The organism is Bartonella kosoyi (assembly GCF_003606325.2).
Taxonomy (GTDB): Bacteria; Pseudomonadota; Alphaproteobacteria; order Rhizobiales; family Rhizobiaceae; genus Bartonella; species Bartonella kosoyi.
This window is the reverse complement of record NZ_CP031843.2, coordinates 1,494,770-1,552,440: the sequence shown is the minus strand read 5'-3', so window position 1 is coordinate 1,552,440 and position 57,671 is coordinate 1,494,770. Positions and strand designations below refer to the sequence as shown.

The window sequence follows — 57,671 nt, the reverse complement described above, 5'->3', positions numbered from 1 at the left end:
TGTTCACTTTAATGGCTTTGAAAATTTATTATTAGGGAATCTATACTCTTTGAGTGAGAAAATAACGTTGTCTATCATTTATTATTAAACAGCATTAGAGTACTGTGAAGAAGTTTACGTTAAAAAAAATAGTGGAGAAGGAGATAGTTTAAGTGAAACTAGGTAAGGTTGATGGCTGGAACGAATAAGAATCGCGAAAATTTAACAAACGGTCCCATTATTATTTTAGTTGAACCGCAGCTTCCTGAAAATATCGGTATGGTTGCAAGGGCAATGGCAAATTTTGGGCTTTCTAAGCTTCGATTAGTCAAACCTCGAGAAACATTTCCGAATGAAAAAGCTAGAGCTGCTGCAAGCAAAGCTGATCATGTCATTAACAACGCCGTGATTTTTGATACATTGCGTGATTCAATTGCAGATTTACACTATGTTTTTGCTACAACAGCACGTGAAAGATGTGGATTTAAAACGGTAAAAAGTGCTGTCGAAGCAGCAAATGTACTCCGTCAGCGTGAGAATATTGGACATAAAACAGGTATTGTCTTTGGAAGGGAGCGATGGGGACTGGAAAATGATGAAATCAGCCTTGTTGATGAAATTATCACTTTTCCAGTTAATCCTGCTTTTGCATCACTTAATATTGCACAAGCGGTTCTTTTGATGTCTTATGAATGGATGAAAACAGGTTTAGAGAATGTGAGTGATACGGCATTTCGTGCACCAGAAATGGAGCCTGCAAATAAAACAGTGTTTCATGGTTTTTTATCTCAATTAGAAGAAGCTTTGGATATCCGTGGGTATTTTAGGCCTCGAGAACGGAAAGAGGTTATGCTTGCAAATTTGCGCTCTGTTTTTACGCGCGCCAACTTTAGTGAATCTGAAGTTCGCTTATTGCGAGGCGTTATATCTTCATTGGATCATTTTTCTCCACAATATCCACGGGGGAGTAGAGCACCTCAAGAGCGCGATCGTCAAAAAATTAAAAACAAATGTGAAAACTGATGGATGAACGGCCTGTTCTTTTTTTTGATAGTGGTATTGGTGGCTTGACAGTATTGAGGGAAGCGCGCGTTCTTATCCCTGAAATACAATTTATTTATGTAGCTGATGATGCGGGATTTCCTTATGGTAATTGGGAAGAAAATATCCTGAAAGAACACGTTTTAAAGATTTTTACAAATCTTTTAACACGCTATAATCCCGCCTTATGTGTGATTGCTTGCAACACTGTCTCTACTCTAATGATGGCAGATTTACGACAAAACTTTCCTCATGTCTCTTTCGTAGGAACGGTTCCTGCAATTAAATCTGCTGCGGAACAAACAAAAACTGGTTTTATTTCCGTATTAGCGACTCCTGGAACAGTTAAACGTACCTATACAAATGAATTAATTAACTCTTTTGCTGGGCAGTGTCATGTTCAGCTTGTAGGAAGTGAAAAGCTTGCTGGATTTGCTGAAGATTATTTACGGGGAAAATCTATCGATTCAGAAGCGTTAAGAAAAGAAATCCTACCATGTTTTGTGAAAAAAAATGGCAAATATACGGATGTTATTGTTTTAGCCTGCACGCATTATCCTTTTTTGATTAATTTCTTTCGTGAACAAGCGTTATGGTCCGTTGAATGGATTGATCCAGCAAAAGCGATCGCCAAACATATTAGATCATTATTGCCCTTGTCTGAAAAAATACATCAGAACCCCATAAAGAAATATCAAGATTTTGCATTGCTGACGTCTAAAAATATCACTGCTTCAACAGAACATTTGTTAAAAGGATTTGGCTTAAAACTTATGAAAAGAGTTGACTTTAGAATACGAGATCAATAAAGATGCTCTAGCTTTTTCTTCCAAGAAAATGGCAGTAATTGACGTGTCCCGTGGATAACTTTGCATATTGGTATGTTAAGCTATTCTGTCAGTCTTTTGTATTTAAAGGCAGAGGAGGGCGCGTTTCCTTGGGGTCTTCAAGATCTCGTGTTTTATTTTAAAGGAAATGCGATGAGTAAACGCGAAACAACAAAGTATAAAATTGACCGTCGTATGGGAGAGAATATTTGGGGTCGTCCAAAATCTCCTGTCAATCGTCGTGATTATGGTCCAGGTCAGCATGGGCAGCGACGTAAAGGAAAACTTTCTGACTATGGGGTGCAATTGCGCGCTAAACAGAAGTTGAAAGGGTTTTATGGCGATATTTCAGAAAAGCAATTTCATAAAACTTATGTAGAAGCTGCTCGTCGGCGAGGTGATACGGGTGAAAATCTTATCGGTTTATTAGAATCTCGTTTGGATGCTGTGGTCTATCGTGCAAAATTCGTGCCTACGATTTTTGCTTCTCGCCAGTTTATTAATCATGGTCATGTGAATGTAAATGGGCGGCGTACAAATATTCAATCGTATCGTTGTAAACCAGGTGATGTTATCGAGGTTCGGGAAAAATCAAAACAGCTTGTTTTGGTTTTAGAATCAGTACAATTAGCAGAACGTGATGTCCCTGATTATATTGAAGTAGATCATAAACAGATGAAAGCGATCTTTACACGTATTCCTGCGTTTGCAGATGTTCCTTATGCTGTGCAAATGGAACCTAATTTGGTCGTTGAATTTTATTCTCGATAATTTTTTATGAAAAAAAATTTTTCTCTTTTATTATTATAATTTCAAACTATTGTATTGTTTTTATAATCTTTGAAGTTAATAAATATTTTGTAAATGGTTCTGTATTAAGCTTATTACACTATTCTCGTGTAATAAGCTTATATAGTTCCATTTCTTTTTTCGTATCTGTTTTTATAAATTCAAAAAATATAAATGTAAGCTTACTTTATATTTGTTTTTTATCTTTGCAAAAAGAGCTATTACTTGTGCAGGACATGGTTTTATGAATGATGTTTCCATTGAATATCAGGCAATAGAAAAAAACGAAAAGAAAGATGATCTTTTGGCAAGTAAAGCAGATGATTATCATCCAATATTCCGGTGTGCTCCTTCAAGTGTGGAATTTAATAAATTACGTAAACGACTTTTGCGTCATATGCGGCAAGCTTTGGATGATTTTTCTATGCTCTCTACTGGAAAAAAATGGCTTGTTGCTTTGTCAGGCGGAAAAGACTCTTATGGTTTATTAGCGCTTCTTTTAGATTTAAAGTGGCGTGGTCTTTTACCCGTTGAAATTCTTGCTTGTAATCTTGATCAAGGACAACCTGGTTTTCCTAAACATATTCTTCCAGACTTTTTGAGTTCTTATAAAATTCCCTATCGTATTGAATATCAAGATACTTATTCCATTGTTACAGATAAATTGGCAGAAACACAGACATATTGTTCACTTTGTTCTCGATTGCGACGTGGTAATCTCTATCGCATTGCACGTGAGGAGGGTTGTTCGGCATTAATTTTAGGGCATCATCGTGATGATGTTTTGGAGACGTTTTTTATGAATTTGTTTCACGGTGGCCGATTAGCTGCTATGCCTGGAAAACTTAAAAATGATGAAGGCGATCTTTTTGTGCTACGTCCTCTTGTCTATGCTGCTGAGGAAGATATGGAAAAATTTTCTCAAGCAATGCAATTTCCAATTATTCCTTGTAATCTTTGCGGTAGTCAAGATGGTTTACAACGTAAGGCAATGAAAGAAATGCTGAAAAATATCGAAAGACAAATGCCAGGACGCAAAGATACAATGATTCGCGCTTTAACAAATGTGCGCCCAAGTCATTTACTTGATAAGAAATTCTTTGATTTTAAAACGTGTTAATAAAAATGAAGCATTTAAAAAAATAAGTTTAAAAATTTCAATTTAAGTCACTTATTTATAATAATTCACTGTTTTGCAATTTAACTCCCGTAAATGTTGTATTTTGAATTTTCTTATATTGTATCCATAAAAAATATCCCCCCATATCACAAAGCCGGACTCTTATGTGTATAAACACAATTTAAAAAACTTCCTTTAAATAAGCAATGACTGTCACACTATGGAAAAATAGGAAAATAGTATAATTATCGGTTTGACCTTTTTTAAGTAAAAATGAGAGAGCTTTGTATATTTTACTGTTGTGTGGTAAAATACCATTATTTAGAATAGCGAATCCAAATTATCTTAAGAACTTGATAAAATAAGTATTTTTAGAGTGTATAACAAGCATTGAAGACAGAGGTTGTTCGTCAATTCTCATGAAGTGATTCATATGAATAATCGAGTCTTATTGTGAACCGTTGCTTTTTTATAAACAAACTCTGATGAGAAACTTCATCATTGAGAATGAGAAGAAGTTCAATTTTTAAACGGCTATACCATAAAGGTCATAGGCGTCCGATTGTTCGATTTTAACGGTGATAAACTCACCGACACGCAAGGGGCGTCGTGATGATATATGGACAACACCATCTATTTCTGGAGCATCGTATTGACTACGTCCTTTGGCAACCTTTCCTTGACTTTCATCGATAAGGACTTGGAGTCTTTTTCCAATTTTTTTCTTTAAAAGATGTGTAGAAATTTGTTGTTGTTTTGCCATAAAACGATGCCAGCGGTTTTCTTTCACATCTTCAGGAATATTTTCTAATCCTAAATCATTTGCAACGGCTCCTTTTACTTCTTCATATTTAAAGCATCCAGCGCGTTCAATTTTTGCTTCTTCTAACCATTCAAGGAGTATATTAAAATCTTCATTTGTTTCGCCTGGAAATCCAACAATAAATGTTGATCGCAAAGTAAGGTCTGGACATATTTTTCGCCACTTTTCAATTCTACGGTTTGTTTTTTCCATAAGAGCAGGACGATTCATATGACGCAAAACAATTGGTGATGCATGCTGAAAAGGAATATCCAGATAAGGGAGAATTTTTTTTGCCGCCATAAGTTCGATAATCTCATCCACATGTGGATAAGGATAAACGTAATGCATACGCACCCAAATGCCCATATCACCCAGTTCGCGACAAAGATCAAAGAATTTCGTTTTTATTGTGCGATCTTTCCAAGAGTTTTCGAGATATTTAAGATCAATACCATAAGCACTCGTATCTTGTGAAATAACCAAGAGTTCTTTTACACCTGCTTGTACCAGTTTTTCAGCCTCACGAAGAACATCACCGATGGGACGTGAAGTGAGATCACCACGCAGTGTAGGGATGATACAAAAACTACACCTGTTAGAACATCCTTCAGAAATTTTTAAATAGGCGTAATGGCGAGGTGTTAAACGAATACCTTGCGGAGGAACTAAATCAAGAAAAGGATCATGAATAGGAGGAATTGCTGTATGAACAGCTTCTATAACACTTTCATAAGCTTGTGGTCCTGTAATAGCCAATACATTTGGATAGGTTTGACGAATAACATCAGGATCAGCACCAAGACACCCTGTTACAATAACTTTTCCATTTTTTTTGAGAGCTTCATCAATATTGGCTAGCGATTCTTTTCTGGCAGAGTCGAGAAAACCACAGGTATTTACAATAACGACATCAGCTCCTTGATGTTGACGTGAAATTTCATACCCTTCAGAGCGGAGACTTGTAATAATTCGCTCAGAATCTACGAGTGCTTTTGGGCATCCGAGGGAGACAAAACTAATACGAGGTGCGACCATGATAATCCTATAATTACTATGAAGATTGCGTTCCGCTTTTATTGACTTAAAAAATGTTCTTTATTTTTACAGATAACAATCTGTTATAAATCGATTTGATTTTTTTCTACAATATTTTGTGTATGCTTACAATTTTATCTTATTATACATACTATTATTGAGAGCGATGACATAAGACAGACTCCTTCAAAACATTCAAGCTCTTTTAGAGTAGGTGGTGAATATTTTTAAGCTGTTTTGTCGATCCTTACGTCAGTGAACGATATATGAGAGAAGAGGGCTAGTGAAACGCGTCCGATAAGGATTTAGATTTATTTATACCCCCTATTGGGGGTATCTTTTAGCTATGGGGAGAAAATCAACTGCGTGTGGCACAATATTTTAAAATACTCAGCAGTTTTTTACTACACTTTATTAGCGTATGTATGGCGTATTATAATAGGATTGTTTTTAATATTTGCGAATAAGTCCGGTAAGTTTTCCTTGTATTTCTACACGCTCGGATTTGTATGTACGTACTTCGTAGTGAGGATTAGCAGCTTCTAATGCAACAGAGGTTCCTTTGCGTCGATAACGTTTTAATGTTGCTTCTTTTTTATCAATAAATGCGACAATAATTTCACCTGATATTGCTGTATTTTGGCGTTTTACAATAATCGTATCTTTATCAAGGATCCCAGCCTCAACCATAGAATTGTCTTTAACTTCTAATGCATAGTGCTCACCTGTATTAACCATATCGTGTGGGAGAGAAAGTGTGCTTGTTTGTTGCAGTATAGCAGAGGCGGGCACACTCGCAGAAATACGTCCCATAATGGGGATTGTGATATTTTTTTTTTCTTCTTCCTCAAAACTTCCAAGATTAGCTAAGTTTTTTGATATTTCTCTTTTATTTTTTTCTATCATACTGGGAGAAATCTTACGGGCTAGAGAAAGGTTAAATGTTATTTTTTCAGGAAGTCGAATCACTTCCACTGCACGAGCACGATTGGGCAAACGACGTATAAAACCCCGTTGTTCCAAGGCAATAATAAGCTTATGAATGCCAGACTTTGAAGAAAGTTCTAAAGCATTTTTCATTTCTTCAAAAGAAGGAGGAACACCTGTTTCTTTTATATGATTGTGAATAAACAAGAGGAGCTCATATTGTTTACATGTCAGCATTCAATGTTCCAATCAAAAAAATTACAGTAAAAAATACGTGTATATATAATAATTATACAATTTTTTCGCTAAATCAAAATTATTTGCTTTATTTTTGATCTTATAAATAAAGTTAATTAGGCAATATCTTTATTTATAGACATATTTAATATATAATAAGTGCGAAGTTTTACTTTAATAAATTTATCATAATATTTTTATGTATATAAAAATACACTAATATTAAATGATATATAAAAATATTTTATGGCTCTAACTGAATTATCCGACACTCAATTTTATGGACAGTGTTATCCTTCTATTTTTTTAATATATCTACGTATTTTAGCATTTTCTCATATAAAAAGTTAAAAAAATACATTCTTTCAATAGCTTAACGGATCACTTTATGTGTATTTAGAATCATTTTCCACATTGTTTTTGTTTTTTTTATTGTTTAGTTAAATTATCTACAGCGACAATAATGTGCATCATTTATAGCCATGCCTGATATTTTCAATGAGACTAAATTTTTTTGTTTTACGTTTTCTTTATTCTATAGGATAATTGACTTTCGTTATAGAATCATTGCACGTCCATAAAAAGTTACGTCCTCAAAATGCCATTGTTGTTCATTGTCATATTGATTTAAAAAAGAGATCTCTTAATGTGCTTGCTTCCATTAAGATGATCTTGCGAATAACATAAAATCTCTTAGGCAATGCTTTCTTCACATCTCAATAGTCTACAGCCTCCCGCCGCCCCGTACTTATTTTGCCCACCCCTCATGTTGCGATAATTTTGAGGTATTAAAAAAATACAAGAGGTATTCTCATTTTTTTTAATCGTTTTATTCTTCTCTTTATGTTGTGCAAACAAATGATTTTTATGAGTTCAATATAAAAGGAACAAAAAAATTAGAAATAAAGAAACCTTACGGTATTCAGATCTCTCATTCGAATGAAAAAAAGTAAATTATTATAAATCAATATGTTATTTTATAAATCTTTATTCATCTTTAAATTTGAAAACTAAAACATAAAGTATAAAAAATAATATAATAATATAGAGTAGGAGGTATTTTTCTGTTCTCCCCATAATGTTTAACAACCCATGTGTGGAGGAGGAGGGGGGATTTCTTATAATTTTAGTACTTCGAATCTATGAGATATTTTAATCATTAGATTATTTTTTTATCGAGATTTCAAAAAGAAGATCAAAAAAACTCTATCTACAATGACGAAGAAAGGGGAGAAAACGGAAAATTATTGATAACTAAAAAAAATAATAATATTTTTTCCAAAAGGTGTTGACCAAATGAAAAGTCAACCGTATGTTCCCTTCACTTTCTACAAATTAGATAGTCTGCAAACTAGATAGCTTGTGTGAGAGCGCGTAGCTCAGCTGGTAGAGCAACTGACTTTTAATCAGTAGGTCCAGGGTTCGAATCCCTGCGCGCTCACCAAATTTATATGATATGGATAAGCTATACAGAAGTTTGATGATCTTTGTTTCTTTGATTCTTTTTAGTTTTTTGTCTCCGCTAATTCTTTTTGGAATTTTTTGATTTATTCTATAGCCAATCCTTTTCTATCAACTGTTTTGCTATAGAGTGCTCCTCTGCCCAACCCGAAAGAGCTTTAAAGCTTGTGATATAATTACACTTGTGTTGATAACAAGTGTGGCTACTCGTTTTTGTAATTCATAGACCGTGTTTTAATGCCCACCGCATCACGTGAAACAAGTTGGTAAAATCGATACTTATTCACAATTTGTGTTTATTCACAGCTTATCTTATAAGATGATTTTCTATAAGATATTGATTTATATATATTTTATCTTTGGACTTTTTTATATAGTGCATTTATTTCTTATGACAATCATAAAATGGTTAACAATGTGTTAATTTTTTGATAAAAGAAGCGAATTCAAGGATGGTATATGCGCGAGGGATATCATTTAAAAACGTGAACCCTCCTCTCGCGTATAGAAAGCGTGACGTGGTTTTTACAGTAGTACTTAACAAAAATAAGTGGACTGAATAGATGCCTTCAAATAGTAAAAAGAAATTTACTTCTATTATCAAGCAGACATTTCAATTATTTTCTATGATCGTTGTTTCTCAATCATTGGTGTCTTGTTGCGCAAGCGAAACCGCACATTTTTCAATAAAAGATTTCTATCATAATAAACCAATTGACGTAAATACTTCTGTTCTACCGAAACAAATATCCAATAATAAAAATCAAGCAGAAGCAAAAAAACATGGGCGGGCGATTGTTGGTAAACCTTACCAGATAAAAGGAAAGTGGTATTATCCTGAAAATGATCCAACGTATACACGTGTTGGCGAAGCATCATGGTATGGTTCAGATTTTCATGGGCGTTTAACAGCAAACGGTGAAATTTATGACATGAACCTTCTGACTGCTGCTCATCCTACAATGCCTTTACCTAGCTATGCTCGTGTTACTAATTTGAAAAATGGATCTTCACTCATTGTTAGAGTGAATGATCGCGGACCTTTTATGAAAGACCGTATCATTGATTTATCAAAGCAAGCTGCAACAATACTTGGTTATGTAGATAGGGGCGTTGCAGATGTTAAAGTAGAATATATTGCTGAAGCACCCATTGGCTATTATGATGGTGCATATTTAATGGCCTCTTATACTCCTGGAAATACGGACTCATACTCATTAGCGTCAGAAAGCGTTTCGAAAAAAAGAGAAACTGTTTTGTTCAAGGAGCGTAACACAGAGAACAAAGAAGGATTAGCTAAAGCAGATCCTGTTTCACAGGAACAACGCAATAAAAATGTTGCAGTGAAATTGCCAGAAATTGGTCCTATCATGGTTGATAAGCCGGTGCCATTCGATCAAGTTGCTTCTATAAATAAGCTCAACAAAAGAACAAAGGTCAATTGGCTACAACTGTTTTAAGAAAAATGCGTTGATTTTTAATCAATATCATTTTCAAATAGAAAGAAAAAAGGGGGGAGTATTATTATTAATAATAACTTGATGTGTCTCTCCAATTGATTGCTAGTCTATTCTTGCTTTTATGACAGTGTTTTCTGATAAAGCGCGTACTTTTTTTGTTGTAATCGCTTTTGCTAAATTGAAGGAAAGTAGACTGCATGAATGTGTTTATGTAATCATCTGAAATGATTACACAATCTAATTTGCGAAACAATATTCTCTTTTGATTCCTCTTTGCAGCCTTCAAAAGCATATAAGGTAATTATGAGGAGATTACGTGTTGCCTCATTTTTTCTCGATTTTTTACTCGATTTCTTAATGGAGTCCCCCCCTTCACGTAGACTGAACATTTCAAACAAAATATACTTTATTGCCAATTCACAGGTGCCCATTTTAAAGAAATATATGCTCTAAAATCTATTTTATGACAGTGTTCGTGAAGAGGGGAACTGTAAAGCTATTAGGCATGACTCTCTTTACATGTATGAAGATATAAAGATACATCATACATTTTGCAAAGCTCTTATGTTTTGCAAAAATCCTTAGTATTTGAGAGATTTATAAAAAGTATTTTTACACTCTCTTTAATAATCTTAATCTTCACCCCTATCCTAATCTTACTTATGAAAGGTAAAAAAGTGATCATTTATTATAAATAAATCAACGTACTAATAATAAAAAAGCCCAAAAGTCTTTGCATCTTTCATGCTTTAAAATTTTTTCTTTAATTCTCAATAATTCTTTAATTTGCAGAAATAAAAAAGTTTTTTCCTATATAATGATTCTTGATGCTGATCTTTGGATGGGAGGAGTGGCTCATGTATACAGTATTAAGGATCTTATTGACCTTATGGGGAATATTGGCATTTAACACGTGGGGGAGAGCACAAGATTTTCAAACTTCCGCTTCACAAGTGTTGTTACTCGATGATGATACAGAAACAATACTCCTTGAAAAACAAAGTGATATTCCTTTTTTTCCTGCTTCATTAGCAAAACTGATGACGGCAGAAGTCGTTTTTCATCAATTAAAAGAAGGATTGTTAAAGAATACCCAAAAATTCAAGGTCAGTGAAAATGCTTGGCGTAAGGGTGGGGCACCTTCCGGTACAACCACGATGTTTGCAAAAATAAAGACAGAAATCAATATTTCTGATCTTTTGCGTGGTTTAATTATTGTCAATGGAAATGATGCTGCTATTATTCTGGCTGAAGGAATATCAGGAGATGAGGACCATTTTGCACAGCTGATGAATCAGCGTGCTAAAATAATTGGATTATCTCAGAGTCATTTTGTTAATGCAACAGGGCTTCCCGAAGAGGGACAATTTGTAACAGCACATGATATGATTATATTGGCGCGTCATATTGTTCAGGAATATCCAGATTATTATACACTTTATCGTGAGCCTCATTTTACGTGGAACAATATTTTTCAACGGAATAAAAACCCTCTTATTTCTAAGGAAATTGGTGTAGAAGGATTTGGTTTTGGCTACAGCGAAAAAGAAGGATTTTCAATGGTTGCCACCATTTATAAAAATCATCGGCGTCTTTTTTTAGCAATCAATGGTTTGCAAGATGGTAAAAAACATACAACGGAAATAGAACGTATTCTTCAATGGGGAATAACGGCTTTTGATCTCAAAACGATTTTTACAAAAGGAGCAACGGTTGCCCGTGCTTCTGTTTATGGTGGAAAGAGAAATTTTGTTCCACTTATTGTCAAAAAACCAATAAATTTTATGCTTTCCAATGAAAAAAAAGCCAATGTTAAAGCAAAAGTTAAATATCATGGTCCCTTAAAAGCGCCCATCGTTGCAGGGCAATCAGTTGGTGTCATTCAAATTTTAGAAGATAAAAAGGTTCTTTTGGAAAAACCAGTTTTTGCCGGTGTGAATGTTCCGGAAGGAAGTTTCTTTACAAAAGTAAAAGATGCATTCTATGAAATAACAATTGGATGGTTGCGAAAATATTTATAGTTACGCGCTAATAAGGTTAAGGTTCATACGTGTCAGGTTATTTTATTACATTCGAAGGAGGGGACGGGGTAGGAAAAACAGTGCAGATTGCTTTACTTGCTGAATATCTCTCTCGCCAAGGTTATGATGTTGTTACAACACGAGAACCAGGAGGAACACCAGGGGCAGAGGCAATCCGGCATATTTTGTTGTCAGGGCAGACACAACAATATGGACCGTTGATTGAAGCAGTGTTGTTTACAGCGGCACGCACCGATCATGTTGCCGAAATTATTGCGCCTTCTTTGCAAAAAGGTAAAATCGTTTTATGCGACCGCTTTATTGATTCTACGCGTGTTTATCAAGGGCTCAATGAAACCGTCAATTCTTCTATTCTTTCTGTTTTAGAGTGTATTGCGCTCAATGGTATCATGCCTCATTTAACATTTTTATTAGATATGCCAGCAGAGTTTAGTATAAAGCGTGCTAATTTGCGAAGAAAACAAACAGAAGAAATCGATTATTTTGAAAAAGATCAGTTGGAAATTCAAGAACAAAGGCGTCAAGCTTTTCTTCAATTGGCCAAACAAGAGCCACAGAGGTTTCGCGTTATTGATGCGACTGGCTCAGTGGAAGTCATTGCGCATCAAATAAAAAATTTTTGTCATCAAGTATTGTTGGATCAGTTTTCATGAGTGATGTCATAAATATCTTCCCCCAATATGATGGTATTGAGACAATTTTATCTCCGTCCCAGAATAATGTTATCTTTGGTCATGAGGATGTTCGTGACTTTTTAACACAAATGCTTAAAGAAGAGCGTTTGCACCATGCGTTATTATTTGAAGGAGAATATGGAATTGGAAAGGCGACATTAGCCTTTCATCTTGCTTGGAATATTTTAAGTTCTCAAAAAGGAAATTTCTTAGAACCCGATCCTCATTCTATTCCATGGCGCCAAATTACACAGGGGAGTCATCCTGGTCTTTTGTATATTTCACGTCGATTTGATATCAAAACACAAAAGTTTAAAACAGGAATACTCATTGATGATATCCGTGATATTATGCATTTTTTAAGCCGAACATCGCAAGATAATGGATGGCGTATTGTTATTATTGATTCTGCAGACGATATGAATAGAAATGCCGCCAATGCACTTCTTAAAATACTTGAAGAACCGCCTACAAAGACGCTCTTTATTATTATCACACATTCTTTAGGAAAATTGCTTCCAACCATTCATTCACGGTGTCAAAAAATTTCTTTTCGCCCACTCAATCATGATGAAATGCAAAAAGTCATTACACATATTTTCACCAATCAGGATTTACCTGATGAAAAAACGATTGAAATGATTATTAAAAAATCTAAAGGAAGTCCTCGAAAAGCAGCTTTACTTATTCGCCATGGCGGTCTTGAAATTATTAAAACAATTGATGCCCTTCTAGAGCAACCTGTTTGTAACACAACGATTGTACACACGCTTGCACAAACATTTTCATCTGTTTCTTCCCCATTCCAATTTCAACAATTTTGTGATGAAATTCTTGATAAAGTTCAACAAAAAGCTATCACGCTCGTTGAAAAAGGAAATTTATTTCTCTCAAAAAAATATGCGCAAAAATGGCAGGAGATTCATCGAGAAATAGAGGAAATACAACTGTTTAATCTCGATAAGAAGCAGTTTGTTATTAACTTACTTTTTAGAGTTCATAAGATCATTCATGAGGATTAGTTTTTCCGTGACAATGTGATAAACAGACGTTATGTCATTGTATCTTTTATTTATAGCGTTTTACAATGAGTATGACATGCGTGACACATATTACATAACCACTCCCATTTTTTATCCCAATGGTAATCCGCATATTGGGCATGCCTATAGTGCCATTGCAAGCGATGTTTTAGCCCGCTTTCAACGATTAAACGGAAAAAATGTATTTTTTCTTTCTGGTACAGATGAGCATGGTCTAAAGATGCAACAAACTGCAGCAACATTGGACATGACACCTCAGCAACTTGCAGATCGTAATAGTGCTGTGTTTCAAAAAATGCTTGCGGTATTAAATTGTTCTAACGATGATTTCATCCGCACAACAGAAGAGCGCCATTCTCAAGCTTGTCAAAAAATTTGGAAAAAGATGGAAGAGAATGGCGATATTTATCTTGGCCGTTATAAGGGGTGGTATTCGGTTCGCCAAGAAGCCTATTATGAAGAGAAAGACACGGAAGTTGGACCCGATAATATTCGTCGCGAGAAAGAATTAGGCTCTCCTGTTGAATGGAATGAGGAAGAAAGTTATTTTTTTAGACTTTCTCGTTATGAAAAAGCTCTTCTTGAATATTATGAAAAATATCCTGATTTTATTGCTCCCATCGAGCGGCGTAATGAGATTATAAGTTTTATCAAATCGGGTTTAAAAGATATTTCTATTTCACGCACAAGTTTTAATTGGGGAGTTTCTGTTCCTGATAATCCCAAACACGTGATGTATGTTTGGGTTGATGCGCTTACAAATTATCTATCAGCAATTGATTTTTTTAATAAAAATTCAAAAAAACGTAATTTTTGGCCTGCAAATACGCATATCATTGGTAAGGATATTATTCGTTTTCATGCCGTCTATTGGCCGGCATTTTTAATGTCTGTGGGAATTGAATTACCTAAAAATATTTTTGCACATGGTTTTTTACTTAATCGTGGTGCCAAAATGTCAAAATCTGTTGGAAATGTCGTTGATCCTTTTGAAATGATTGATCATTATGGTCTTGATCAGGTTCGTTATTTTCTGCTCCGTGAAGTCCCCTTCGGACAAGATGGTAGTTATAACCATGAAAGCCTTGTGAATCGTATTAACGCCGATCTTGCTAACGATCTTGGAAATTTAGCACAGCGTTCTTTATCTATGATTGCTAAAAATTGTGATGCAAAGGTTCCTAAGCCCGCCGCATTTTTAGTTCAAGATAAACAGCTTTTAGAACAATCTCTTCAAGTGCTTGAAACGGTACACCAAGCGATGTCTTCTCATAGTATGCACTTAGCTCTATCAGCTATTTTTTCAACTGTAGCAGATGCCAATCGTTATTTTGCCAACGAACAACCTTGGAGTTTACGGAAAAGTGATCCAGAGCGATTTTCTACAGTTCTTTATATAACTGTAGAAATCTTGCGACGAATAGGAATTATGCTTTTGCCCTTTATCCCCCAATCCGCAGCAAAACTTCTTGATAGCCTCGCGGTTGCTGAAGATAATCGGTTATTGTATCATATAGCTCATGCAAAAATTCAAGAAGGACTTGATCTTCCACCACCAGAACCGATTTTTCCTCGTTATATCTTGAAGAAAGAAGATTCTCATCATGCTCATTGATACACATTGTCATCTTGATTTTGAAGATTTTTCACAAGATTTGGATAATTTTATCCAACGGGCTTTAGATGCTGATGTTCAACGAATGATAACAATTTCAACCCATGTTCGTAAATTAGATAAGCTGTTAGCTATTGCGCAAAGCTATGATCAAGTCTTTTGTTCCGTTGGAACCCACCCCAATCATGCGCATGAAGAACAAAATATTACAGCCAAAGAGCTTATAAAGCTCTCGAAGCATCCTAAAATTGTTGCATTTGGGGAAGGGGGGCTTGATTACCATTACGATTATTCTACACCAGAAGAGCAAAAGAAAGTTTTCCAAGAACATATCATTGCTTCTCGAGAAACACAGACTCCTCTTGTTATACATTCACGCGATGCAGATATCGATATGGAGAAAATCTTACGCGAACAGATAAAGGAGGGAGCTTTTCCCTTTATTCTTCATTGTTATTCGTCTGGAATGCAGCTTGCTCGTGCCGGCATTGAACTTGGGGGGTATATTTCTTTTTCAGGTATCCTTACCTTTAAAAATGCATTTGAAATCCGTGAAATAGCAAAAATTGTGCCCCATGAGCAGTTGCTGGTGGAAACAGATGCACCATTTTTAGCCCCCACTCCTCATCGGGGAAAAACCAATGAACCATCTTTTGTATGCTATACAGCAGCTATTTTAGCTGAAACAATTGGCTTAAGCATTGAAGAAACAGCTCAAATAACAACCCGTAATGCTTTTCGTTTATTTAGTAAAATGAAATAAGGCAAAAGCTATGTGTGATCAGTATCGATTTACAATATTAGGCTGTGGTCCCTCTCCAGGTGTCCCACGACCCAATGGCGATTGGGGAACATGTGATCCCAATAACCCTAAAAACAAACGCTACAGAAGTTCTTTATTGGTTGAACGCATTAAACCATCAGGGAAAAGAACAACGGTCGTTATTGATACAGGTCCAGATTTTCGTTCACAAATGATCGATGCGCGTGTAAGTCATCTTGATGCTGCTCTTTACACGCATTCTCATGCAGATCATATCCACGGTATTGATGATTTACGCAGCTATGCTCTTGCACAAAAATGTTTAATTGATATCTATGCAGACAGCTTTACACTAAAGCATCTTAAAAATGCTTTTGGATATTGTTTTCAAACACCAAAAGATTCCTCTTATTCACCTATCTTAAAAGAGCATCTTATCGATGAAGATAGCCAATTTATTATTCAGGGGCAGGGGGGAGCAATAAGCGTCAATACGCATTTACAGTACCACGGAAACATTCATTCCTTAGGTTTTCGTATTGGGAATGTTGCCTATTGTACAGATGTTAGTGAATTTCCTGAGAAAACATTATCCAAATTAATGGATTTGGATGTTCTTATCATTGAAGCCCTTCAATTTAAATCTCATCCGAGTCATTTTTCTGTTGATCAAGCATTACAATGGATAGAATATTTAAAGCCAAAACAAGCCATACTCACACATATGGACAGATCTCTAGATTACAATGAGGTTGTCAATTACGTTCCAGCTTATGTAAAACCCGCACATCAAGGTCTTATTTTTGAAACAGAGGCATAAACCCATCACATCAACGCAATATTTTACTTTAAATAAAAATCCTTTCTAAAAACTATCCTTTATTTTGTTTTATTTTTGTCGTAATTAGTGCTTTTTTATGACAAAAATGAGGTTTTTTTATGCATAAGTATTTTAAGCGGGGAATATGTATTGTAGCTTTAGCGGTTTCCTTGACAGCATGTGGGGGGCGTTTAGAGAAAAATATTTCAACGACAACATTACATGATGGAACAATGAGTTGTGCCGATATTCAACGAGAGTTTTTTGCTAATCAACGTCAGATTAATGATACAATCGCAGAGCGTTCTAAAGCAAGAAACAAGAACGTAGCTTTAGCAGCAGCGGGTGTTATATTTGTACCTGCTTTGTTTTTTATGGATGTAAAATCAAGCGAAAGTAATGAAATTGCAGCTTTAAATAATCGTAATGCTGTTTTGAGTGATCTTGCACGTATGAAACGTTGTAAAATAATAGCACAATAATTTTTTTAATAACTATCTTGGTCTTTAAGGAATATACTTTAAAGACCAATTAAAAAGACCAATTAAGAAGCCTACGCTCTAAAAATATATAAGCTAATATTCGTGTGCCATTTTTCTCCAAATTTTTCATGATTTTTTTGTCGAGGATGTATGTTTTAAATTAGAGTTTGTGGTGTTTCCATTGCGTCCAGGAGGTTTTATTTTCTGTATTAAATTATCGCATAATATATATTATGGAACTTTTGGTGGGGAAGGTACGTTTTATAGCTCAGCACGTTGGAAAATGAATAACCATTCCTATAAATATTTTTCTTTATTTTTTTTATTTTTTTTTCTTTTAAAAAAAATCATCATAATTTGTAGGATTACAAAGACTAAAAATAATATCCCATGAAATAATGGTACAAATGGCTGATCAACAAAATTGGAATAATAAAGTGTTATTATTTCAATCAATGCTGCACTACACCATAAAATAATACCCCATAATGAATACATCCACAGTCCAATCAAGGCAACAGGATAAAGAATAGCCAATATCGCTGATGCAAATTGCCACTGCCAAGGCATAAGATCAAAACGCCATAGAACACCTGGAAAGACACCAACTAGGCGTATCCAATACAAAATACTCAAGCTCAAGCAAATAAACGCCAAAAATCGTAAATAACAGTTATAAATTAAGTTGATTTTTGAAATCCGTTTGTGTGAATTATTTTTCACAATAATAGCTCTTGTTCAATAGGTTGGAAGTAAGAATTGACCATTTCATCTGTTACATTTGAAAGTTTATCTGGTTGCCACTGAGGTGTTTTGTCCTTATCGATTAACATAGCCCGTATCCCTTCATGAAAATCATGTGCATTAATCATATGATGTGCAATGCGGTTTTCAATTTTCATACAATCTTCCAAAGTTTGAGCTGTATTTTGTCTCATTTGTTTCCAGATAACTTTTAAACTTATCGGAGAACGCGACTGCAAAATATTATAACATTCTTTAGCAAATAAAATACCTTCATTACTTTTTTTATGAAGCAATTCAAGACATTCTTCTAATGTCTGGGCACTAAAACAAGTGTTAACAATACAGCGTATTTCATGACTCGTTTCATAGTCTTTTGTAATTGCGTGCTCATTTAAAGCTAAAGTAGGATCTCCCTGCTCAATAACTGCTTTCCTAATCATATCGAACTTAACTTCAGGAACGGCATGTGTTGCTAATCCTAAATTTAAACAATCTCCCCATCTGATACGAGCCCCAGTTAATGCAAGATAAATGCCAAAATGATTGGGAAGAGATGGTAAGAAAAAACTTGCACCAACATCTGGAAAAAATCCAATCGCAGCTTCCGGCATAGCAAAAACTGTATTTTCTGTAACAATTCGATGTGAACCATAGAGAGAAATGCCTACCCCTCCTCCCATCCAAATACCGTTTAAGAAAGAAATGTAAGGCTTTGAAAAACGTTTTATATAAGCATTTAAACTATATTCATCCCTAAAATATTGATAAGCAGAAGCACTTCTCCCCATATGATAGATTTCTACAACATCTCCACCAGCACAAAAAGCACGCCCCTCCCCTTCAATTAAGACACAAGAAATATTATTATCTGTTTCCCAGGTCTTGAGAGCTTTTTTAAAAGCGGAAACCATCCGCCCATTAAGAGCGTTTAATGCTAAAGGGCGTGAGAGTTTTATAATACCAGCACACCCTGCTTTCGTAAAAGAAATATCATTACCTGCTCCAAAATCAATTTGCATCTCACACCCTTCTTAAAAAAACAACTAGTCTATTGTTTTTTTTATACTTTTTGCCCCAAGTTGAGGAAATATTTGCATGATCGCGCCAATACAATATATATAAATTCCTGTTATTAAAATCCCTATTTTAACCCAATAGGGTGCCTCTAATTGATAAAAGAAAGCCACAACACCAAAGAAACACCATAAGAGAAAAATTGGAAAATTAATTCTCCGTAAACGAAGGACTCTTACAGGATGGATGAAATAAATTGGCAAAAAAGATATAATGGCCGATAAAACAATGATGATAAAAGTAATCCACTCCTCTGGTCTTACGACAAAAAGTGTAAAAACCATCATATTCCAAACAACAGGAAACCCTTTAAAAAAGTTTTCTTTGGTTTTCATACCCGTATCTGCATAATAAATAGCTGATGAAATAACAATGATTGCACTCAATGCAAACGATAACCCTACCCCCATAAAACCACTTTGATAGAGGGCAAAAGCGGGAATTAAAACATAAGTTACATAATCAATGATATTATCTAACAGCTCTCCAGACCATGTTGGAAGGATGTATTTAACATCAAGTTTGCGCGCAATTGGTCCATCTATACCATCAACGAGAAGTGCAAGCCCAAGCCAACAGAACATAGCTGTCCATTCTTTTTGAGAAGCCGATATAAGAGAAAGAAACGCTAAAAATGATCCCGAAGCTGTTAGTAAATGAACAGAAAAAGCCTTTGCTTGTGGCATTGTTACTTTTTTATGGCGTAATAATTTAGCGTTTGTTTTAATTTTCTTTGTTAGCTTACGTTTCAAGGCTTTCTTATCCTCGTTTTTAAAGTCTTCATCCATCTACCAATACGCCATTTTTACCCATGATATGACTTAGCGTAAAAAAATCATAAAAAGGTTACTTTTTTATATCGCATTATTTATTACATAATATAATAGAAGAGCTTCGTACAATAAAAAGAGAGCAATTATTTGGAAATGTTAAAATATTTGCTCAATGAGAAAAGGCTCAACGCGTTGTGATACTTGAAAAGAAAGAATATAAAGCTATTACTGTTATTGGTGCAGGTCCTGTCGGGATGTTAGCCGCATTGAGGCTTGCGCATAAGGGGATTTCTGTTTTTCTTATTGGCCCCCCTGCTCTTACAGATGAGTTACGGACAACAGCTCTTATGATGCCTGCAATACGCACGCTCCAAAAACTTAATGTTTGGAATAGTCTTCAAAAAAAGGCTGCAGCTTTATCGTCCATGAGAATTATCGATATAACTTCTAGGATTGTGCGTGCACCTACGGTGCATTTTTCTTCTGCTGAAATTGGTGAAAAAGCTTTTGGCTATAATATACCCAATGTAGAATTGAACAATGCTTTAATCGATGCTGTTACACAGACGCCTAATGTTAAAAGATTTGTTTCTGAAGCTAAATCTTTTCATCATACAAAAAGCCATGTCTCTATTACTCTTTCTGATGATAGAGTCATTCAAGCCCCCCTTGTTATTGCGGCTGATGGACGGCACTCTCTTACGCGTGCGGCAGCAGGGATAACTGTCAAACAGTGGAGCTATCCACAAAAAGCTCTTGTTCTCAACTTTTCTCATGAATTTTCTCATCAAAATACATCAACTGAATTTCATACAGAACATGGTCCATTTACACAAGTTCCGCTCCCTGGGCGAAGATCCAGTCTTGTATGGGTTGTTCACCCTTCTCGTGCTGAAGAATTATTGAATATAAAATCAAAAGAAATTACAAAGATTATTGAAAATCAAATGCAATCAATGCTTGGAACGCTAACCTTAGAAACATCAATTCAAGCATGGCCGCTTTCAGGACTTCTCGCTCATCATTTTGCTGCGAATCGAACGATTTTGGTGGGTGAAGCTGCTCATGTTTTCCCCCCTATTGGAGCACAGGGATTAAATTTAGGATTTCGTGATGTTCAAACTTTGATTGATATTTTACCCAATCAAATATCCGATTCTAACTCTGAAATGATTGTTACACAATATAACCAATACCGTAAGCCAGATATATTCATCCGAAGTGGAGCTGTTCATACCCTTAACTCTGCTTTACTTTCTCATACGTTGCCTGTTCATATCATGCGCAGTATTGGGCTTGGTCTATTACATAATTGCTCACCATTACGTAATTTATTTATGCGCGAAGGAATGTATCCCGGTTATGGTTTCAAGAAAATGATGCAAATATTTCCAACAAAATCGCCCAAACAACTTTATTGAGAAATACCGGATAATAACGCAAAATAAATACTCATTTTGTCTCTAACTTACTTATGCAAATAAAAACCATTAATAATTACACATAACGTATAAACACCCAAAAGGAATTATTTCATTCTTTAAGAGATAATATAATTCAAAGCTTCTTTACCAGTTTTGTAAAAATTCATACTAGAATATTCATTCTATTGATTTACACGCTTGTTTTAAAGTAACATCTTCCACGTAAACTCGTTTCACAATAGCGCCTGCATTAATAGTATAGATAGAAAACTATTAAACACTATTATTTTTACGCTTATGACGGTTGCAAATCTGTACACTTCAGAACTGTTTGTCATCCTTTAATGTTCTAGAGCTTCCTTATATTTGAGATCATTTCTAAGAGCTTATATTTGAGATCATTTCTAAGAGACTTTTTATTCCTTTATAGCTTTGTACTCATACACCAGATTCTTTGAGTTCGTATCATAATATATGTATAATTAATATTTCTACATCTCATATTATCTAAAAAACACTCTATATATTTAGTTTATTGATATGAAATATTTTAAAAATATAATATATATTTCTTATAATCCTCTATAAAAACTTCAAAATTATAGATAAAAAATAATAAAAAACAGTTTTATTTACTCAATAAAATTTCATTTTTTTATTAAGTATAATATTAAAAATAAAATCATCTTGGGAACCAAGTTAGCAATACAACGGTTAATGAAGTGTTGTTTCAACAGAGGTGACAATATGAAACTAAATAACATTTTGAAATTAAGTGTTTTTTTTATGATGATTGTATGTGTTTCATTGATCGTCACTACTTCAATCAGTGAAGTTTTTCATCTTCCTTATTGCCAAACCTTTACCTATAGCACTACTCAAAATGTCACTAAAATAGGTCAGAATTCATTTACTGCTTCACAAGTTAAAAATTGTCTTATGCAAAATGGTTTTGAGAACATTAAACGATTGCGTTTAGATGACAAAGGCATTTGGCGTGCTTTAGTAAAATTTAAAAAGTCTCATTTTTTCGTATCCGTTGACTATTCAGGAACAATTAGCATTCAAAATGAAAGAAAAAAGTATGACTGATTTTAAAACTTACAGCAACGTTTCTATTCATCGTTTCAAGAAAAAGTTTTTCAAAAAGTGCTATCACTCTATTAAAGAATTTGCTTTTATTGGTGGTTTAAATGGTAGCATCTCAGGAGCAATCGCAACCACTCTTGCTACTTATGGTTATATTGCTCTTCCAGGATTTGGTCCATTTATCGCAATGGGTGCAGGAGTAGCACTTTCTGCCGGAACGATAATAGGAGCGCTAATAGGATTAGGAATAGGAGGGAGTGTCGGTATATGCTGTATTGTATGGGAAATTTATATGAATCATAATAGTTCTTTCTCTTTATAAATTTCACAATGAATAGAAAACTAAAACTGTAGTCATTTTTTCTATGAACAAAATATTAAAATTATCAAGAAATTATAGGATCTTTTTTTGGCTAAAATGATCATCATATTATTAGCTAACTTATTAAGATTAGTTGATTAATTCATTATTATACCTCAAAAAAATATATTTTTTTAAGCATCTCTTGAAGAAAAATAAGCGAGATATAATTATCCGTCTATAAAGGCTACATTTTTTATAGATCAAAAAATGAGAGTTATGTTCAGAAATATATAAAATATACTTTAATTTATTTATTCTTTATAAAAAATAATATTTCTATGTAGTTTATTTTTATTAAAGTTAATTTTAGGATATTTTTATGTATTTATTAATATATATTACTACAAAAGTATTTTAATTAAGTTTAATTTTATAAATTAAATTTATTTAAATTAATTATAAAGGTATTTTATGAAAAAAATATTATTCTCATTATTCGTTTTTATATCATTTATAATATATAAAAACTCTGCATTAGCACTATCAACAAAAGTAAATATTTATAAACTAGAAGATAATAATTCAAAAAAGGCTATTGGTAGCATTAAAATCGAAGAAAACACATACGGTTTGATTTTTATCCCTAATTTATCGACTTTACCAGAAGGGATGCATGGTTTTCATGTACATGTAAATCCTTCATGTGATACAAAAGATGGCGTAATTGCTGGAAGCGCAGGAGGACATTATGATCCTGAACATACCGGAAAACATTTAGGACCTTATAATGTCGATGGTCATCTTGGAGATTTACCTGCACTTTATGTTGATAAACAAGGATATGCCACGATGAGCGTTCTTGCTCCACGATTGAAAAAAATCTCTGAAATTACAGGACGCTCATTAATCATTCATTTAGGGGCAGATAATCAATCAGATAAACCATTACCCCTTGGCGGAGGTGGTGCACGTCTGGCGTGTGGCGTTATTGAATAAATAAAGAGGGTATTATGGTAAGCCGTATCGTATACACTTCCTTTTAACATAAAATGTGATAGAAATTTATTTTTTAGGCCCATTTCAAAAAGTTAAGTAACCTATGAAAATGTTTCAGAAAGTCATATTTCTTTTTGAATCTTTAATATAGATGATAAAGCACTTAACAGTAATCGAGACTAACAGAATAGCAGTATAAATTCTTCATAAGAAAACTTTAGTATGAGGAAACAATATTTTTAATTGCTTGATGCGTACGCAAAAATAAAAAACCTTTAAACAATAGAGTCCTTTTAAAATAACCTTCATGGCCCCATATGATCCCAATCGGATGGATGCATCTCACCGGTTTGATAAAATTGACGAATGAGCTTAATATAATGAAGAAAGTCTTTGTTTTCCTCCACTAATCTATTAGCAATATCCCAATCAATATCTCTCCGTTCTTTAGCAGGAATTATGATCTCACTCTCTCGGAAGCATTTTCCTTGTCAAGTCTTATAAATCCAATTCCATGCAAACTTGAAAGCATCCGAAGTTCTTTTAATGTATCAACACCTTCAACTTCATTAGCCACTAAATAACTAAAATTAGCCCATGAAGAATTGCTAACCGTTTGAAAAAATGCTTTTCGTAAATTTGAACGATTGATGAGAATTTTAATTTCAAAAGACCAAAGCTTCGTCTTTTTATCAAAATATTGCAAAACGCAGTCTTTGATTTCACGATCCCATTCTTTACTTAAATCTTGTATTCCTACGAGATCTGGATAAAGCCATTTATTCCCACCCGAACCATGTTTATTATGGGAACATTTTTCATTAATGCGCTTGCTGTAAACTGCAAGTTCTGACCATAAAAATTTAGATAATAATGGATAAAGATCATGCTCTTGAACAGAACCATCTTTTGTTCTACCCTCTGCATTGTCCTCTACTGCATCAACTTCAGCCCTATCTGTTTGTTTGGTAAAATAATATTGCCGTGGTCGTCCTTCAGTGGTTTTAATTTCTGGATAACGCTTTTGTAACTGAGGTCGCTGAGATCCTATTTCAGCGACAATTTGCTGAATAAGAGCTGTGTCATTCTTAAGAGGAGCGATTGTTGCCGTTGACCGCTTTTGTTTTTGGCGGCATTTTTCTGGATAATTATCAAATATCCATTGAGCAATGTCTCGAGCTGTAAATTTTTTTGTCGGATTTTTCTTTAAAAATTAAAAACAGTGTTTGTTAAATTCAAAGTCATATCACCCCCTTTTATCCTCTGGATATTTCATTATATTCAGATGTTCCAAAAGAAAAAACAACAAACTGTTTAATTTTTTTGAATTTATCACTATAAACTTAAGGATTTTTTTATATAAAGAAAGCAAGATTGTATTTTTATCAAAATTTGTAAATGAGCTGTAAATCCCCATAAAAAAGCATAATCTTGTATAACTTTTCTATACATTTTTCATTTTATTTTAATGTTTTAGAAAAAAATAATAACTTTCTTATTTAAGAAATCCCTAATATTTTTAAATTAATGATGCGATAGTACAAAAAATTAAAAATAATATTCAAATATTTGATCGAGCCTCACATCCGTCAATTAAAAAACTTATGTGTTTTATTTTGAAGCAAAAAGTTATGGGCTTTCAAGTATAGATTCTGAAATAGTAAACTCTGCGCATAAACCTTCAAAACTACTATTAGCTTTAATAGCATCATGGGGAATAAGAACATAATACCATTTTTTACCGCCATAAGTAGCCGCATAGCGCGTTGCATGACAACACCATTGAACTGCAGCTTCTCTCTTTTTTAAAACAATAACGTTTTGTATTTCAGAGGTTTTTTTAGGCTCACAAAGATATTTAGCATCTTTCGTTTCTACCACAAAGTCCGGTTCATAAGTTGATCCTTTATCATATTCGATCTTGAAAAACCCCCGCGCGGGTTTCATCCATTTCAATACTTGCGCATCATCCTCTAATATTTGAGCAAACCGTAATTCCCCTTCTACTGAATCAAACTTTTGCAAAGGGTAACAGCATTTTCTAAAGCCGCTGAATACAAGTTTTTAATATCGCTTTTAATGGCAGGAATACTCCGAAAATCAACAGGAGATGTCCCTTGTGGCAATACATAATGGATAGGTGTTAAAGTTGTAAAACCTCGTGTCACTTTAACTTCATAATCTTTTTGTGTTTCCCATTGATGTTCTCTTAATTGTGCAACAATAAAATTATTAAGTTTATGCTGATAGTGAATTAATACATTCTCAACAGCCGCATCATTGGGTAAATAAGATCGGAAATGCTCTACCATTTGACTAGCTAATTTTTGTAATAACAGCGTATGGCTATCATAATCGATAAAGTCATTATCAATTAAACAACGAATGATATAATTTTCAAGATGAGGCTCTTTGATATATTCATTCTTAGAAGTGAGAAAAATGCTTTTATGTGTCCGCAATTCTCGAATTAAAAGCTCTTTACTAACAGGTTGCAAGTTTAAGCTTTCTAGATTTTTCAAATCAAAATCAGAAAAACCATAAGTAACCTCACGTGAAGGTACGAGTACAATATTGGGAATATCTATCATCAATTCTGGTAATTGTTTTGTCAGAATTGTAACCACTTTTGACACGAGAGACTTTTGTGCTAGCGGCATAGTACTCATAATTTTATTGCTCATTTTTTCTTGTATCGATGCAGAACAAAGCATTTGAGAACTTGGTAAGTTATCATTCTCTTTGATAATATTCCACGCGATAACAGCAATTTGTTGCTCTTCGGGCGTCAATACAGGGGAATCTGTATTCCGTAATACGATATTTTTTAGATCTGATGCTCTATCTATATCGCAATAACGCGTTCCCGCCGTTTGCATAAATAAAGCTTCTGCTCGACTTGGAACCGTCGCTATATCCGACTTTTCAGAGGATATATCACCTCCTATTCCAATCTCAATATGCTTTTTTATAATTGAGTTTGGATCGTTTGCACGATCAATAATATCCTGGAAACGATCATGTGCAATGATTGTTAAACGATCAATAGATTCTATACCCGTCCTACATCCATAAGGCAAACGCAATCCACGCCCAATAGTTTACTCTGTTAAAATTTCTGAAGCCGATGCACGCAAAGGTACAATCGTATAGAGATTGGTAACATCCCACCCCTCCTTTAATTTATTAACATGAATAACAATTTCTGTTGGTTCATGAGGGTCTTCAATCGCAATAAGCTTTTGAATATTTTGATCTTCTTCTATATTTGACTGCTTTGTATGAATCTCTAAAACTTTTCCCTTATAAGCCCCTGCGAAAAAATCATCTGATTCCAATAAATTACGCAATTTCTGTGCATGATTTGTATCTTGAGCGACAACTAAAATAAAAGGTTTAACAAACTTTTTGTTATAATCGTTGGCATAAGCGATTAAATCTGCTTTCACGTTTTCGTGTGCAAGAATTGCATCTTGTAATTTAATATATTCTAATTGCTCAGATGTATAATTTTGAGGTTGAAAGTCTTTACGTGTAGCAACCGCAGGCTCTTTTACAAAACCATCCCTCATAGCCTCTGCAAGTGAATAACTGTAAACAACATTTTTAAAATCTACAGATTTTGCCCCTATTGTTTTTGGTGTTGCTGTAAGCTCTATTCCTAATATAGGTTTTAACTCATTAATTGCTGCCGCACCAGCAGAAGCACGATAACGATGTGCCTCATCCATTAACAAAACTAAATCAGGAAGATTTACGAGATAATCAAAATAACTTTCGCCAATCGCTTCTTGTAAGCGTTTAATGCGCGGAACACTAAATTTTAGTGCACCTTTTTTATTATCCGTTGTATTCATTTTAGAAATATTAAAAATATTGATAAAGGCTGTATCCCTATTTTCAAAAAAACGCTGTTGTCCGTGATAATGGTGTTCATCAGCACGAATACCTTTACCAGTTTCATAGTCTTCACCTGTAATAATAACGGGTCTATTTGCAATGAATTCACTCATTCCACTGAAAACATACTTTGAACTTTGTGGACTAAAATCCTGTTTTAATTTTTCATAAATAGTCAAATTTGGCGCTAAAACAAAAAAATGACGACTACGTCCTGTTAAATAAAGATAGCTGATAAAAGCGCCCATAAGTCGTGTTTTTCCAATACCCGTTGCTAAGGCAAAACAAAAAGAAGGAAAATTTTGTTCAAAGTCTTGTACAGAAGGATAGAGATTTTTTACCAATTCTAATTCTGCAACCAAATCAGCACTTTTAGAAAGCTCTATATTTTCTAAGATGTTCACCAAAATATTTAACGATTCACGTTGAGGCTCACGCAACGATAAGCGAGCAGAAACCCTTTTTTCAACAGTGTTCATGAAAAACTCCGCTTTTTTATATATTATCCAAATAGATCTAATTCTTCTTGCGTATCATCTTTATCTTTGTTGCTTTCTTTGACGTCAATCATTGGTTCAAGATTGGCGATATTTAAACTGTAATCATCCCTTCCCCATTCGCATTTTTCTAATATTGCACGGGGAATTTTAGTGAGTGTAAGATTCTCAAAGGATGCTGATTTTGTTTTTGTATCAAAGGCAGTACAACAAATTAGCAATGTGCGATGGGGCCCCACCTCTTCGCTCATAATACGCAGCTGTTCATGGGTCATGGCGCTCGTTGTAACATAAATATAATCTGTTTCCGTTGAATACCCTTGCATCCAATAATGATTTTCATCTGGTGCATAGGTAAATCCCATATGTTTGCACATGACTTCTGAAAGCATCGCAGCATTGTATTTGCGACTAATAATCCATTGTCCTCATGGATCTTTTTGCAACAGAGAAGGAGCAAGGCGATAATAACGAAATCCACCGCCACCTTGCCAATTGATACTTTGGGAAATTCCCCCTTGATCAGTTCCATCAATCACTTGTTTTAAACGAGGGATAATATGGGTGTGGCAATGTTCACCAAGTTCAATCATAATCCACCTGCGTCCCATTTTATGAGCAACAGCGCCAGTCGTGCCAGAACCTGCAAAGGAATCCAGGATAAGATCACCGGGATTCGTTGCAAGTTGTATGATGCGTTCTATTAACCGTTCAGGTTTGGGAGTTGTAAAAACATCATCAGAATTAAAAGCTTTGACTTCTCTTTTGGCATCTTGATTGTGGCCTACTTCCGTATAAGGCCAAATCGTCATTGAAACCATACCATTTTTTACTTCTGATAAAAAACGCTTCAAAGAAGGAATATTGCTTCCTGTTGGACCAAACCAAATACGATTATCTTTCAATAATTCAGAGAATTTTTTTTCACTTATAGCCCAACTTCTACCATGAGGAGGCATCACTTTTCGTCCAGAAGGTGTGATGATTTCATAAATATCTTTAGGCGTTACTCTTTTTACAGATAAATCTCCAGATTTCCAAGGACCACGCGGATCATTATCAGGATTTTTATAGCGTGCATCCATAGCGCTTGAACGAGGAAGCAAGTAAGGGCGCCAAATCGTTTTGTCTTTGGCATAAACCATTATAAAATCATGGTTATCGGAAAACCATTTTGTATCATTTTGTGGAGCATATTTCTTTTGCCAAATAACATTGTTGATGAAATTTTGGCGACCAAAAATCTCATCCATCATTACTTTAAGATAGGCTTGTTCATCATCATCAATGGATATCCAGATACTTCCATCATCCGCAAGCAAGTGATGTAACAATTCCAGCCTGTCTCTCATAAGACTGAGCCATATGGAGTGCTCTAAACCATCTTCATAATGTTCAAAGGCATTGCCTGTATTATAAGGTGGGTCGATGTAGATACATTTTACTTTTCCTGTATATTCTTGTTCAAGTGCTTTGAGTGCAAGCAAATTATCACCAAAAATAAGTTTATTATAAAAAATATCCTGCGATGATATTTGATGCGAGGCATGATAAGATTTTTCAAGATCTTCTAATAAGACATGAGGTTCTAATTTGGGACGTTCTTCTTTTCCAATCCAGGTAAGTTCTAATTTTTGTTTATTATAATGCATATGATCGTTTTTAAATCCAACTGTTTGCGGAAAACGATGTATTTGCGAACAGTATTATTAGTACCATCCGACAGCAATTTGCGCTTCTTCTGACATACACTCAGGTGTCCATGGTGGATCAAAAGTCATAGTGACTTCAACATGCGAAACCCCTTCAACAGCACTGACAGCATTTTCTACCCATCCTGGCATTTCACCAGCAACAGGACAGCCTGGCGCTGTAAGAGTCATTTCAATTTTTACTGAACGATCATCTTCAATATCAATACGATAAATCAGTCCTAGCTCATAAATATCAGCAGGAATTTCTGGATCATAAACTGTTTTAAGAGCAGCAATAATATCATTCGTCATACGATCAATTTCGTCTGCTGGAATTGCTGATATGTAAGATTTTTTATTTTCGCTTACAGTTTCAACAGATTCTGTAGAATGACGCTCTTCAACTGATTCAGCCATTAAAAAATGTCCTTGTTTCTTTCAATGCTTCGACTAATTGATCTACATCTTCTTGAGTATTATACATAGCAAACGATGCGCGACAAATAGATGTTAGACCAAAACGCTGTAATAAAGGCTGTGCACAATGGGTTCCCGCGCGTATTGCAACCCCTTTTCTATCAATAAACATAGCGATATCATGGGCGTGAATTCCTTCAATTGCAAATGATATAATAGCTCCTTTATTGGGAGAATGACCATAAATACGCAATGACTCGACCGTTTTAAGTTTTTCATGCGCATAAGCTAAAAGGGACATTTCATGCGCATGAATCGTACTACGACCTTTCTCTTGTATATAATCAATAGCTGCCGCTAATCCAATAGCTTCAGCGATAGGAGGCGTGCCTGCTTCAAAACGATAAGGAGGAGCATTATAAGAAACCTTGTCGGTTGTTACTACCTCGATCATTTCTCCTCCCCCTTGAAAAGGACGCATTTCCTCTAACCGGTGTTCTTTACCATAAAGAACACCAATACCAGTGGGACCATAAAGCTTATGACCTGTAAAGACATACCAATCACAATCGAGATCTTGCACATCAACGCTTAAATGTATTGCTCCTTGAGAACCATCAACAAGAACAGGAATAGAATTTTGATGTGCTCGCTTAATAATCTCTTTAACAGGAGGCACAGTTCCTAATATATTGGACATATGTGTTATAGCAACAAGCCGCGTTTTCTCACTTAAAGCCTTTTGAAAATCCTCAATATGCAGAACTCCATTTTCATCAACAGGAACAAAAATAAGTTTAACCCCTTTTTGTTCACGAAGAAAATGCCAAGGAATAATATTTGAATGATGTTCCATGATCGTTAGAACAATCTCATCTCCTTCCTTGAGTTTGGGCATCGCCCAACCATAAGCAACAGTATTAATCGCTTCCGTTGCATTTTTCGTAAAAACAATTTCCTCAGCTTTTTGAGCATTTAGAAAAAGGCGAACAGTTTCACGAGAATTTTCATAGGATTGTGTTGCTGCATTGGCTAAAAAATACATTCCCCTATGCACATTAGCATAACGATAGTGATAATAATTATTCATTGCATTGAGTACTGATTGCGGTTTTTGAGCAGAAGCACCACTATCAAGATAGGCTAATCGCTTTCCATAAACTTGATGATGCAAAAGAGGAAAATCACGTCGAATTTCGTCAACATTATAATTGAATGTTTGTATGTCATTTTCCATTTTTTCTCTCTTAAACATTTTTTGCAAGCCATTGACCAATGATATTCTCCAAAACATTCTGGATATTCTCTTGCTGGATGTCATCAATGAGCTCAGAGATAAATCCTTTAATCAAAAGAGCACGAGCTGTTTTAAATGGGATACCACGTGCCATGAGATAAAAAAGATAATCGTGATTAATATTCGCAACTGTTGCGCCATGACCACAGGCAACATCATCAGCAAAAATCTCCAATTCAGGCTTTGCGTTAAATTCTGCATCATTTGAAAGGATAAGGCTATTACAAGCCATGCGTGCATCGGTTTTTTGCGCTTTTTGAGCAACCCGTATTATCCCTTGAAAAACACCCACTGCCTTATCTGTAACCACATTGCGTATAATTTCGGTTGATGTCGACTTTTCTTCCACGTGACGAACGGTCATTGTAAGATCACTATGGGTTTGTCCTGATAGTAAATTTATAACGCGTAATTGAAAATCAGATTTTTCTCCCTGTAACTCAATATCGACTTCCTGACGATTGAGTTGACTCCCTATATTAATGACATAAAGTGATAATTTTGCTCCTTGAGCAAGAACGGCACGCAATCGGCCAAACTGTGTAGAATTAAAACCACGATTGCGAATAAGAATCCACGTCACCTCACTCTTAGCGGCAATATTTAATGAAAATATTGAACTGACAAAAGTATCTTGATCATTGCCAACCTGATGTTCAACAAACATAACTTGACTATTTTTATCAACTTTTATGTCTGAAAAAGTATGGGATTGTCCCCCCATTTGTATATTTTGTAATTCGATGGGTATATTTAACTTTGTATTTTCAGGAATGTCAAAAAGCCAACCATCCGTAACGAAAGCTGTATTTAACTGTCCAATAAAATCCTCATCAGAAATGTTTTGATCTATCTTTATAGAATTATCTTCTAATGCATCTGAAAGGCGTTTTACTGTAATATTGTCTAGCTTTTTTGATTGTGTCGATGTTTTTCCATTATTCATGGAAAAAACAGCGCTTTCTGAAAGCAATGTATCAACCAATCGATTGTCTTGAGCTTTTGAAAAATTACTCACAGATTTCAGTAATGTGCGTAGGTTGGTATAATGCCAATTTTCGATTTTACGAGAAGGAAGACGTGTCGTTTGAAACTGCTCAATAGCTTTCTTGCGGATTGCCCGCACAGCTTTATCACCAGGTAAGTCGTTGATAGACTGATTGAAATTATTGATAATATCTTCTTCAACCGCTAACAAGTTTTGCTGTGCCTTCATATTCAATAACCTCAAACCGCTTCCCTGATAAGATCAGCATACCCATTTTGCTCTAAATACAGCGCTAAAGATTTGTCTCCGCTTTTGATAATTCGTCCTTTATAAAGAACATGCACCGTATCAGGAATAATATAATTAAGCAGTCGTTGATAATGGGTAATCACTAAAAATGAACGTTTTGAATCCCGAAGTTTATTAACACCATCTGCAACAATTTTTAATGCATCAATATCCAAACCAGAATCCGTTTCATCTAAAACGCAAAGTTTAGGTTCAAGAAGTGCCATTTGTAAAATTTCAGCACGTTTTTTTTCTCCCCCTGAAAAACCTACATTTAATGGACGTTTGAGCATGTCCATATCTATTTCAAGCTTAGCTGAAACCTCTTTAACATGTTTTATAAATTCAGGAATTTTAAGTTCTTCATCACCACGTGCTTTGCGTTGAGAATTCATCGCAACTTTTAAAAATTCCATCGTTGCTACCCCTGGTATTTCCATTGGATATTGAAATGCAAGAAAAATACCATATGCAGCACGTTCTGCTGGATCCATTTCTAAAAGTGATTGTCCATTATAGAGAATATCACCTTCTGTTATTTCATAATCATCACGACCAGCAAGCAAATAAGATAAAGTCGATTTTCCAGCTCCATTTTGCCCCATAATCGCGGCAACTTCTCCATCTTGAACTGTCAAATTTAAACCACGAATAACTTCTGTATCGGTCCCAGCAATACGGGCGCGCAAATTTTTTATCTCTAACATCATTTAATCCTGTTCTGGCTGTTTTTTCAGATACCAATGCATACATTTTGCCTTAGCATCTATCTCTTTTTGTGATCACCATAGAAGTTATCTTTTACGTTATTTTCTACTATTATAGCCTTATTTGCATCAAGTCTTCGATTTATCTCATTAAATAAAATTATCCAACACTTCCTTCAAGGTTAATGCCAATAAGCTTTTGTGCTTCAACAGCAAATTCCATGGGAAGTTTTTGAATAACTTCTTTTACAAAACCATTGACAATTAATGCGATAGCTTCTTCTTCGGGAATTCCTCTTTGCATAACATAAAAAAGTTGGTCATCAGAAATTTTTGATGTTGTGGCTTCATGTTCAAACTGAGCTGTTGCATTTTTTGCTTCAATATAAGGAACTGTATGTGCCCCACAATCATTTCCGATTAACAAACTATCACATTGCGTAAAATTACGTGCATTTTGCGCTTTTCGATATGCTGTGACTTGTCCTCGATAAGTGTTATTTGAAAAACCAGCAGAAATGCCTTTGGAAATAATACGACTAGAGGTATTTTTTCCTAAATGAATCATTTTTGTACCGGAATCAATTTGTTGGTAACCGTTTGCAACAGCAATGGAATAAAATTCTCCACGCGCATTATCACCACGGAGTAAACAGGATGGATATTTCCAAGTAATCGCAGAACCGGTCTCAACTTGTGTCCATGAAATTTTAGAGTTATGTCCTCGACAATCTCCACGCTTCGTCACAAAATTATAAATACCGCCCTTACCCTCTTTATCGCCGGGGTACCAGTTTTGTACTGTAGAATATTTAATCTCTGCATTTTCAAGGGCAATAAGCTCAACGACAGCAGCATGAAGTTGGTTTTCATCACGTTGGGGAGCTGTACACCCTTCAAGATAAGAAACATAAGAATCTTCAGCAGCAATAATCAATGTTCGCTCAAATTGCCCTGTATTGCGTTCATTAATCCTAAAGTAAGTTGAAAGCTCCATAGGACAACGAACCCCTTTGGGAATATAAACAAATGAACCATCTGTAAAGACAGCTGCATTTAAGGCCGCATAATAATTATCCCCCACTGGTACAACGGTTCCTAAATATTCTTTAATAAGCTCAGGATGTTCAATAATCGCCTCTGAAATAGAGCAAAAAATTACACCCGCACGCGCCAGCTCTTTTTTAAATGTTGTCACAACCGAAACAGAATCAAAAACCGCATCAACAGCCACCTGCCCCGATACAGACACACTTTCATCAAACGTAGAGGGATCAGACTGTTTTCTTACCCCAGCCAAAATCTCTTGTTCTTTAAGGGGAATGCCAAGTTTTTCGTACGTTGCTAATAACTCAGGATCCACTTCGTCCAAAGATTTTGGTCCTGTATGATTTTTAGGGGCAGCATAATAATAAAGCTCCTGAAAATCAATTTTAGGATACTCAAGACGCGCCCAATGTGGCTCTTGCATTGTCAACCAACGGCGGTAAGCTTGTAAGCGCCATGTTAGCATCCATTCAGGCTCATTTTTTTTAGCAGAAATAAATCTGATAATATCTTCATTCAAACCTTTCGGCGCTTTATCCGTTTTAATTTTCGTTTCAAAGCCATACTTATATTGGTCAACATCTATCTCACGGACTTGGCGTATCGTTTCTTGTACTGCCGGCATAAATCTTCTCCATTTTTTGGCATCAAAAACCGGTAATTAACAGTCTTGTTTTTACAAGATTAAAGTTAAGCACGTTATTTCTTAAGGCTATAGGCAAAGTGCGAAAATTTCAATAAAACTTATTTTATTTTTAAAATAATTCTAATTTTATAATTTTCTCATGATGAATTTTATCCTTTTTTCTTGTTTATCATTTGAGAAAAAAACGATAGAAAATCATCAATATCTTCAGAGGTTGTCTCACGTCCTATCGAAATGCGAATGGCGCCATTTGGAACATGATACCCCATGGCTTCCAAAACTTTGCTTTGTTTTACTTTTCCTGAAGAACAAGCAGAACCAGCCGATACAGAAAAACCTTCTAAATCAAAAGCAATTTGCATCGTTTCAGCTTTTATATTTTTTACGGTAAAGTAAGTTGTATTTGGCAAACGTTGAACTTTTTTGCCAAATATTTCAATACCTTGACTTATTTTTTGGAGTCCATCTTCTAATTTATCACGTAAATATATTAACTGTTTTATTTCTGCCTTTGTGAAACAATCAGCCATTGCTGCTCCAAAAGAAGCAATAAGGGGCAATGCTTCTGTTCCTCCACGAAAGCCTTTTTCTTGTCCTCCCCCAGTAATAAGAGGAGTTGGCATGAGAAGATTACCACATGAAACAAATGCACCAACTCCTTTAGGACCGCCAACTTTATGGGCAGAAAGTATAAAAAAGTCTCCTCCTAGCTGATTAATATCCACGAAATTTTTATCGATATATTGAGTCAAATCAACAACAAGAGTGCCTCCTAAATTCCGAACAATAGCAGCTATTTCTTTTAACGGTTGAATAACGCCCGTTTCACTATTTGCAGCTTGAATAGCAACAAGAGGTAAACCTTTTGTTTTATCGTGAATCTTTAAGAGTGAGGTTAATTTATCTTGTTGAATAAGCCCATCTCGATCAACAGCAATGACACTTATCAATTCTTTAGAAAAACGCCCTCCTTCTGCAAGAGAAGGGTGTTCAGTTGCTCCAAGGTAAAGATGAGAAAATTGAACCTTTGCATTCCCCATCGTGTAAAAGGGTGTTAACAAAGTCATTGCTGCTTCACTCGCTCCAGAGGTAAAAACAACGTTATCTGGATCTGTTTTAAGATTTTCAGCGATTTGTCGACGCGCCTTTTGCAATAAAGTTTTAGCAGCACGTCCTTCCTTATGAACAGATGATGGATTACCAAATATCTCTAAAGATTCCAGTAACGCCATACGCGCCACTTTTTTGAGCGGTGTTGTTGCGTTATGATCAAAATATCGGCGTTTTATAACCATTTTACATCGCAATCATTAATCTTATGAATTGATTAAAAAAAATAGCGCAATTTTCTTGAAAAGTGCCCTTAAAAAAGAATATCTAATGATTATTTAAGAGATTCTATGGTAAAAGTGGACCAAGGTCAATGAGAGACTTTTATAGCATTTAAGGAGCATTTTATGCCAGAAATTATTTTTAACGGTCCCGCCGGTCGGCTCGAAGGGCGTTATCAACCTTCACAACAGAAAAATGCACCCATTGCGATCATTTTGCATCCTCATCCCCAATTTGGTGGAACGATGAATCATAAAATTGTCTATGATCTCTTTTATATGTTCCAACAACGTGGCTTTACAACTCTCCGTTTTAACTTTCGTGGTATTGGTCGCAGTCAAGGGGAATTTGATTATGGAATAGGAGAACTTTCAGATGCTGCAGCAGCTCTCGATTGGGTACAAACACAACATCCAGATTCTAAAAATTGCTGGGTAGCGGGATATTCATTTGGAGCATGGATTGGTATGCAGCTTTTAATGCGCCGACCAGAAATTGAGGGATTTATCTCTGTTGCCCCTCAGCCTAATGTTTATGACTTTTCATTTCTTGCACCTTGTCCCTCCTCTGGACTTATCATTCATGGTGGTATCGATAAAGTTGCCCCTCCTAAAGATGTTCAACTGCTTGTTGATAAATTGAAAACACAAAAAGGTATCATCATCACACAAGAAATACTGGAAGGGGCTAATCACTTTTTTAGTGGATATCATGAAGAACTGATTGAACGATGTGCCCACTATTTGGATAACCACATCACCAATGAACTTCTAGGCTCTCCTCCTGAAATACTTTCACTCACTTAGGAAAACATGAAAGATTTATAAAAAATCAGCAAAAATCGTTTCTGATCATAACAAAATCATTTTTTGGGACTATATTTGCGATTTTTCTAAATTTTATTTTAGGATAGCAATAAGGATAAAAGAGTGTCTTTTTTATTTACTGGTTTCCGTTAAATTCCCTTTTTAAACGTAAAAAGAGAATAATGCCTGTATTATTATCTTCATTACCAATATGTCTGGTTCTCTTGTGATATATGTCATTTATGGTAGATAAAGCATGAATGATCCATTATATAATCATCTATTATATAAAATGATTGCCCTCTTAAAAGTAGGAAATTGACTCTGTGTTTGCCTTTAAATCTGATTTTTTACACATTATGAGCGAACGTGGTTTTATCCACCAAATTTCGGATGAAAAAGGCTTAGATGATCTTTTTTCAAAAGAAACGGTAAGCGCTTATACTGGATTTGATCCAACAGCATCAAGCTTACATGCTGGAAGTCTTCTTCAGATTATGATGCTTTATTGGCTACAAAAAACGGGGCATCGCCCCATTGCTTTGATGGGCGGAGGGACAGGATTGATCGGTGATCCTTCCTTTAAAGATGAAGCACGACGACTGCTAACACAAGAGGATATTGCAGCCAATATTGATGGTATTAAAAAGGTATTTGCTAACTATTTAACATTTGGTGATCGAGAAACCGATGCTTGTATTGTTAATAATGCGGAATGGTTGTGCAATTTAAACTACTTAAAATTTTTGCGTGATGTCGGAAAACATTTTTCTGTCAATCGTATGTTGTCATTTGATTCTGTCAGATTGAGACTTGAGCGTGAGCACTCTTTGTCCTTCTTAGAATTTAATTATATGATTCTGCAAGCTTATGATTTTGTTGAACTTTATAAACGTTATGGCTTGCGTATGCAAATGGGGGGCTCTGATCAATGGGGCAACATTATTAACGGAATCGAATTGGGCCATCGTTTAGGAACACCGCAATTATATGCATTAACATCACCCTTGCTGACAACCTCTTCCGGTGCCAAAATGGGTAAATCATTGAATGGTGCGGTGTGGCTTAATGCCGATATGCTTTCACCTTATCAATTCTGGCAATATTGGCGTAATACAGAAGACGCTGATGTAACACGATTTTTAAAGCTCTATACGACATTACCCATGGATGAGATTCTTAAACTTTCTCTCTTACAAGGGACTGAAATTAATGAGGCAAAAAAGATTCTTGCAACTGAAGTTACAGCCATGTTGCATGGGCGTTCTCTCGCCGATGCAGCCGCAGAAACTGCCCGTAAAACATTTGAAGAAAAAACACTTGGAGAAAATCTTCCAACGGTTGAAATGAGTGCAATAGAATTAAAAACAGGCACTGGATTGCTCTCTCTTTTAGTCAAAGCAGGACTTGCAAAATCAAACAGTGAGGCGCGCCGTCATATTCAAGGGGGAGGGATACGTGTTAATGATCAAATAATAAAGGACGAAACACACCTTATTATTGAAAAAGATGTCACAGCAGAAGGAATCATTAAACTTTCTTTTGGTAAGAAAAAGCATATATTGATTAAACCTCTATAATCTATTGATGTCTCATTTGTTTTATAGATTTTGTATCCATGGTAGGGGTGTTTCTTGCGCTTTCTTTACTCATTTTTTATTGAATTTTTATGACAGAATAATTTTTACATGATAGAAAAAGGTCTTTGAAATCGGTGTATTCTAGAGAGTTGAAACTTTATTCCTTCTCTGTATGCTACTCATTGATCTTTTCACTCAAAAAGAAAGATAAAACATGACAAAATCAATGAAAGGGACTCCTGCTCCTGACTTTAACTTGCCACGCGATGGAGGGGAAAAAATCTGTCTTTCTGACTTTAGAGGCAAACCTGTTGTTTTATATTTTTATCCCAAAGATGATACGAGTGGATGTACAAGCGAGGCTCTTGATTTTACGAAATTAAAGACGAAATTTGATGAAATTGGTGTTGCTGTTATTGGCATTTCTCCAGACAATGTAAAAAAACACGATAAATTTAAAGTAAAACATGGACTTGATATCATTTTGGTTTCTGATGAAGAAAAAACAACCCTTGAAGCATATGGTGTTTGGGTGGAAAAAAGCATGTATGGACGCAAATATATGGGTGTCGAACGAAGCACTTTTTTAATTGATGCAAATGGAAAAATCGCAGAAGAATGGCGCAAAGTGAACGTATCTGGACATGCTGAAAACGTTTTAGCTGCTGCAATGCTTTTACATCGTAATGATGGTGTATAAATGAGGGGTATACTATACTTTTAAAAGCAACAGAATCCCTCCCCAATAGATTTTATTTTTTCAATGGATTCAGTTTTTAAAATATGCTTATTTATAAGAATAACTGATTATTTATTCTTTAAATTAATTCCTTGAATATTATGAATTTTTCTCTTTTTAGCCCCTTCTTATCTTGAATTAATCAAAAAAATACTTGCACCTGTCATAAGCAGGATTGGCTTATGAAAGAAAACTTTGAAAAAAAGAACCGAAAAAAATATCTCTTTGAATCTTTCATGTATCAAGGGTTATCTGTACGTTATAATATTAGTAAACCGAATAGCTTAAAGAAACAAAACTGCACGGATTGAAAAAGGGACATATCATATAATTAAGTAATATCCTCAATTTCCTTGTCTTTTCCATAAATACGTTGAGAAAGTGCTGCCTCTATAAAGGCATCTAAGTTCCCATTAAGGACGGATTGTGGATCAGTATTTTCAATCCCTGTACGTAAGTCTTTTACAAGTTGATAAGGTTGAAGAACATAAGATCTAATTTGATGTCCCCATCCGATTTCTGTTTTAGAAGATTCAACAGCACTGTTTTCTTCTTCTCTTTTTTTGAGCTCTTCTTCATAAAGACGGGCACGCAACATCGACCAAGCCGTCGCACGATTTTTATGCTGAGAACGTTCAGTTTGACACTGAACAACAATCCCCGTTTTTATATGTGTGATGCGAACGGCAGAATCTGTCGTATTAACATGTTGTCCCCCTGCTCCCGATGCACGATAGGTATCAATACGCACATCTGCTTCTGAAACATCAACTTCAATATTGTCATCAATAACCGGATAAACCCAAATGCTCGCAAAAGAGGTATGGCGCTTTGCATTCGAATCAAATGGGGAAATTCGTACCAAACGATGAACGCCTGATTCTGTTTTTAACAATCCATAAGCATTATGCCCTTTTATAAGAATCGTCGCTGACTTTATTCCAGCTTCTTCTCCATCATGAATTTCTAAAACTTCAACCTTCATTTCATGCTGTTCAGCCCAGCGCATATACATGCGTAAGAGCATAGAAGCCCAATCTTGACTTTCTGTTCCCCCAGCCCCAGCATGAACTTCCAAATAAGTATCATTGGAATCCGCCTCTCCTGAAAGAAGCACATCGATTTGCCTTTTATCGATCTCACTTTTAAGATTGCGTATTGAATTTTCTGCATCAGCGATAACTTCAACATCGCTTTCTTCTTCACCCATCGCAATGAGCTCAATGCATTCTTCAAGTGTTTTTGTAAATGATAAAAGACCATTGATTGAATCATCAAGACGTTGACGCTCACGCATCATATCCTGTGCTCGTTGTGCATCATCCCAAAGTGTAGGATCTTCTGCTTTTTGATTAAGATATTCGAGACGCTTTAGTGATTGATCCCAGTCAAAGATGCCCCCTTAGCAACTGAATTGCTTTTTGGATTTCATCAACTAATGTCTCTATTTCTGCTCGCATAATTTAACACCGTATTTTTTAATACTCTTTCAGGTTATGTCTCTAGCATTTTATATAAATTTAATAGCTTCTATCAGAAAATGGCACGTATTTTATCATTTTATTTACAGGATCAACACTATAAAAAATAGACAAAAACCAAGACTCATGGCAAAGAAGATTTTGTTGGTTAATACAGCCCCCCTGTCCCACTTTCAAGCGCTTTATTAACTTGTGGAGAAGTGGTTATTGCTGGAACACCTTCTTGAAAAGAATTCGTACCCCCAATGACTTGATATATATCAGCAGGACCAGTTCCTGGTTTAAATGCTTCTATAATGACATCTTGATCTCCTCTTTCCGCAAGCATTCCGGTTTTCCGATTAATTGGCATTAAAATCATACCCTTCGGCATCTTAAAGGGAACATCCGGCTTTCCTTTAAGAGCATCTTCCATAAATTCACCAAAAATAGGGGCAGCCAAGGAACTTCCCGTCCCGTTGTATCCCAACGATGCTGGTTGATCATAACCAACAAAAACTCCAACGACGAGGTCAGGGGTAAATCCCATAAACCAGACATCTTTAGAATCATTGGTGGTTCCTGTTTTAGCGGCAATATGTTTATTGAGATAACGTAAACGCGCTGCAGTACCACGCTGAACAACCCCTTCCATCATCGATGTAATCTGATAAGCTGTCATAGGGTCAAGAACTTGATCTCTCTCATCAATTAAAGTCGGTTCACTTTGATTATTCCATGAATTCGCATTACAATTTTCGCAAATACGATCATCATGACGATAAATTGTCTTCCCATAACGATCTTGAATTCGGTCTATCAGAGAAGGTTTAATAGAGCGTCCCCCATTAGCTATGACAGAATAAGCTGTAACCATTCTTAAAACTGTTGTTTCAGCCGCTCCTAGGGCCATAGGGAGATAAGGTTGCAATTTATCGACCACGCCAAAACGTTCTGCATATTCAGCGACAAGAGGCATTCCCATATCATTGGCAAGCCGTACTGTCATAAGATTGCGAGAATGCTCAATACCATAACGCAGTGTTGAAGGACCTGCAAAGGTACCACCATAATTTTTAGGTTGCCAAACCTCACCATTATATTGGCGAACTTCAATGGGACCATCTAAAATAACGGATGCTGGTGTATACCCATTATCAAGTGCCGCTGAGTACACAATAGGCTTAAATGCAGAACCAGCCTGACGATAAGCTTGTGTTGCACGATTAAATTCAGACGCAGCAAAAGAAAAACCTCCCACCATTGCAAGAACGCGCCCTGTGTGCGGTTCCATGGCAACAATTGCACCTTCAACCTTAGGGATTTGTTGCAAACGATAAGTGTTGTTTGTATTGGGTAGTTTTTCAACAAAAATGACATCTCCAACTTGCAGAACATGAGACAAGCTCTGAACAGTTCTTCGATAACCATTTTCTTTCACAATATGAAGTGCCCATTTTGAATCAGCTTCAGATAAAACAGCAATTTCTCGTTTTTTTGAGAGCATACCCGAAGCTTCACGCTGCGGTTGTAAACCAATCTCTATTTTATTAGGATTTGCAGAAAGAACAACCGCTAAACGCCATTCAGGAACATCACTTAACCCTGTGATATTTGCAAGCTCAGCCCCCCAATCATCATCTTTCTTATCAATATGCGCATAAGCTCCACGCCATCCATGTGCATGATCAAATTTAATTAATCCATTTTGCAAAGCCCGCCGAGCAATCATTTGTAAATGCGGATCAAGCGTTGTACGAATAGACAGCCCACCTTCATAAAGTGTTTTAGCCCCATAGCGATGCATTAAACGGCGACGCACTTCTTCAGTAAAGTAATCAGCCGCAAAAACATAGTTATCGCTCCCGCGTATTGTCGCTCCCAAAGGCTTAGCTTTTGCTTTTTCGCCTTGTGCACGCGTTACATACCCATTTGCAACCATCCGGTCTATAACCCAATTGCGCCGATCAATAGCACGCTGTGTATTCTTAAATGGATCATAATTTGCTGGTCCTTTTGGAAGAGCCGCCAAATAAGCACATTGTTCTAACGTCAAATCATTGACGGATTTATTGAAATAGGTCAAAGAGGCAGCAGCTATACCATAAGTACCACGCCCCAAATAAATTTCATTGAGATAAAGTTCGAGAATATGATCTTTTGAGTAAGTTTTCTCAATACGCATTGCTAAAATAGCTTCCTTAAATTTACGCTCTAATGTTGTTTCCGAACTTAAAAGAAAGTTTTTAGCGACTTGTTGCGTTATGGTTGATGCGCCTTCTGGACGCCTTCCAGAACCAATATTACGAATATTATTGATCAAAGCTCGAGAAAGTCCTTCGGGATCTAAACCAAAATGGTGATAAAAATTTTTATCTTCAGCCGAAATAAAAGCATCTTTAACAAGCTTTGGGATTGATTGTATCGGTAAATAAAGGCGGTGTTTTGTTGCAAACTCTGCCATAAGACGGCCATCAGAAGCATGAACACGGGTCATTACCGGTGGCTCATAAAGTGAAAGAACTTCATAATCAGGAAGTGCGTTTGCTTGACCACTCGTCATAACACCCCATGTTATTGCGCCACAAAGTCCAGTGGCAACAAAAAAACGAAGAAGATATTTAAAAAAAATTATCATAAAAACGGCTATCGCTTTCTTAAGAATTGATTAAAGAAAAAATATGTTATTTCAATCACACCACGTGGATATCACCACAAGATTGAGAAAAAGAAAATTTGTTTTCTATTTTTATATTTATACTAGGGTAAACTAAAATCCCATATTAATTACTCTATTTTCTTATAAATTTAAAGAGGCTGTACCATTTTCTGTCTATATTCAGCGAATTGACGAATAGAATGAGCAATTGAGAGAGCCATTTGTTTTCTCCAATGAGGATCGTTTAATAACTTTTCATCCTCTTTATTGGATAGATACCCGATCTCTATCAAGACAGAAGGGATATCTGAAGCTCTTAAAACTTGAAAATTAGCATAGCGATGAGGATTATTGATTAAGTTGATATGACTCTTCGATAAACTTGAAATAACACTATTTGCAAAATTAACCGAAAATGTATGCGTTTCACGCCGTGTAAGATCCATCAAGATATCTGTAACTTCAAGCGTTTCATCTGCAGGCAAACCATCAAGCAAATCAACTTTATTTTCACTTTCAGCTAAAGATTTTGCAATGGCATCAGAAGCTTTATCTGATATGGTATACACTGTAGCACCGCGAAGAGAATGAACATCAATCGTATCCGCATGAATGGATATAAAAAGATCAGCATCAAATTCTTGCGCTTTTTTAACTCTTTCGCTTAATCTTAAAAAAATATTAGAATCACGCGTTAAAGCAACGCTAATATGCGGGTCTTTTTGTAATTCTTCTCGCAATGCACGTGCAAAATCTAAAGTTACATCTTTTTCTAAAATTCCAGTGACCCCTCGCGCACCACCATCAATACCACCATGACCAGGATCAAGAACAACACGAAAATTTTGCGCCGGAATCAACGGTAGTTTTGTATCAAAATTTCTCCTTTGCTGGCTCTTTAATATCTTATCAAATTTTTCTTGTGTACTTTTACGAATATCAACCAGCAACTGCCATAAACCACTGTCTAATTTTTTTACGATACTTTTTTCAACAACAAAAGCTGTTCTGCTTGTCAAAATAATGCGTGAAGTTTGTATGTCAGAGAAAGCATAACGGACATCTGAGAGCATAACGGACAATGCATTTTGTTTCTTTAAAGGCATATTTTGCATTGAAAAGTCAATTGTAGGTAAATTGATAACCAAACGTGCAGGCCTATCCAAAATCTGCAAACGAATATTTGGTTTTGAATTGAAAAGCGCAATTATACGTGTATGAGCACTATCACCAATGGTTCGAAAATTGATAAGTTTCAAAGGATCCGCAGCTTGAACACCAGTTTGGCATAACAAAAAGAATAATAAAAAGCATATGAATTGCACAATAACATCCCAATAGGCTGTTTTCAGCTGTTGGGTAAAAAAAACTCTTATCATAAGCCCTCTTATCATAAGCAAAGTAGTCTACACAATATTTGTAATAATTTATCTCGGTTATATAAAAACAATACACCAGATTTATTTTCTATTTTCAATAAATGTTAAGCCCTTTCATTATAAACACTCAAAAATGAAATTACGGTCATAAAAATATTATCATGATACATGATTTACATTGTTACTTGCCAAACGTATGATATCAACATAAAAGAATATTGGTGCTTCCTAGCTGATAATCGATCTAATTATCTGTAACTCATAGTAAGTTATCTTTAAAGGGGTTGTGGCATATTATGCGTTGAGACTTTGTTATGGATGAAAAATTTCTATGTTATAAAATTAGGATTGCATTATTTAAGATTCGTTGGTTCGGGTATCTGAACTGTTTTAAAGATTATTTTACCAGAGACTTTTAAGAAATATGAGTCGTAAGAAACAGATGGGGATAATGATGAGAAATGGTGTAAATGCAGTTATGCATCTACACGTGGTGTTCCATCCTGTTTTTCTGGTACCTCCCTTTTATGGCAGACAGCTCTTTACATCTACGAATAATTACATCGTTCGTTTGAATAAAATTGGGCATGTCGCCTTCAGGATATTAACTTATGTCAAACAAAATGCTTATAGATGCCTCTCATCCGGAGGAAACACGTGTTGTTGTTGTTCACGGCAACAAAATTGAAGAACTTGATTTTGAATCAGAACATAAAAAACAGCTCAAGGGGAATATTTATCTTGCACGTATTACGCGTGTAGAACCATCTCTCCAAGCAGCGTTTGTTGAATATGGTGGAAACCGACATGGTTTTTTAACATTTTCTGAAATTCATCCTGATTATTATCAAATTCCTATTGCTGATCGCCTTGCTCTTCTTGAAGAAGAAGAAAAGGCAGCTGTAGGAGAAAATCCAACAGATGTTTTTACGGAAGAAACAACTAAAAATAAAAAACGCTCCAGAAGAACAAAGAAAAATGCGAAAAACAATGCTATAGCAGCCGATGTTGAAAATGATAATACCTCCGAAGCTGTAACTATTGACCATACAGAAGAGATATTAAATGCCGATGTTTCTTATGATGAGATCGAAATGGTCGGTGCTGAAGACATCCGTGAAGAACTCCCAACATATCAAAGAAAACAAGGGCGCCAGTATAAAATTCAAGAAGTAATTAAACGCCGTCAAATTTTGTTGGTGCAAGTCATCAAGGAAGAACGTGGAAATAAAGGTGCCGCCCTTACAACATATCTCTCTCTAGCAGGTCGTTATTCTGTTCTCATGCCCAACACAGCACGCGGTGGTGGTATTTCACGAAAAATTACGAATGTGCAAGACCGTAAGCGTCTTAAAGAAATCGTAAAAGAATTAGCCGTTCCAAAGGGGATGGGCGTTATCTTACGAACTGCTGGCGCTAATAGAACAAAAGCTGAAATTAAGCGCGATTATGAATATCTTATGCGGTTATGGGATACGATTCGCACTTTGACACTCGAGTCAACGGCACCATGCCTTGTTCATGAAGAAAGTAATCTTATAAAGCGTTCTATACGAGATCTTTATGATAAGAACATTAGTGAAATTCTTGTCTCTGGAGACCAAGGATATCGTGAAGCGAAAGACTTTATGCGTATGCTTATGCCAAGTCATGCAAAAGTTGTGCAACCTTATCGCGATCCTACACCTATTTTTGCAAGAAATAATATTGAAATTCAGCTTGATAAAATGTTGCAACCACAAGTTTCTTTAAAATCTGGGGGATATCTTGTTATTAATCAAACAGAAGCACTTGTTGCTATTGACGTCAATTCTGGACGTTCTACGAGAGAATTCTCTGTTGAAAAGACAGCTTTACAAACAAACCTTGAAGCTGCAGAAGAAGTAGCGCGTCAATTACGCTTACGTGACCTTGCTGGTTTAATCGTGATTGATTTTATTGACATGCTTGAAGAACGCAATGTGCGATTAGTCGAAAAAAAATTAAAAGACTGTTTAAAAAATGATCGTGCTCGTATTCAAGTTGGCCATATTTCACATTTCGGCCTTTTAGAAATGAGCCGTCAACGTATTCGCATATCAGTTTTAGAAAGTACAACACAACCCTGCCCCCATTGCGCAGGAACAGGAAGTATACGTTCTGAATCATCAATTGCTTTACATGTTATGCGCTCCATTGAAGAATATCTTCTTCATAATTCGCAACATAATATTATTGTGCGCACACCCGTAGCAACAGCGCTTTATGTGTTAAATCATAAACGCAATATTCTTGTTAATTTAGAAACACGCTTTAAACTTAATATTAGTATTGAAGCAGATGATAGTATTGGAACGCAACATCTTGTTATTTCTAAAGGCACAATAGCAGAAAGTATTTCTCAATCTCCATTGGAAGATGACAATAAGCAAGAAATTGAAGATTCTATTTTCATAAAAAGTGAATCTATTGACAATTCTCCTCCCATTGAAACAAAACAAAAGCCTCGACGCAAAAATCGCCACGATGAAATTACTGATCCGTCTCTTTCCACCGTTCATAAAAAAGAAGAGACATTGAGTGATGATTCTTATCGTCGAGGACGCCGTCGAGGACGTCGTGGTGGTCGACGCAATCAAGATAATAATCTTCATCAGATTCGCATTCCTTACGCAGAACCAGTAGGAGATTTTGCTCAGCAGGCTTTAGCAGAAATTAAAGCAGCACACCGCAAACGTCGTGTTCCATCTACTCAATCTTCTAAACCTGAAGAAATAAAAGATGATACGCAAGCTCTCGATGTACAACAGCAAGATGAAACAACAAAAAATGAGACAAATTTTAAACGTAAAACACGTAGAACACGTTCTTCAAAGGCGGTAGAAAATAATCTTTCTCTAGAGAATGATCAAAATATCGTAGAACAAAAATCTCTTGAAGAAAAGCCTAAAAGCAGTTCGGTACGTAAAATTAGAGCAAAAAAAGCAGCAAAATCTGTTCATGAAGGTGAGGATACCCCCCCTGAAAACACTAAGAAATCAACACGTAGAACACGTAAAAATTCATCCTCTAAAGAAACAACAGAAATAGAAAAAACATTAGAGAAAGAAACTGATATGAAGGTGGAGAGAACTGTCGAAACTTCTCCTTCCCCAATTGAAGAAACAATCAACCAACCTGTTGTTATTTCATCAACATCTCATGATTCTCCTAAAACTGCGCGTATTGGTTGGTGGAAACGTAGAACTCTTTCAAAAAATTAACAATAAAAAGAAACCGCCACAATTTTTTGTGGCGGTCTCAATAAACAATCATAGAAAAAGTTTAAACTAATTCTATGGACTTGTGTGTATTATTTTTGTTTTGCTTTCTCTTGCTCAGCCCGCATACGCTCTTCAATTTCTTTTTGATTTGATTGAATAGCTTGCTGCAGCTTTATTTGCTCTTGTTGGAAATCTTTTTCTTCCATACCAGGACCGGTATACGCCGCTGTAAATCCATTAAGAGAAAATTCAATAGGATTAGCTGAACCACGGAAATTAACAGTGGTTACAACCATTTTTGTACCACTTTTCATAGCCGCAATAAGCTTATCATCTAAAACATCATTGGCAATACAACTTGGTCCATTACAAATGATATAAGGAATTTTTTTAGAGAAGCCATCACCTATTTGAATGTGAACACCTTCTGGCAAAAAACGACCTGTAGGCACTTGAATACCTATACGTTTTTCATTTTGCTTCCCTTTTATTTCAACAAGATTAAAAGCCGTTAAAGGTTGTCCCGTATTCGATAATACAGTATTCATTGTATTACAAATATCAACATCATGCTGCTTACTGCAAACTTTGTACCAACCTTGCGACAAAGTCTGCGCATTTGCAGAAATACTAGCTACAAGAAAAAGGGCAGCTGCTCCAACTAATACTGAAACAGCAGAATAAAAATTTTTATGCGACATGTTTAAGTTAATCCTTTCAACGCGCTTTTAAGTAATTTCAAAAAAATATTAAGTAAAGTTCCAATTTAAATTTTATTAAATAATAATGAAATAAAAATTAATTTCATTACTTTTACTTCAATATAAAAAAAAAAGTCAAATTTAGAGAAAAACTACGACGATCTATGTAAACTTTTATATACCCATATAGCTTTCCCCTCTTTATCACACGGGTATTTGATGCAATTTATCCATAAAACACCTCTGTGCAATTATGCTAAGATTACACAAACGAATCAATATTGCAATATCAATTAAAATAAACTCCTATGCACTTCTAAAAATCTTATAAATTTCAATTTTTTACACTTATTATTCTACATGTTAGCTTATAAGGTTTTAGAAACAAATATTGCAGTGCATGAAGCTCCAAAATATTAGATAAAATTTGTGTTTTATATGTCCGTAGTATAACTGAAAAGGATAGAGTTAAATTATAAGGACACTTGATAAACTAAATACATTCCTAATCTGCAGCTTTTGAAAAATTGTAAGGATTTTTTTCTGTGGGCACTTTTCTAACCCTATTTATCAAACAATAGTGGTATGCTTCTGTCATAAAACCGCTTTCGTAGTAAAAACTACGTAATGAAGACAGCATACTATCTTAATTTAAATTTTTCTTTTTAGAGAACTTGCAGAAAATACTTATATGCAAATGCTATTATTGCAGTTACACGATCTAAGCTATTTTTCTTTATTGTATCAATACGTGTTATAATAAAGAACCATAAATAAATATGTAAGGGATTCTTTTATTATAATCTTAAATTTTTTTCTTATAAAAAATCAATAATCGGTTATTTTTATAGAATAATTCTGAAAAGTAGAGGAACTGCTTTAAACAGAATGTTTTTCTGCCATTTCTACCAACTCAGTCATAATCGTTGCTGCTCCAATAAGTCTTTCATCAACTGTAGCCCAATCCCGAATAAGAGCAATACTTTGATCTGGACGAATTTTTGCCATTGAACCTTGTTTTCCCACCCACTGAACAAGAGCAACACTATCGGCAAAATAGTTATTGCGAAACTGTATGACAATCCCCTTTGGTCCAGCATCCAATTTTTCTACATGAGCTTTTCGACACAATATTTTGATATGAAAAACTTTAAGAATGTGTTGAACTTCAAGAGGTAAAGGACCAAAACGATCGATTAACTCGGCTGCAAACTCATCAATTTGTTCTAAATTCTCGAGTTCTGTCAAGCGTCGATAAAGCCCCATACGTAATGATAAGTCAGGCACAAAACTTTCTGGTATCATCACGGTTGTAGCGAGTGAAATTTGAGGTGACCATTGCTTATCCTCACTTAGCTCTCCATCTTTTAATTCAGCAACAGCTTCTTCGAGCATTTTTTGATAGAGTTCAAATCCAACTTCTTTGATATGTCCTGATTGTTCTTCACCTAAAAAATTTCCTGAACCACGAATATCCATATCGTGACTTGCCAATTGAAATCCAGCCCCCAATGTATCAAGAGATTGTAACACCTTAAGACGACGATCAGCTGCAGATGTTAAAACTTTACCAGAAGGAAATGTAAAGAGTGCATAAGCACGTTGTTTTGAGCGCCCTACCCTTCCTCGTAACTGGTAAAGTGCAGAAAGACCAAACATCTCAGCGCGATGCACAATTAATGTATTGGCTGTTGGAATATCAAGACCCGATTCAATAATGGTTGTTGATAGCAAAACATCGTATTGTCCATCGTAAAATGCATTCATAATATCATCAAGTTGCCCAGCCGGCATTTGTCCATGAGCTATAACAAATTTGAGTTCTGGAACATGAGTTTTGAGATATTCTTCTACAAAAGCCAGATCAGAAATACGAGGACAAACATAGAAACTTTGTCCACCACGATAATATTCTCGAAGCAAAGTTTCGCGTATAACAAGTGCATCAAATGGTGAAATAAAAGTACGAACCGCCATTCTATCAATGGGTGGCGTGGTAATTAATGAAAGTTCACGGACTCCTGATAATGCCAATCCTAAAGTTCGTGGTATGGGGGTTGCTGAAAGTGTAAGAACGTGAATATCACTTTTAAGCTCTTTTAAACGCTCTTTGTGTTTTACCCCAAAATGTTGCTCCTCATCAATGATAAGAAGACCTAACCGTAAAAAATTGACTGCACCACTTAATAACGCATGGGTTCCAATGACGATATCGATTGTACCATCTGAAATCCCTTTTTTAACTTGTGCAAGTTCTTTCGTTTTTACAAGCCTTGAAGCATGACCAATTTTAACCGGTAATCCTTGAAAACGGGAAATAAACGTCTTGTAATGTTGACGTGAAAGCAAAGTTGTCGGTACAACAACAGCAACTTGATATCCATTTAATGCTGCAACAAAAGCACTTCGAATAGCCACTTCGGTTTTTCCAAAGCCAACATCACCGCATATCAAGCGATCCATCGGCTTTCCTGAGGCTAAATCATCCAAAACGGCATCAATGGCGTTCATTTGATCTTCTGTCTCTTCATAAGGAAAACCAGCAACAAACTCATCAAATGGTCCAACTGGTGGAAGTAAAGTAGGCGCAGCACGGGTCGCACGCTCCGCAGCTATACGAATTAATTGCCCTGCCATTTCCAATAAATGTTTTTTAAGCCGAGCTTTACGTGCTTGCCAAGCCACACCCCCTAATTTGTCTAAAGTTACCTCTGTTCCTTCTGAACCATAACGTGAAAGAAGCTCAATATTTTCAACAGGTAAAAAGAGTAAATCACCTCCAGCATATTTAATTTCAAGACAATCTCGTAAAATTCCAGTCGTAGTGATGGTTTTTAGACCAACAAATTGGCCAATACCATGATCAATATGCACAACAAGATCACCAGAATTTAAAGCAGAAATCTCAGAAATAAAATTTGTATTATTCTTACGCCGCTTTGGTGATCTTATGAAGCGATCACCCAAAATATCTTGCTCTGCTATAATAGCTAAATCTTCAGCTTCAAAACCATGTTCTATCATGATAACAGCTGCTAATATGCGATCTCGTGGTGTTGCTTTGACAGTTTGCAAGGATTTTACAACATCTATTTTTTTCAATCCATGCTCGTCAAGAACTTGTACCAAACGATTGAGAGAACCTTCACTCCAACACGCTAAAAGTACTTTTTTGCCAGCAGCACGTAAAGATGCGATGTGATCAATAACACTTGAAAAAACATTCTTTTCTTGCGCATTACGCTCTTTTACAAAATCATATCCCTGTTTTACTTGTGTGTGAATAACTGTTTGTTCCAAACTTTGTGGAATATTAAAAGGCGAAAAATCAATACGCTGTGAAAATTGTTGCACACACTCCAAAACACGCTCTGGCGTTAAGTAGAGAAGACTAGGATCTATCGGATGATAAGACGTCGTATTTTCTTTATCATTTTCGCGCTCTTTACGCGCGTTATAATAGTCTTCAATAAGGCGATAACGCTCAACGAAAACTTCTTCTATGAGATGTTCAAAAACAAGCGGTAAATTGCCACAATGATCAAAAAAAGTATCAAGGCTTTCATAAAAAAATGGGAGCCAATGTTCCATACCAGCAAAACGCCGACCTTGAGCAAGTGCTTCATAAAGCATGTTATTTTTTTGTGATACACCAAATGTACGGGTATAATTGCTTTTAAAACGGCTGATGCATTCATCTGTCAAAACAACCTCGCTCATTGCCTGTAATAAAAGTTCAGTTTTTTGGCGTGTTGTTCTTTGACTTTCTGGATCAAATACACGGATGCTTTCTAGGGTATCTCCAAAAAAATCAAGACGTAAAGGCTGGATATCCATAGGAGAAAAGATATCAAGTATCCCTCCTCTTACAGCAAACTCACCAACATCGCGGACAACCGTAACGCGTTCAAAACCATTAGTTTCTAGGAATTGAATGAAATGTCCCATGTTATGGCGCTGGCCAACATGTGCATGAATAAGCTGAGCTTCTATCATTTCACGAGGAGGCAACTTTTGCATAATTGCATTGGCTGTTGTTAGGATAATTGCAGAATGTGGATTTTGACGTAAATTGGCCAGGCGTGCCAATGCTGATAGTCGACGTGCCATAATAGCAATTCCTGGTGACACGCGATCATAAGGCAAACAATCCCATGCAGGAAATTGAAGGACGGGCAAATTGGGCTCAATAAAATTTAAAACTTGTTTTAAGTGTGCAATTTTTGTTCCGTCTCGGACAACATAGATGAGTGGTTTACCCTGTGCAATTTCTGAACTTAATTTAGCAAGGGCAAAGGCTTCAAATCCATCAGTAATGCCATCAAAAATCATATGAGCAGGACTATTGGAAGGAATGATATTTTTTTTAAATATAGGCATTTAAATCAATAAGTTAAATAAGTACGATAATTGGCAATATCACGAAAAAGAGGACTATTAATTTCAGAGGGTGGTGTAATTTCTCCGGTAATCCATGTGAGTAAGTCGCGATCATCAAAAGACATAATATACTCAAGTTCAGAGAGTGTTTTATCATTCATTCCAGTGATATGAGCATTAACATAATGTCCAAAAATGAGATCCATTTCACGAATACCGCGATGCCATGCGCGAAAAATCAATCGGCGACGACGTATATCCAATTGATTTTTGTCGTTGACAAAAGCTGTCATAAAAAGTCTCCTTGAATAAAGTAATATAAACCATTCAATTAGTCGTATAAAATTTATACCTTGCCTTTAAGGAAGTTCAATAATCTTCTGATCTTTAAGTGTAATTCGACGATGCATTTGCTTTGCCAAAGCGTAATTATGTGTTGCAATAAGAGCAGAAAGACCAGACTGACGAACAAGAACAGATAAAGCTTGAAAGACATAAGCTGACGTTACGGGATCAAGATTTCCGGTAGGTTCATCTGCTAAAAGAACCGAAGGACCATTTGCTACGGCACGTGCAATAGCAACACGTTGTTGCTCTCCTCCCGATAACTCTGAGGGACGATGGTTTGCCCGATGAGAAATACGCAAATACGTCAATAACTTACGCGCACGATCTTCTGCGATGGACTTGTTTAATCCTGCTATCATTTGCGGTATCATAACATTTTCTAAAGCTGTAAACTCTGGAAGTAAATGATGAAATTGATAGACAAAACCAATATCATTTCGTCTGATAGCTGTTCGCTCACGATCAGAGCGTTTTGCACAAGAAACACCCCGTAACAACACATCACCAGCTGTTGGTTTTTCTAATAACCCCGCAATATGAAGAAGTGTTGATTTTCCAGCACCAGATGGTGCGACAAGGGCGACAAGCTCTCCACGATTAAGAATAAAATTCGCTTTATCTAAAACAATGAGCGGCTTATGACTCTCATAAAAGCGTCTTTCAATCTCTACAAGCTCTAAAATGGCTGTCATTATTCATACCTCAAAGCTTGTACGGGATCTAGCTTAGCAGCACGCCATGCTGGAATAAGAGCAGCAAGAAATGACAAGAATAAAGCCATTGTAGCAACCAAAATGGTTTGTTTCCACTCAATTTGTGCAGGCAATTTTGTTAAAAAGTAAAGTTGAGGATTAAAAACATCAACATTAAATAACCAAGATATAAAGTCTTGGATATGATTAATATTTACAGTCGCGATAACACCTAAAATTAAGCCCAATATCGTTCCAATAAAACCAATCATCATTCCTGTGATGATAAATATACGCAAAATGGCACTCTGTTGGGCACCCATTGTGCGTAAAATTGCGATATCATGACTTTTATCTTTTACAAGCATAATAAGGCCTGAAATAATATTTAAAGCAGCAACAAGAACAATCAGAGAAAGAATGAAAAACATGACATTCCGTTCAATCTGTAAAGCTGAAAAAAAAGCTTGATTACGTGTACGCCAATCAATTAAATAGATCTGTTGATCAACGGCTTTTTCTACAAGAGGTTTTATTTGATCCACAGCATCAGGATCGTTTAGAAATAATTCTAAAGACTGAACCTTATCGCCTAAATTAAAAAACATTTGTGCTTCATGGAGAGGCATAAAAACAAATATTGAATCATATTCAGACATACCAACTTCAAAAATAGCAATGACTTTATAAGCTTTTACACGTGGTGTAACACCAAAAGGAGTCTCATCACCATCAGGGGTAATAATACGAAGATCTCTCCCAACTGTAAGCCCTAATTTTTCTGCTAAACCACTTCCAATTGCAACACCGTCTTCTTGATCAAACTGAGAAATCGAGCCTAATTTAATGTTTTGAGAAACTGTTTTAAGTTTTTCTAGATCTTGTTTGCGCATACCACGAACTAACGCGCCAGAACCACCTTGGGCTTCACCTTGAACAAGCGCTTGGCCTTCAATAACAGGCAAAGCAAACTTCACACCATTTGTAGCTTCTAAAGAAGAAATAAGAGTCTTATAATCAGAAAAACCGGAATCAATTGTTTGAACAATAAGATGCCCGTTCATACCAAGAATACGGTTAAGAAGTTCTGTACGAAAGCCATTCATCACCGCCATAACAACAACCAGAGCAAAGACTCCTAACATAATCCCAATAAGAGAAATAATTGAAATAACAGATGCGACGACATGCTTTTTGTTGGGAATCATATAACGAAAAGCGATCATCCACTCATAAGATGAAAACCATTTATTTTTCAGCCTCTTCATAACATTTCCTATTAAATTATAGAAAGTTGGCTGAGCGCATCTTCAACCGTTAGAGATTTTTTTACACCTGTTTTTCGATCTTTAATTTCAACTTCATTTTGTACAATGCTGTTAGGACCAACAATGATTTGCGTTGGCAAACCAATCAAATCCATTGTTGCAAATTTTGATCCAGGACGTTCATTTCTATCATCTAATAATGGATCAAAACCAGCATTCTTTAATCCCTGATAGAGGAACTCACATGCTTGTGTACATTTTTCATTATCGGGTTTCATATTGATAATCCCAAAATCAAACGGTGCCATCGATTTTGGCCAAATAATCCCCTTTTCATCGTGAGAAGCCTCTATAGCGGCCGCAACAAGACGTGAAGGTCCAATCCCATAAGATCCCATAGAGACCACATGCTCTTTTCCATCTTGTCCCATAACTTTTGCTCCCATTGGAGCAGAATATTTCGTCCCAAAGTGGAAAATATGCCCGACTTCAATACCACGTGCTGAAAGACGATTTCCCTCAGAAATTTTAGTCCACTCTTCTTCATTATGCATTTCTTCTGTCGCTGCATAAAAAGATGTCCACTGTCTAACAGTATCATCTAAAACAGCTTTATCACTAAAATCGATTGAACTGTCGGGAACGTTCAGTTCAAGAAATTGTTTATCACAAAAAATAGCGCTCTCTCCCGTTTCAGCCAAAATGATAAACTCATGACTAAGTTCCCCCCCTATTGGACCTGTATCTGCACGCATGGGAATTGCTTTTAAGCCAAGGCGAGAAAAAGTGCGTAAATAAGCCACAAACATACGATTATAAGATGTTTTAGAGCCTTCATAATCAAGATCAAAAGAATAAGCATCTTTCATTAAGAATTCTCGTGCCCGCATCACACCAAAACGTGGGCGAATTTCATCACGAAATTTCCATTGAATATGATACAAATTAAGCGGAAGATCTTTATAAGAACGAACATAGGAGCGAAAAATATCTGTGACCATCTCTTCATTGGTCGGGCCATAAAGTAAATCACGCTTGTGACGATCTTTAATCTGGAGCATTTCCAAACCGTAATCATCATAACGACCACTTTCACGCCAAAGATCAGCAGATTGAATTGTAGGCATCAATATTTCTATTGCACCAGCACGTTCTTGCTCTTCACGAATAATTTTACAAACTTTATCAAGCACTTTTTTTCCCAAAGGAAGCCAAGAATAAATCCCGGATGTTTGTTGCCGAATCATCCCAGCACGCAACATGAAACGATGAGAAACAATTTCCGCTTCTTTAGGATTCTCTTTTAAAAGTGGAAGGAAATATTGAGAAAGACGCATTGAAATAATTAACTCCTACTCAGATCTATCATATTGGAACAATTTAATATACCCTCTATTCATCTATAGCCGCATTCTGAATACTTGCAAATATAACGATCTTATTGTTTAAAAATTTGTTGTGCTTTATTCTCTATTTTTCTTATTGAGCAATAAAATAAGAATGCTCTTCTTTTTTTAATAACGTAATATGGAAATGCTTTATTTTGACTGATGTAAAAAAACTGTACAGAGAGGTTTTTTTTGCCACATTTCATAAACAGCCGCTCTCACTGCACGTCGTGTTGCCTCTCGAATAACTTCATTATTTTTCCGCTTCATGCGTGGAATGTTATAAACTGTATTTTCCACAACCTCTAAAAGAATATCTTTTAATTTTTCCCCCTCTCCATTACTTTCAGGGAGTCCCAATATGCTTAGACCGATATCATCCAATAACTCATGCTTGCTATTCATATGGAGAGAAACCGCAACATGACCAGCATAACTTAATTTTCTACGCTCACGAATCCCTAGCTCATACTCATCTCCAAGAAGACAACCATCCTTATAAATACGACCAACAGGCACGTGATCAATAACTTCTACAGGCGTTGGTGCAAGACGTAGCATATTACCATTTCTAATATCCTTAACAATTTTAATCCCTGCTTGACGCGCTAAAGCCGCTTGAGCAGTAAGATGTATTGCCTCACCATGCACAGGCACAAGTATCTGTGGTTTTATCCAATCATACATCT

Annotated in this window: 43 protein-coding genes, 1 tRNA gene and 2 pseudogenes (1 of these 46 cut by a window edge); 21 read left to right on the top strand and 25 right to left on the bottom strand. The window is 35.7% G+C overall.

What is annotated here, in order from left to right:
• Positions 1-171: 171 nt before the first annotated feature.
• The 4 genes and pseudogenes from D1093_RS06755 to ttcA all read left to right on the top strand — a co-directional run bounded on the left by D1093_RS06755 (position 172) and on the right by ttcA (position 3,756).
• Positions 172-1,009: pseudogene (locus D1093_RS06755) on the top strand (RNA methyltransferase).
• A complete protein-coding gene (murI, locus tag D1093_RS06750) occupies positions 1,002-1,829 on the top strand; it encodes a glutamate racemase (RefSeq protein WP_120101540.1) in 828 nt (275 codons plus the stop codon). The pseudogene D1093_RS06755 and the gene murI overlap by 8 nt, the downstream one beginning before the upstream one ends.
• A gap of 171 nt (positions 1,830-2,000) precedes the next feature.
• Positions 2,001-2,618, top strand: a complete 618-nt coding sequence (gene rpsD / locus D1093_RS06745) for a 30S ribosomal protein S4 (protein ID WP_120102374.1) — start codon at positions 2,001-2,003, stop codon at positions 2,616-2,618.
• Between the two features lie 262 nt (positions 2,619-2,880).
• Entirely contained in the window at positions 2,881-3,756 is an 876-nt protein-coding gene (gene ttcA / locus D1093_RS06740) for a tRNA 2-thiocytidine(32) synthetase TtcA (RefSeq protein ID WP_120101538.1), read from the top strand.
• A gap of 526 nt (positions 3,757-4,282) precedes the next feature.
• Here the strand turns inward: ttcA and rimO are convergent.
• Both rimO and lexA read right to left on the bottom strand, forming a co-directional pair.
• The gene (gene rimO, locus D1093_RS06735) at positions 4,283-5,596 is read right to left on the bottom strand and encodes a 30S ribosomal protein S12 methylthiotransferase RimO (protein ID WP_120101536.1); all 1,314 of its coding nucleotides are present in this window, start codon (positions 5,594-5,596) and stop codon (positions 4,283-4,285) included.
• 450 nt (positions 5,597-6,046) lie between these two features.
• Entirely contained in the window at positions 6,047-6,760 is a 714-nt protein-coding gene (gene lexA / locus D1093_RS06730; protein WP_120101534.1) for a transcriptional repressor LexA, read from the bottom strand.
• A gap of 1,368 nt (positions 6,761-8,128) precedes the next feature.
• On the opposite strand from lexA, the gene D1093_RS06725 reads away from it, so the two are divergent.
• From D1093_RS06725 to D1093_RS06685, 9 genes are all read left to right on the top strand, one after another.
• A tRNA-Lys gene (locus D1093_RS06725) sits at positions 8,129-8,204 on the top strand.
• 580 nt (positions 8,205-8,784) lie between these two features.
• On the top strand, positions 8,785-9,681 hold the full coding sequence (locus D1093_RS06720; protein WP_120101532.1) for a septal ring lytic transglycosylase RlpA family protein: 897 nt from the start codon (positions 8,785-8,787) through the stop codon (positions 9,679-9,681).
• Positions 9,682-10,538: 857 nt separating this feature from the next.
• Positions 10,539-11,702, top strand: coding sequence for a D-alanyl-D-alanine carboxypeptidase family protein (locus D1093_RS06715; protein WP_120101530.1), 1,164 nt, complete (start codon positions 10,539-10,541; stop codon positions 11,700-11,702).
• A gap of 29 nt (positions 11,703-11,731) precedes the next feature.
• Positions 11,732-12,376: a dTMP kinase gene (tmk, locus tag D1093_RS06710; protein WP_120101529.1), complete on the top strand. Its 645-nt coding sequence runs from the start codon at positions 11,732-11,734 to the stop codon at positions 12,374-12,376.
• Positions 12,373-13,419, top strand: a complete 1,047-nt coding sequence (locus D1093_RS06705) for a DNA polymerase III subunit delta' (RefSeq protein ID WP_120101527.1) — start codon at positions 12,373-12,375, stop codon at positions 13,417-13,419. The genes tmk and D1093_RS06705 overlap by 4 nt, the downstream gene beginning before the upstream one ends.
• 76 nt (positions 13,420-13,495) lie before the next feature.
• Positions 13,496-15,055, top strand: coding sequence for a methionine--tRNA ligase (gene metG / locus D1093_RS06700; RefSeq protein WP_120101526.1), 1,560 nt, complete (start codon positions 13,496-13,498; stop codon positions 15,053-15,055).
• Complete coding sequence (locus tag D1093_RS06695; protein ID WP_120101524.1) at positions 15,045-15,818, top strand: TatD family hydrolase; 774 nt, start codon at positions 15,045-15,047, stop codon at positions 15,816-15,818. Before metG ends, D1093_RS06695 begins: the two co-directional genes overlap by 11 nt.
• 10 nt (positions 15,819-15,828) lie before the next feature.
• Positions 15,829-16,638: an MBL fold metallo-hydrolase gene (locus D1093_RS06690; protein WP_120101522.1), complete on the top strand. Its 810-nt coding sequence runs from the start codon at positions 15,829-15,831 to the stop codon at positions 16,636-16,638.
• A gap of 119 nt (positions 16,639-16,757) precedes the next feature.
• Complete coding sequence (locus D1093_RS06685) at positions 16,758-17,120, top strand: hypothetical protein (protein ID WP_120101521.1); 363 nt, start codon at positions 16,758-16,760, stop codon at positions 17,118-17,120.
• 297 nt (positions 17,121-17,417) lie between these two features.
• Here D1093_RS06685 and D1093_RS06680 read toward each other — a convergent pair whose 3' ends face one another.
• The 3 genes from D1093_RS06680 to pcsA are packed head-to-tail and all read right to left on the bottom strand — an operon-like array spanning position 17,418 to position 19,729.
• Positions 17,418-17,843, bottom strand: a complete 426-nt coding sequence (locus D1093_RS06680) for a DUF6163 family protein (protein WP_120101519.1) — start codon at positions 17,841-17,843, stop codon at positions 17,418-17,420.
• Positions 17,840-18,886 (bottom strand): enoyl-CoA hydratase/isomerase family protein, encoded by a 1,047-nt coding sequence (locus tag D1093_RS06675; protein ID WP_120101517.1) that lies wholly within the window; start codon positions 18,884-18,886, stop codon positions 17,840-17,842. Before D1093_RS06675 ends, D1093_RS06680 begins: the two co-directional genes overlap by 4 nt.
• Before the next feature lie 24 nt (positions 18,887-18,910).
• Positions 18,911-19,729 (bottom strand): phosphatidylcholine synthase, encoded by an 819-nt coding sequence (pcsA, locus tag D1093_RS06670; RefSeq protein ID WP_120101515.1) that lies wholly within the window; start codon positions 19,727-19,729, stop codon positions 18,911-18,913.
• Positions 19,730-19,908: 179 nt separating this feature from the next.
• Here pcsA and D1093_RS06665 point away from each other — a divergent pair, with 179 nt between their 5' ends.
• The 4 genes from D1093_RS06665 (at position 19,909) to sodC (ending at position 23,527) form a co-directional block, all read left to right on the top strand.
• The gene (locus tag D1093_RS06665) at positions 19,909-21,135 is read left to right on the top strand and encodes a UbiH/UbiF family hydroxylase (protein ID WP_120101514.1); all 1,227 of its coding nucleotides are present in this window, start codon (positions 19,909-19,911) and stop codon (positions 21,133-21,135) included.
• 750 nt (positions 21,136-21,885) lie between these two features.
• Positions 21,886-22,230: a hypothetical protein gene (locus D1093_RS06660; RefSeq protein WP_120101512.1), complete on the top strand. Its 345-nt coding sequence runs from the start codon at positions 21,886-21,888 to the stop codon at positions 22,228-22,230.
• The gene (locus D1093_RS06655) at positions 22,223-22,549 is read left to right on the top strand and encodes a hypothetical protein (RefSeq protein WP_425290652.1); all 327 of its coding nucleotides are present in this window, start codon (positions 22,223-22,225) and stop codon (positions 22,547-22,549) included. The genes D1093_RS06660 and D1093_RS06655 overlap by 8 nt, the downstream gene beginning before the upstream one ends.
• Before the next feature lie 453 nt (positions 22,550-23,002).
• Complete coding sequence (gene sodC / locus D1093_RS06650) at positions 23,003-23,527, top strand: superoxide dismutase family protein (protein ID WP_120101509.1); 525 nt, start codon at positions 23,003-23,005, stop codon at positions 23,525-23,527.
• Between the two features lie 457 nt (positions 23,528-23,984).
• On the opposite strand, the gene D1093_RS10255 is transcribed toward sodC, so the two are convergent.
• The 10 genes and pseudogenes from D1093_RS10255 to D1093_RS06605 form a co-directional block, all read right to left on the bottom strand.
• The gene (locus D1093_RS10255) at positions 23,985-24,233 is read right to left on the bottom strand and encodes a hypothetical protein (protein WP_244613972.1); all 249 of its coding nucleotides are present in this window, start codon (positions 24,231-24,233) and stop codon (positions 23,985-23,987) included.
• 923 nt (positions 24,234-25,156) lie between these two features.
• Positions 25,157-27,906, bottom strand: a pseudogene (locus tag D1093_RS10595) (DEAD/DEAH box helicase).
• A gap of 23 nt (positions 27,907-27,929) precedes the next feature.
• Entirely contained in the window at positions 27,930-28,289 is a 360-nt protein-coding gene (locus D1093_RS10590) for a hypothetical protein (protein WP_425290651.1), read from the bottom strand.
• A 63-nt stretch (positions 28,290-28,352) separates the two neighbouring features.
• The gene (locus tag D1093_RS06635) at positions 28,353-29,576 is read right to left on the bottom strand and encodes a site-specific DNA-methyltransferase (protein WP_425290650.1); all 1,224 of its coding nucleotides are present in this window, start codon (positions 29,574-29,576) and stop codon (positions 28,353-28,355) included.
• Between the two features lie 57 nt (positions 29,577-29,633).
• Positions 29,634-30,035 (bottom strand): SUF system Fe-S cluster assembly protein, encoded by a 402-nt coding sequence (locus tag D1093_RS06630; protein WP_120101507.1) that lies wholly within the window; start codon positions 30,033-30,035, stop codon positions 29,634-29,636.
• On the bottom strand, positions 30,028-31,272 hold the full coding sequence (locus tag D1093_RS06625; protein WP_120102373.1) for a cysteine desulfurase: 1,245 nt from the start codon (positions 31,270-31,272) through the stop codon (positions 30,028-30,030). Before D1093_RS06625 ends, D1093_RS06630 begins: the two co-directional genes overlap by 8 nt.
• Positions 31,273-31,282: 10 nt before the next feature.
• Positions 31,283-32,548: a Fe-S cluster assembly protein SufD gene (gene sufD, locus D1093_RS06620; protein WP_120101506.1), complete on the bottom strand. Its 1,266-nt coding sequence runs from the start codon at positions 32,546-32,548 to the stop codon at positions 31,283-31,285.
• Positions 32,549-32,559: 11 nt separating this feature from the next.
• Entirely contained in the window at positions 32,560-33,315 is a 756-nt protein-coding gene (gene sufC / locus D1093_RS06615; protein ID WP_012231758.1) for a Fe-S cluster assembly ATPase SufC, read from the bottom strand.
• Between the two features lie 160 nt (positions 33,316-33,475).
• Positions 33,476-34,987, bottom strand: coding sequence for a Fe-S cluster assembly protein SufB (gene sufB, locus D1093_RS06610; protein ID WP_120101504.1), 1,512 nt, complete (start codon positions 34,985-34,987; stop codon positions 33,476-33,478).
• A gap of 170 nt (positions 34,988-35,157) precedes the next feature.
• A complete protein-coding gene (locus D1093_RS06605; RefSeq protein ID WP_120101502.1) occupies positions 35,158-36,303 on the bottom strand; it encodes a cysteine desulfurase family protein in 1,146 nt (381 codons plus the stop codon).
• Between the two features lie 162 nt (positions 36,304-36,465).
• Between D1093_RS06605 and D1093_RS06600 the strand changes: the two genes are divergently transcribed.
• The 3 genes from D1093_RS06600 to D1093_RS06590 all read left to right on the top strand — a co-directional run bounded on the left by D1093_RS06600 (position 36,466) and on the right by D1093_RS06590 (position 39,426).
• Positions 36,466-37,146, top strand: a complete 681-nt coding sequence (locus D1093_RS06600; RefSeq protein ID WP_012231761.1) for an alpha/beta hydrolase — start codon at positions 36,466-36,468, stop codon at positions 37,144-37,146.
• A gap of 326 nt (positions 37,147-37,472) precedes the next feature.
• Complete coding sequence (gene tyrS / locus D1093_RS06595) at positions 37,473-38,726, top strand: tyrosine--tRNA ligase (protein ID WP_120101500.1); 1,254 nt, start codon at positions 37,473-37,475, stop codon at positions 38,724-38,726.
• Positions 38,727-38,940: 214 nt separating this feature from the next.
• Entirely contained in the window at positions 38,941-39,426 is a 486-nt protein-coding gene (locus D1093_RS06590) for a peroxiredoxin (RefSeq protein WP_174767400.1), read from the top strand.
• A 370-nt stretch (positions 39,427-39,796) separates the two neighbouring features.
• On the opposite strand, the gene prfB is transcribed toward D1093_RS06590, so the two are convergent.
• The 3 genes from prfB to D1093_RS06575 all read right to left on the bottom strand — a co-directional run bounded on the left by prfB (position 39,797) and on the right by D1093_RS06575 (position 44,963).
• Positions 39,797-40,925, bottom strand: a protein-coding gene (gene prfB / locus D1093_RS06585; RefSeq protein WP_120101498.1) for a peptide chain release factor 2 whose coding sequence is annotated in 2 segments (ribosomal slippage) — positions 39,797-40,855 and positions 40,857-40,925 — 1,128 coding nt in all. Because the reading frame shifts where the segments join, the coding sequence is not laid out codon by codon here.
• A gap of 169 nt (positions 40,926-41,094) precedes the next feature.
• The gene (locus D1093_RS06580; RefSeq protein WP_120101496.1) at positions 41,095-43,563 is read right to left on the bottom strand and encodes a penicillin-binding protein 1A; all 2,469 of its coding nucleotides are present in this window, start codon (positions 43,561-43,563) and stop codon (positions 41,095-41,097) included.
• Positions 43,564-43,733: 170 nt separating this feature from the next.
• Complete coding sequence (locus D1093_RS06575; RefSeq protein WP_120101494.1) at positions 43,734-44,963, bottom strand: N-acetylmuramoyl-L-alanine amidase; 1,230 nt, start codon at positions 44,961-44,963, stop codon at positions 43,734-43,736.
• A 611-nt stretch (positions 44,964-45,574) separates the two neighbouring features.
• Between D1093_RS06575 and D1093_RS06570 the strand changes: the two genes are divergently transcribed.
• Entirely contained in the window at positions 45,575-48,205 is a 2,631-nt protein-coding gene (locus D1093_RS06570) for an Rne/Rng family ribonuclease (RefSeq protein WP_120101486.1), read from the top strand.
• Between the two features lie 89 nt (positions 48,206-48,294).
• Here D1093_RS06570 and D1093_RS06565 read toward each other — a convergent pair whose 3' ends face one another.
• The 7 genes from D1093_RS06565 to D1093_RS06535 all read right to left on the bottom strand — a co-directional run.
• Entirely contained in the window at positions 48,295-48,906 is a 612-nt protein-coding gene (locus D1093_RS06565) for an invasion associated locus B family protein (protein ID WP_005773576.1), read from the bottom strand.
• Between the two features lie 879 nt (positions 48,907-49,785).
• The gene (mfd, locus tag D1093_RS06560) at positions 49,786-53,286 is read right to left on the bottom strand and encodes a transcription-repair coupling factor (RefSeq protein ID WP_120101484.1); all 3,501 of its coding nucleotides are present in this window, start codon (positions 53,284-53,286) and stop codon (positions 49,786-49,788) included.
• 5 nt (positions 53,287-53,291) lie between these two features.
• The gene (locus D1093_RS06555) at positions 53,292-53,579 is read right to left on the bottom strand and encodes an FAD assembly factor SdhE (RefSeq protein WP_120101482.1); all 288 of its coding nucleotides are present in this window, start codon (positions 53,577-53,579) and stop codon (positions 53,292-53,294) included.
• A gap of 66 nt (positions 53,580-53,645) precedes the next feature.
• On the bottom strand, positions 53,646-54,326 hold the full coding sequence (locus tag D1093_RS06550) for an ABC transporter ATP-binding protein (protein WP_005773580.1): 681 nt from the start codon (positions 54,324-54,326) through the stop codon (positions 53,646-53,648).
• The gene (locus tag D1093_RS06545) at positions 54,326-55,594 is read right to left on the bottom strand and encodes a lipoprotein-releasing ABC transporter permease subunit (RefSeq protein ID WP_120101480.1); all 1,269 of its coding nucleotides are present in this window, start codon (positions 55,592-55,594) and stop codon (positions 54,326-54,328) included. The genes D1093_RS06550 and D1093_RS06545 overlap by 1 nt, the downstream gene beginning before the upstream one ends.
• 11 nt (positions 55,595-55,605) lie before the next feature.
• Positions 55,606-56,931 carry a proline--tRNA ligase gene (gene proS / locus D1093_RS06540; RefSeq protein WP_120101478.1) on the bottom strand — a complete coding sequence of 442 codons (1,326 nt, stop codon included), beginning with the start codon at positions 56,929-56,931 and terminating at the stop codon, positions 55,606-55,608.
• 201 nt (positions 56,932-57,132) lie between these two features.
• Positions 57,133-57,671, bottom strand: partial view of a ribonuclease J gene (locus D1093_RS06535; RefSeq protein WP_120101476.1) — the 3' portion only. Its footprint extends 1,138 nt past the window's final position; 539 of the gene's 1,677 nt are visible here — the last part of the coding sequence; its start codon lies off the right edge, out of view; it ends in the stop codon at positions 57,133-57,135.

Bases quoted from the DNA above. Each gene is read 5' to 3' on its own strand.
- murI (WP_120101540.1), top strand. From the start codon at position 1,002: ATGGATGAACGGCCTGTTCTTTTTTTTGATAGTGGTATTGGTGGCTTG.
- rpsD (WP_120102374.1), top strand. From the start codon at position 2,001: ATGAGTAAACGCGAAACAACAAAGTATAAAATTGACCGTCGTATGGGA.
- ttcA (WP_120101538.1), top strand. From the start codon at position 2,881: ATGAATGATGTTTCCATTGAATATCAGGCAATAGAAAAAAACGAAAAG.
- rimO (WP_120101536.1), bottom strand. From the start codon at position 5,596: ATGGTCGCACCTCGTATTAGTTTTGTCTCCCTCGGATGCCCAAAAGCA.
- lexA (WP_120101534.1), bottom strand. From the start codon at position 6,760: ATGCTGACATGTAAACAATATGAGCTCCTCTTGTTTATTCACAATCAT.
- D1093_RS06720 (WP_120101532.1), top strand. From the start codon at position 8,785: ATGCCTTCAAATAGTAAAAAGAAATTTACTTCTATTATCAAGCAGACA.
- D1093_RS06715 (WP_120101530.1), top strand. From the start codon at position 10,539: ATGTATACAGTATTAAGGATCTTATTGACCTTATGGGGAATATTGGCA.
- D1093_RS06705 (WP_120101527.1), top strand. From the start codon at position 12,373: ATGAGTGATGTCATAAATATCTTCCCCCAATATGATGGTATTGAGACA.
- metG (WP_120101526.1), top strand. From the start codon at position 13,496: ATGCGTGACACATATTACATAACCACTCCCATTTTTTATCCCAATGGT.
- D1093_RS06695 (WP_120101524.1), top strand. From the start codon at position 15,045: ATGCTCATTGATACACATTGTCATCTTGATTTTGAAGATTTTTCACAA.
- D1093_RS06690 (WP_120101522.1), top strand. From the start codon at position 15,829: ATGTGTGATCAGTATCGATTTACAATATTAGGCTGTGGTCCCTCTCCA.
- D1093_RS06685 (WP_120101521.1), top strand. From the start codon at position 16,758: ATGCATAAGTATTTTAAGCGGGGAATATGTATTGTAGCTTTAGCGGTT.
- D1093_RS06675 (WP_120101517.1), bottom strand. From the start codon at position 18,886: ATGCAAATTGATTTTGGAGCAGGTAATGATATTTCTTTTACGAAAGCA.
- pcsA (WP_120101515.1), bottom strand. From the start codon at position 19,729: ATGGATGAAGACTTTAAAAACGAGGATAAGAAAGCCTTGAAACGTAAG.
- D1093_RS06660 (WP_120101512.1), top strand. From the start codon at position 21,886: ATGAAACTAAATAACATTTTGAAATTAAGTGTTTTTTTTATGATGATT.
- D1093_RS06655 (WP_425290652.1), top strand. From the start codon at position 22,223: ATGACTGATTTTAAAACTTACAGCAACGTTTCTATTCATCGTTTCAAG.
- sodC (WP_120101509.1), top strand. From the start codon at position 23,003: ATGAAAAAAATATTATTCTCATTATTCGTTTTTATATCATTTATAATA.
- D1093_RS10590 (WP_425290651.1), bottom strand. From the start codon at position 28,289: ATGGGATTTACCTATGCACCAGATGAAAATCATTATTGGATGCAAGGG.
- D1093_RS06635 (WP_425290650.1), bottom strand. From the start codon at position 29,576: ATGCATTATAATAAACAAAAATTAGAACTTACCTGGATTGGAAAAGAA.
- D1093_RS06630 (WP_120101507.1), bottom strand. From the start codon at position 30,035: ATGGCTGAATCAGTTGAAGAGCGTCATTCTACAGAATCTGTTGAAACT.
- D1093_RS06625 (WP_120102373.1), bottom strand. From the start codon at position 31,272: ATGGAAAATGACATACAAACATTCAATTATAATGTTGACGAAATTCGA.
- sufD (WP_120101506.1), bottom strand. From the start codon at position 32,548: ATGAAGGCACAGCAAAACTTGTTAGCGGTTGAAGAAGATATTATCAAT.
- sufC (WP_012231758.1), bottom strand. From the start codon at position 33,315: ATGTTAGAGATAAAAAATTTGCGCGCCCGTATTGCTGGGACCGATACA.
- sufB (WP_120101504.1), bottom strand. From the start codon at position 34,987: ATGCCGGCAGTACAAGAAACGATACGCCAAGTCCGTGAGATAGATGTT.
- D1093_RS06605 (WP_120101502.1), bottom strand. From the start codon at position 36,303: ATGGTTATAAAACGCCGATATTTTGATCATAACGCAACAACACCGCTC.
- D1093_RS06600 (WP_012231761.1), top strand. From the start codon at position 36,466: ATGCCAGAAATTATTTTTAACGGTCCCGCCGGTCGGCTCGAAGGGCGT.
- D1093_RS06590 (WP_174767400.1), top strand. From the start codon at position 38,941: ATGACAAAATCAATGAAAGGGACTCCTGCTCCTGACTTTAACTTGCCA.
- D1093_RS06580 (WP_120101496.1), bottom strand. From the start codon at position 43,563: ATGATAATTTTTTTTAAATATCTTCTTCGTTTTTTTGTTGCCACTGGA.
- D1093_RS06575 (WP_120101494.1), bottom strand. From the start codon at position 44,963: ATGATAAGAGTTTTTTTTACCCAACAGCTGAAAACAGCCTATTGGGAT.
- D1093_RS06570 (WP_120101486.1), top strand. From the start codon at position 45,575: ATGTCAAACAAAATGCTTATAGATGCCTCTCATCCGGAGGAAACACGT.
- D1093_RS06565 (WP_005773576.1), bottom strand. From the start codon at position 48,906: ATGTCGCATAAAAATTTTTATTCTGCTGTTTCAGTATTAGTTGGAGCA.
- mfd (WP_120101484.1), bottom strand. From the start codon at position 53,286: ATGCCTATATTTAAAAAAAATATCATTCCTTCCAATAGTCCTGCTCAT.
- D1093_RS06555 (WP_120101482.1), bottom strand. From the start codon at position 53,579: ATGACAGCTTTTGTCAACGACAAAAATCAATTGGATATACGTCGTCGC.
- D1093_RS06550 (WP_005773580.1), bottom strand. From the start codon at position 54,326: ATGACAGCCATTTTAGAGCTTGTAGAGATTGAAAGACGCTTTTATGAG.
- D1093_RS06545 (WP_120101480.1), bottom strand. From the start codon at position 55,594: ATGAAGAGGCTGAAAAATAAATGGTTTTCATCTTATGAGTGGATGATC.
- proS (WP_120101478.1), bottom strand. From the start codon at position 56,931: ATGCGTCTTTCTCAATATTTCCTTCCACTTTTAAAAGAGAATCCTAAA.